This window comes from Saccharopolyspora sp. NPDC050389 (assembly GCF_040655595.1).
Classification (GTDB): Bacteria; Actinomycetota; Actinomycetes; order Mycobacteriales; family Pseudonocardiaceae; genus Saccharopolyspora.
Genome location: NZ_JBFAKG010000073.1, coordinates 1 through 54,787 on the forward strand (window position 1 = coordinate 1; position 54,787 = coordinate 54,787).

47 protein-coding genes are annotated in these 54,787 nt (G+C 70.3%); 33 read left to right on the forward strand and 14 right to left on the reverse strand.

Annotation, left to right across the window (positions count from 1 at the left end; translation table 11 throughout):
- Window positions 1-67 precede the first annotated feature (67 nt).
- Complete coding sequence (locus AB0I53_RS35410) at window positions 68-991, reverse strand: DUF4231 domain-containing protein (protein WP_358612935.1); 924 nt, start codon at window positions 989-991, stop codon at window positions 68-70.
- Window positions 992-1,029: 38 nt separating this feature from the next.
- Window positions 1,030-1,503 (reverse strand): cell division protein SepF, encoded by a 474-nt coding sequence (locus tag AB0I53_RS35415; protein ID WP_358612937.1) that lies wholly within the window; start codon window positions 1,501-1,503, stop codon window positions 1,030-1,032.
- A gap of 164 nt (window positions 1,504-1,667) precedes the next feature.
- Here AB0I53_RS35415 and AB0I53_RS35420 point away from each other — a divergent pair, with 164 nt between their 5' ends.
- From AB0I53_RS35420 to AB0I53_RS35465, 10 genes are all read left to right on the forward strand, one after another.
- A complete protein-coding gene (locus AB0I53_RS35420; RefSeq protein ID WP_358612939.1) occupies window positions 1,668-2,105 on the forward strand; it encodes an SAM-dependent methyltransferase in 438 nt (145 codons plus the stop codon).
- 123 nt (window positions 2,106-2,228) lie between these two features.
- Window positions 2,229-2,984 (forward strand): histidine utilization repressor, encoded by a 756-nt coding sequence (gene hutC, locus AB0I53_RS35425; RefSeq protein ID WP_358612941.1) that lies wholly within the window; start codon window positions 2,229-2,231, stop codon window positions 2,982-2,984.
- Window positions 2,985-3,029: 45 nt separating this feature from the next.
- Window positions 3,030-4,595 carry an amino acid permease gene (locus AB0I53_RS35430; RefSeq protein WP_358612943.1) on the forward strand — a complete coding sequence of 522 codons (1,566 nt, stop codon included), beginning with the start codon at window positions 3,030-3,032 and terminating at the stop codon, window positions 4,593-4,595.
- 104 nt (window positions 4,596-4,699) lie between these two features.
- Window positions 4,700-6,274: a histidine ammonia-lyase gene (gene hutH / locus AB0I53_RS35435; RefSeq protein WP_358612945.1), complete on the forward strand. Its 1,575-nt coding sequence runs from the start codon at window positions 4,700-4,702 to the stop codon at window positions 6,272-6,274.
- 171 nt (window positions 6,275-6,445) lie between these two features.
- On the forward strand, window positions 6,446-7,834 hold the full coding sequence (locus AB0I53_RS35440) for a cytosine permease (protein ID WP_358612947.1): 1,389 nt from the start codon (window positions 6,446-6,448) through the stop codon (window positions 7,832-7,834).
- A 1-nt stretch (window position 7,835) separates the two neighbouring features.
- Window positions 7,836-8,624 carry an IclR family transcriptional regulator gene (locus tag AB0I53_RS35445; RefSeq protein WP_358612949.1) on the forward strand — a complete coding sequence of 263 codons (789 nt, stop codon included), beginning with the start codon at window positions 7,836-7,838 and terminating at the stop codon, window positions 8,622-8,624.
- A 113-nt stretch (window positions 8,625-8,737) separates the two neighbouring features.
- Entirely contained in the window at window positions 8,738-10,399 is a 1,662-nt protein-coding gene (hutU, locus tag AB0I53_RS35450) for a urocanate hydratase (protein WP_358612951.1), read from the forward strand.
- Between the two features lie 69 nt (window positions 10,400-10,468).
- Window positions 10,469-11,416 carry a formimidoylglutamase gene (gene hutG / locus AB0I53_RS35455; RefSeq protein WP_358612953.1) on the forward strand — a complete coding sequence of 316 codons (948 nt, stop codon included), beginning with the start codon at window positions 10,469-10,471 and terminating at the stop codon, window positions 11,414-11,416.
- Between the two features lie 203 nt (window positions 11,417-11,619).
- Window positions 11,620-12,195, forward strand: a complete 576-nt coding sequence (locus AB0I53_RS35460; protein ID WP_358612955.1) for a nucleoside hydrolase — start codon at window positions 11,620-11,622, stop codon at window positions 12,193-12,195.
- A gap of 218 nt (window positions 12,196-12,413) precedes the next feature.
- A complete protein-coding gene (locus tag AB0I53_RS35465; RefSeq protein WP_358612957.1) occupies window positions 12,414-13,889 on the forward strand; it encodes an amino acid permease in 1,476 nt (491 codons plus the stop codon).
- 43 nt (window positions 13,890-13,932) lie between these two features.
- On the opposite strand, the gene AB0I53_RS35470 is transcribed toward AB0I53_RS35465, so the two are convergent.
- The 3 genes from AB0I53_RS35470 to AB0I53_RS35480 form a co-directional block, all read right to left on the reverse strand.
- Entirely contained in the window at window positions 13,933-15,552 is a 1,620-nt protein-coding gene (locus tag AB0I53_RS35470) for an ABC-F family ATP-binding cassette domain-containing protein (RefSeq protein WP_358612959.1), read from the reverse strand.
- 348 nt (window positions 15,553-15,900) lie between these two features.
- Window positions 15,901-17,169 (reverse strand): amidohydrolase family protein, encoded by a 1,269-nt coding sequence (locus tag AB0I53_RS35475; RefSeq protein WP_358612961.1) that lies wholly within the window; start codon window positions 17,167-17,169, stop codon window positions 15,901-15,903.
- Between the two features lie 122 nt (window positions 17,170-17,291).
- Window positions 17,292-17,570, reverse strand: a complete 279-nt coding sequence (locus tag AB0I53_RS35480) for a hypothetical protein (protein WP_358612963.1) — start codon at window positions 17,568-17,570, stop codon at window positions 17,292-17,294.
- 27 nt (window positions 17,571-17,597) lie between these two features.
- On the opposite strand from AB0I53_RS35480, the gene AB0I53_RS35485 reads away from it, so the two are divergent.
- The 8 genes from AB0I53_RS35485 to AB0I53_RS35520 all read left to right on the forward strand — a co-directional run bounded on the left by AB0I53_RS35485 (window position 17,598) and on the right by AB0I53_RS35520 (window position 25,128).
- Window positions 17,598-18,578 carry an alpha/beta hydrolase gene (locus AB0I53_RS35485; RefSeq protein WP_358612965.1) on the forward strand — a complete coding sequence of 327 codons (981 nt, stop codon included), beginning with the start codon at window positions 17,598-17,600 and terminating at the stop codon, window positions 18,576-18,578.
- A 320-nt stretch (window positions 18,579-18,898) separates the two neighbouring features.
- Entirely contained in the window at window positions 18,899-19,849 is a 951-nt protein-coding gene (locus tag AB0I53_RS35490) for an MFS transporter (protein WP_358612967.1), read from the forward strand.
- Window positions 19,732-20,241, forward strand: a complete 510-nt coding sequence (locus AB0I53_RS35495) for an MFS transporter (RefSeq protein WP_358613024.1) — start codon at window positions 19,732-19,734, stop codon at window positions 20,239-20,241. Before AB0I53_RS35490 ends, AB0I53_RS35495 begins: the two co-directional genes overlap by 118 nt.
- Window positions 20,231-20,716 (forward strand): nucleoside deaminase, encoded by a 486-nt coding sequence (locus tag AB0I53_RS35500; protein ID WP_358612969.1) that lies wholly within the window; start codon window positions 20,231-20,233, stop codon window positions 20,714-20,716. The genes AB0I53_RS35495 and AB0I53_RS35500 overlap by 11 nt, the downstream gene beginning before the upstream one ends.
- The gene (locus tag AB0I53_RS35505) at window positions 20,713-21,624 is read left to right on the forward strand and encodes a polysaccharide deacetylase family protein (protein WP_358612971.1); all 912 of its coding nucleotides are present in this window, start codon (window positions 20,713-20,715) and stop codon (window positions 21,622-21,624) included. The genes AB0I53_RS35500 and AB0I53_RS35505 overlap by 4 nt, the downstream gene beginning before the upstream one ends.
- A gap of 33 nt (window positions 21,625-21,657) precedes the next feature.
- Window positions 21,658-23,025: an amidohydrolase family protein gene (locus AB0I53_RS35510; RefSeq protein WP_358612973.1), complete on the forward strand. Its 1,368-nt coding sequence runs from the start codon at window positions 21,658-21,660 to the stop codon at window positions 23,023-23,025.
- A gap of 20 nt (window positions 23,026-23,045) precedes the next feature.
- Window positions 23,046-24,395 (forward strand): amidase, encoded by a 1,350-nt coding sequence (locus AB0I53_RS35515; RefSeq protein ID WP_358612975.1) that lies wholly within the window; start codon window positions 23,046-23,048, stop codon window positions 24,393-24,395.
- A 46-nt stretch (window positions 24,396-24,441) separates the two neighbouring features.
- On the forward strand, window positions 24,442-25,128 hold the full coding sequence (locus AB0I53_RS35520) for a GntR family transcriptional regulator (protein ID WP_358612977.1): 687 nt from the start codon (window positions 24,442-24,444) through the stop codon (window positions 25,126-25,128).
- Between the two features lie 61 nt (window positions 25,129-25,189).
- Here AB0I53_RS35520 and AB0I53_RS35525 read toward each other — a convergent pair whose 3' ends face one another.
- Window positions 25,190-26,173 carry a helix-turn-helix domain-containing protein gene (locus tag AB0I53_RS35525; RefSeq protein ID WP_358612979.1) on the reverse strand — a complete coding sequence of 328 codons (984 nt, stop codon included), beginning with the start codon at window positions 26,171-26,173 and terminating at the stop codon, window positions 25,190-25,192.
- A gap of 203 nt (window positions 26,174-26,376) precedes the next feature.
- Here AB0I53_RS35525 and AB0I53_RS35530 point away from each other — a divergent pair, with 203 nt between their 5' ends.
- Together AB0I53_RS35530 and AB0I53_RS35535 are read left to right on the forward strand one after the other, a co-directional pair.
- On the forward strand, window positions 26,377-27,129 hold the full coding sequence (locus AB0I53_RS35530) for a hypothetical protein (RefSeq protein ID WP_358612981.1): 753 nt from the start codon (window positions 26,377-26,379) through the stop codon (window positions 27,127-27,129).
- Window positions 27,119-28,951 (forward strand): hypothetical protein, encoded by a 1,833-nt coding sequence (locus tag AB0I53_RS35535; protein WP_358612983.1) that lies wholly within the window; start codon window positions 27,119-27,121, stop codon window positions 28,949-28,951. Before AB0I53_RS35530 ends, AB0I53_RS35535 begins: the two co-directional genes overlap by 11 nt.
- A 127-nt stretch (window positions 28,952-29,078) precedes the next feature.
- Here the strand turns inward: AB0I53_RS35535 and AB0I53_RS35540 are convergent, their stop codons facing one another.
- The gene (locus AB0I53_RS35540; protein ID WP_358612985.1) at window positions 29,079-29,780 is read right to left on the reverse strand and encodes a TetR family transcriptional regulator; all 702 of its coding nucleotides are present in this window, start codon (window positions 29,778-29,780) and stop codon (window positions 29,079-29,081) included.
- Between the two features lie 175 nt (window positions 29,781-29,955).
- On the opposite strand from AB0I53_RS35540, the gene AB0I53_RS35545 reads away from it, so the two are divergent.
- The 4 genes from AB0I53_RS35545 to AB0I53_RS35560 all read left to right on the forward strand — a co-directional run bounded on the left by AB0I53_RS35545 (window position 29,956) and on the right by AB0I53_RS35560 (window position 35,097).
- Window positions 29,956-32,658: an MMPL family transporter gene (locus AB0I53_RS35545; protein ID WP_358612987.1), complete on the forward strand. Its 2,703-nt coding sequence runs from the start codon at window positions 29,956-29,958 to the stop codon at window positions 32,656-32,658.
- Window positions 32,659-32,676: 18 nt separating this feature from the next.
- Window positions 32,677-34,653: a YhgE/Pip domain-containing protein gene (locus tag AB0I53_RS35550; RefSeq protein WP_358612989.1), complete on the forward strand. Its 1,977-nt coding sequence runs from the start codon at window positions 32,677-32,679 to the stop codon at window positions 34,651-34,653.
- Window positions 34,654-34,684: 31 nt separating this feature from the next.
- Entirely contained in the window at window positions 34,685-34,828 is a 144-nt protein-coding gene (locus AB0I53_RS35555; protein WP_358612991.1) for a hypothetical protein, read from the forward strand.
- A 74-nt stretch (window positions 34,829-34,902) separates the two neighbouring features.
- Entirely contained in the window at window positions 34,903-35,097 is a 195-nt protein-coding gene (locus AB0I53_RS35560) for a hypothetical protein (protein ID WP_358612992.1), read from the forward strand.
- Between the two features lie 6 nt (window positions 35,098-35,103).
- Here the strand turns inward: AB0I53_RS35560 and AB0I53_RS35565 are convergent, their stop codons facing one another.
- The gene (locus AB0I53_RS35565) at window positions 35,104-35,550 is read right to left on the reverse strand and encodes a universal stress protein (RefSeq protein ID WP_358612994.1); all 447 of its coding nucleotides are present in this window, start codon (window positions 35,548-35,550) and stop codon (window positions 35,104-35,106) included.
- Between the two features lie 59 nt (window positions 35,551-35,609).
- Window positions 35,610-37,082: a phosphatase PAP2 family protein gene (locus tag AB0I53_RS35570; RefSeq protein ID WP_358612996.1), complete on the reverse strand. Its 1,473-nt coding sequence runs from the start codon at window positions 37,080-37,082 to the stop codon at window positions 35,610-35,612.
- An 84-nt stretch (window positions 37,083-37,166) separates the two neighbouring features.
- On the opposite strand from AB0I53_RS35570, the gene AB0I53_RS35575 reads away from it, so the two are divergent.
- On the forward strand, window positions 37,167-40,262 hold the full coding sequence (locus AB0I53_RS35575) for a BTAD domain-containing putative transcriptional regulator (protein ID WP_358612997.1): 3,096 nt from the start codon (window positions 37,167-37,169) through the stop codon (window positions 40,260-40,262).
- Here the strand turns inward: AB0I53_RS35575 and AB0I53_RS35580 are convergent.
- A complete protein-coding gene (locus AB0I53_RS35580; RefSeq protein ID WP_358612999.1) occupies window positions 40,204-41,364 on the reverse strand; it encodes an FAD-dependent monooxygenase in 1,161 nt (386 codons plus the stop codon). The genes AB0I53_RS35575 and AB0I53_RS35580 overlap by 59 nt on opposite strands.
- A 113-nt stretch (window positions 41,365-41,477) precedes the next feature.
- Here AB0I53_RS35580 and AB0I53_RS35585 point away from each other — a divergent pair, with 113 nt between their 5' ends.
- Both AB0I53_RS35585 and AB0I53_RS35590 read left to right on the forward strand, forming a co-directional pair.
- On the forward strand, window positions 41,478-41,924 hold the full coding sequence (locus tag AB0I53_RS35585) for a MaoC/PaaZ C-terminal domain-containing protein (protein ID WP_358613001.1): 447 nt from the start codon (window positions 41,478-41,480) through the stop codon (window positions 41,922-41,924).
- Window positions 41,925-41,966: 42 nt separating this feature from the next.
- Window positions 41,967-42,761 carry an MBL fold metallo-hydrolase gene (locus tag AB0I53_RS35590; RefSeq protein ID WP_358613003.1) on the forward strand — a complete coding sequence of 265 codons (795 nt, stop codon included), beginning with the start codon at window positions 41,967-41,969 and terminating at the stop codon, window positions 42,759-42,761.
- A gap of 5 nt (window positions 42,762-42,766) precedes the next feature.
- Here AB0I53_RS35590 and AB0I53_RS35595 read toward each other — a convergent pair whose 3' ends face one another.
- The gene (locus AB0I53_RS35595; protein ID WP_358613005.1) at window positions 42,767-43,177 is read right to left on the reverse strand and encodes an archease; all 411 of its coding nucleotides are present in this window, start codon (window positions 43,175-43,177) and stop codon (window positions 42,767-42,769) included.
- Entirely contained in the window at window positions 43,174-44,586 is a 1,413-nt protein-coding gene (locus tag AB0I53_RS35600; protein ID WP_358613007.1) for an RtcB family protein, read from the reverse strand. Before AB0I53_RS35600 ends, AB0I53_RS35595 begins: the two co-directional genes overlap by 4 nt.
- 77 nt (window positions 44,587-44,663) lie before the next feature.
- Here AB0I53_RS35600 and AB0I53_RS35605 point away from each other — a divergent pair, with 77 nt between their 5' ends.
- The 4 genes from AB0I53_RS35605 to AB0I53_RS35620 all read left to right on the forward strand — a co-directional run bounded on the left by AB0I53_RS35605 (window position 44,664) and on the right by AB0I53_RS35620 (window position 48,863).
- Window positions 44,664-45,317, forward strand: coding sequence for a helix-turn-helix domain-containing protein (locus AB0I53_RS35605; protein ID WP_358613009.1), 654 nt, complete (start codon window positions 44,664-44,666; stop codon window positions 45,315-45,317).
- 118 nt (window positions 45,318-45,435) lie between these two features.
- Window positions 45,436-46,659, forward strand: a complete 1,224-nt coding sequence (locus AB0I53_RS35610; RefSeq protein WP_358613011.1) for a CoA transferase — start codon at window positions 45,436-45,438, stop codon at window positions 46,657-46,659.
- 2 nt (window positions 46,660-46,661) lie between these two features.
- A complete protein-coding gene (locus AB0I53_RS35615; RefSeq protein WP_358613013.1) occupies window positions 46,662-47,516 on the forward strand; it encodes a hydroxymethylglutaryl-CoA lyase in 855 nt (284 codons plus the stop codon).
- Between the two features lie 81 nt (window positions 47,517-47,597).
- The gene (locus tag AB0I53_RS35620; RefSeq protein WP_358613015.1) at window positions 47,598-48,863 is read left to right on the forward strand and encodes an SLC13 family permease; all 1,266 of its coding nucleotides are present in this window, start codon (window positions 47,598-47,600) and stop codon (window positions 48,861-48,863) included.
- 38 nt (window positions 48,864-48,901) lie between these two features.
- On the opposite strand, the gene dctA is transcribed toward AB0I53_RS35620, so the two are convergent.
- Complete coding sequence (gene dctA / locus AB0I53_RS35625; RefSeq protein WP_358613017.1) at window positions 48,902-50,239, reverse strand: C4-dicarboxylate transporter DctA; 1,338 nt, start codon at window positions 50,237-50,239, stop codon at window positions 48,902-48,904.
- A gap of 537 nt (window positions 50,240-50,776) precedes the next feature.
- On the opposite strand from dctA, the gene AB0I53_RS35630 reads away from it, so the two are divergent.
- Window positions 50,777-51,265 carry a GtrA family protein gene (locus tag AB0I53_RS35630; protein WP_358613019.1) on the forward strand — a complete coding sequence of 163 codons (489 nt, stop codon included), beginning with the start codon at window positions 50,777-50,779 and terminating at the stop codon, window positions 51,263-51,265.
- Here AB0I53_RS35630 and AB0I53_RS35635 read toward each other — a convergent pair.
- Window positions 51,244-53,253 (reverse strand): RNA-guided endonuclease TnpB family protein, encoded by a 2,010-nt coding sequence (locus tag AB0I53_RS35635; RefSeq protein ID WP_358613021.1) that lies wholly within the window; start codon window positions 53,251-53,253, stop codon window positions 51,244-51,246. The two genes, AB0I53_RS35630 and AB0I53_RS35635, sit on opposite strands and share 22 nt — an antisense overlap.
- Before the next feature lie 114 nt (window positions 53,254-53,367).
- Here AB0I53_RS35635 and AB0I53_RS35640 point away from each other — a divergent pair, with 114 nt between their 5' ends.
- Complete coding sequence (locus AB0I53_RS35640) at window positions 53,368-54,717, forward strand: ABC transporter ATP-binding protein (protein WP_358613023.1); 1,350 nt, start codon at window positions 53,368-53,370, stop codon at window positions 54,715-54,717.
- Window positions 54,718-54,787 lie beyond the last annotated feature (70 nt).

Below are 54,787 nucleotides of genomic sequence, written 5' to 3' on the forward strand. Positions count from 1 at the left end.
GGTAGGCCCGGCAGTCATTACGGTTACCCGGCAACGGCTTGCCGCGCGAAAGCACGGGTCAGCGGGCCTACAGCTCGCTGGCATTCCGGGTTTCCGGGGGCTGTTCGAGGTTCTGCTGGCGCTTGCGCTGTTCGGACTTGAGGCGATGAACCTCTTCCACGAACTCCTTCAGCGCGATTTCCTCGGTATCGCAGTACTTGTAGCGACCGACGCCGACCTCGAACGCTTCCCACTCGTGCTCGATCGAATCGGCGGTCTGCTGCAGGTAGAAGCTTCGTTCCTTGTACTTGTAGTAGCCCATGAAGCCGCTCGCGATACCGACCGCCAGCGATACGCCCAGCACTGCCCAGCGGATCGGCCCGCCTCCAGTGGAAATGCCGGATGCGCCGGTGGCGCCGATCGATCCGATGATCAAGATGCCTTGCAGCGCGTTGTTGACGTTGCGGTACTTCTTGCTGTCGTTGCGGAGCTTCTCGATCTCGCCGTAGGCCTCGTCCTTGTAGATGAGGCGCCGCGTCTGCTGATCGAAGGTGCCGTCGGCGACCCGCAGCTTTCTGGCGTCGCGCTTCGTCGCGATGAGGAGTTCGATCTCGCCCTCGCTGCGTCGGCGCTGACGCGGGGTGCCGTTCAGGTTCTTTTCGCCTTCGATGGCCACTTTGGGGCCGCCACCCGGGTCGCGGGCGAGCTTCACGGCTGCGACGCAGAACGCGATGGCGATGGCGAACCCGGGGATGCTGATCGCGACGAACGCGGAGCCGCTGAGCCAAGGCAGCCAGAACATGGCGTACAGGGCGAGTAATAACACCGGTCCGAGCGCGTAGGAGAGGACCGAAAACCGCTGTCGTCGTTTGGCGACCTTGGCCCAGTGCTCGTACTTCCGGATTTCGGCGTTGAGGCCCAGCAGTTCCGCGTTGGCCGCGAGGGCCGCCTCCCGCTGCTGTTCCGTCTCAGTCGTGGCGCGTCCTTGGCCCTGGCCGCGGCTGCCAGCCATTGGTGTCCTGTCCTTTCGTCGCCCGGCGTGCGGCGGGTTCAGTCGGAGTGAGGCGTGATGAGTAGCACGGTGCTGGAAAGTTGTTGCAGGACACCGCGTGAGGCGAGCGTGATGGCGCTGCAGAAGTCGATGAGCCGTGCGGCGGTGCTCTCGTCGGTGCCGGCCAGGTCGAGAATGACCACCCGCCCGCGCTGCAGGCTTTCATGGACCTGCCGGGCGGATTCCCGGTACGTGGACGGGCTGACGCGGACTGCCTGCTGCAGATGCACGGCAGGATTGGGTGGTGGGCTGCCACCCAGCGAAGCCAGCCAGTCCGAGTCCTCATGCGCGGTCGTGACGCGCGTAGCGTCGTCCTGGCGCACCCATGCCACGTCTGCCCGAAGTGCGGGTCGTTCCGGATTGCGCGGGAATCCTCGTGCGATCAGCCGGGCTGCGATCAAGGCCAGCGCGATTACCAGCAGGGGCCAGATCAGGACTTCGACGTAGCTCAACACGAGGTTCGCTTCTCCCACCAGGGCATCCTAAGGGTGATCGGCACTCCGATGACCATGTGCGTCCGGGCGGCTACCATGTCGGCGTCCTTTCCGGAGGCCAACTCCGAGGCGCGCGTCGTGTACGTCGACATCGATCCCATCGTGCTCGCGCACGCCCCGCCATCCTGGCCAACGACGCGAACATGAGGGTGGCCACCGCGGACATCCGTCGGCCGCGCGAGGTGCTGGACCACCCCGACGTGCGCGATCTGATCGATTTCGACCGGCCGGTGTGCGTGATGCTGTGCGGCATCCTGCACCACCTCCTCGACGAGGAGGACCCCAACGGCATCGTCGACACCTTGCGCGAGGCGGTCGTGCCGGGTTCGTTCTTCTTCATCACCAACTTCACGCGGCTCGGCGATGCGCCGGAGTCGGCCGAGCTCGAGCGCGTGCTGCTGTCCGAGCTGGGCACGGGACGGGTCCGGACTCCGGCTGAGCTCGCTCGGTTCTTCACCGGACTGGAGCTGCTCACGCCCGGGATCGTCCCGCTGCCGCTGTGGCGCCCGGACACGCCCGTCACCGACGCCACGTCCATCGCGGCCCGTTTCATGACCGGCGGTGTGGCCCGCAAGCAGTAGTCGTGCCACGACGCCGCTTTCGCCGGTGCGGGGCTTCCGCTGCTCCCGGGGCGCTTCGGCCGGAGACGTGCGGGATAAGCTGGGCGCGGGCGGATGATTGATTCCCGAGGTGGGCGGTGACCGGTGGCCATTGATGCGTTGGACGTCGGCGTGCTGTTCCGCGAGAGCCGCCGCGAGTCCGCGCCCGCGTACCGCCGCCTCAAGGACGTGATCATCGAGCAGATCGGCACCGGGCGGTGGCCCGAGGGCGAGCTGCTGCCGTCGGAGAGCCAGCTGGTGAACGCGCTGGGGCTGTCGCGGATGACCATCAACCGCGCGCTGCGCGAGCTGAGCTCGGAGGGGCTGATCGTCCGGCTCGCGGGCGTGGGGACGTTCGTCGCCGAGCGCAAGAGCAGTTCCGCGTTGTACGAGGTGCGCAACATCGCCGACGAGGTCCAGCGGCGCGGGCACCGGCACCGGACCGATGTGGTGCTGCTCCGGGCGGAGCCCGCCGATCTGCGGATGCACCGCCTGTTCGGGATAACCGAGGGCCGGCCGGTGTTCCACTCGCTGGTGGTGCACTTCGAGGACGACATCGCGATCCAGCTCGAAGACCGCCACGTCAATCCCGACCTCGCCCCGGAGTACCTCGACCAGGACTTCGCCACGCAGACGCCGAACAGCTACCTGTCGCGGATAGCGCCGCTGGGCAAGGGCGAGCACGTCGTGGAGGCGGTGCTGGGCACCGCCGAGGACTGCGCGCTGCTGGGCATCGAGGAAGTCGAGCCGTGCCTGCTGATCCACCGGCGCACCTGGTCGGAGGGCCGGCTCGTCAGCACCGCCCGGTTGCTGCATCCCGGCTCGCGATACCGGCTCGAAGGCACCTTCGACGCGACCTGATCCCTCGGATCCTCCCTGGTCGCCAGTGGTTTGTCCGGATTGCCCATGCGTTCCGCCCGGATTTCGGAACGGCCTCTTGACGAGCTGTATATACAGCACTATACATATCGCACCGCCTCGGATTGTGCCCGGCAGCACAGCCGGCGGTTCCGGTTGCAACGGAGGGAACAACGTGGTTCCCGCAGGGAGGAAAAGGTGAGAAAAGGCGCGGCGGCACTGACCCGTGGCCTCACGGCACGGCACATCCGCTTCATCGCCCTCGGCTCGGCCATCGGCACCGGCCTGTTCTACGGCTCTTCCGAGGCGATCAGCCAGGCCGGCCCCTCGGTGCTGCTGGCCTACCTGATCGGCGGCGCCGTCGTCTTCGTGGTGTTGCGGGCGCTCGGCGAGATGGCCGTGGCCGACCCGGTGCCCGGCTCCTTCGGCGAATACGCCAGCCGGCACCTGGGACGCCTGCCGGGCTTCCTGACCGGCTGGACCTACACCTTCGAGATGATCATCGTCTGCATCGCCGACGTCACCGCGCTGGCCGTCTACATGGGATTCTGGTTCCCCGACGTGCCGCGGTGGATCTGGGTGCTGGCCACGTTGTTCGTCATCGGCGCGGTGAACCTGCTGAGCGTCAAGGTCTTCGGCGAGCTCGAATTCTGGTTCTCCGTGATCAAGATCGCCGCGATCATCGCGATGATCCTCGGCGGCATCGCCATCCTCGTCTTCGGCTTCACCGGCGGCCAGGCGGAAACCGGCGTGAGCAACCTGTGGTCGCACGGCGGGTTCTTCCCCAACGGCATCGAGGGCTTCCTGCTCTCCTTCGCCGTGGTCATGTTCGCCTTCGGCGGCACCGAGATCATCGGCGTCACCGCGGGGGAGGCCGAGGAGCCGCACAAGACCATTCCGCGCGCGGTGAACAGCGTTCCGGTGCGCGTGCTGCTGTTCTACGTGCTGACCATCGGCGTGATCATGTCGATCACCCCGTGGCAGTCGATCAGCTCCTCGGGCAGCCCGTTCGTGCAGATCTTCGAGAGCCTCGGGCTGACCTCGGCGGCGACCGTCCTCAACGTCGTGGTGATCACCGCCGCGCTCTCGGCCATCAACAGCGACATCTTCGGGGCCGGCCGCATGCTGTTCGGCATGGCCGAGCGCGGCCAGGCGCCGGCGATCATGGGCCGGGTCTCGCGCAACGGCGTGCCCTGGATGACCGTGGTCATCATGACCGGCGCGCTCCTGGTCGGGGTGGTGCTCAACTACGTCGTCCCGGAGAACGTCTTCACGATCATCGCCTCCATCGCGACCTTCGCCACGGTCTGGGTCTGGCTGATGATCATGCTGGCGCACTTCCAGGCCCGCCGGAAGATGAGCGCGGCCGAAGTGTCGGAGCTCAAGTTCCCGGCGCCGCTGTGGCCGTACGCGCAGATCGCCGCGATCGCCTTCCTGATCTTCGTCTTCGTCCTGCTGGCGTTCTCCGCGGACACCCGCGTGGCGCTCGTCGTCGGGGCCGTGTGGCTCGTCGTTCTGACGATCTTCTACAAGCTCGGCGTCGACCGCCGCAACACCTCCGGCGGGAGTTCCGATGGCGATCGGCTCGCCGCGTCCGAAGCCGGCACCGGCTGACCTCCGAACACGCAGCTGTATAGACAACCATATGCTTCACCGGGCACCACCAGCCGGATGAATCGTGCGCGACGTCCCAACTACGAGGAAGAACAACATTGAGCATGCTCAGCCGTACCGAAGCCAGCGCGGAAACCGCCACCCAGCCGGTGGTCGTGGGAGTCGGCCCCGTCAGCCCCGCCGACGTCGTCCGCGTCGCCCGTGACGGCGCGCGGGTGGAGCTTTCCGAGGAAGCCCGCCAAGCCCTCGCGGCGACCCGCGGCCGGATCGAGCGCCTCGCCGAAGAGCCGAAGCCGGTCTACGGGATCTCCACCGGTTTCGGCGCGCTCGCGACCCGCCACATCCCGGTGGAACTGCGCCGGCAGCTGCAGAAGAGCCTCGTCCGTTCGCACGCCGCCGGAAGCGGCCCGGAGGTGGAGCGGGAGGTCATCCGCTCGCTGATGCTGCTGCGCCTGTCCACCCTGGCCACCGGCCGCACCGGCGTCCGCCCCGAGATCGCCGCCGCCTACGCCGCGATGCTGTCGGCCGGGATCACGCCCGTGGTCCACGAGTACGGCAGCCTGGGCTGCTCCGGCGACCTCGCGCCGCTCGCGCACGCCGCGCTCGCCCTGATGGGCGAAGGCCGCGTGCGGGACGCCGAAGGCCGCTCGCTGCCCGCCGCCGAAGCCCTCGCGGCCGCCGGGATCGCCCCGGTCGAGCTCGCGGAGAAGGAAGGGCTCGCGCTGATCAACGGCACGGACGGCATGCTCGGCCAGCTCGTGCTCGCCTGCCACGACCTGCGCAAGCTGGTGAAGCTGGCCGACATCACCGCCGCCATGAGCGTGGAAGCCCAGCTCGGCACCGACCGCGTCTTCGCCGCCGACCTGCAGGCACTGCGCCCGCATCCCGGCCAGGCCGCCGCCGCGGCCAACATGCGGCGCGTGCTCGCCGATTCGGGCATCGTGGCCAGCCACGCCGGTCCCGACTGCACCCGCGTCCAGGACGCCTACTCGCTGCGCTGCGCGCCGCAGGTCGCCGGCGGCGTCCGCGACACCCTCGCCCACGCCGAGTCGGTGGCGGCGGTCGAGCTCGCCAGCGCCGTGGACAACCCCGTGGTCACCCTCGACGGCCGCGTGGAATCCAACGGCAACTTCCACGGCGCCCCCGTCGCCTACGTGCTGGACTTCCTCGCCATCGTCGCCGCGGACCTGGCCAGCATCAGCGAGCGCCGGACCGACCGGTTCCTGGACCCCGCCAGGAACCACGGGTTGACGCCGTTCCTCGCGGACGACCCCGGCGTGGACAGCGGACACATGATCGCCCAGTACACCCAGGCCGCGATCGTCTCCGAGCTCAAGCGCCTCGCCGTCCCGGCCAGCGTCGACTCGATCCCGTCCTCGGCGATGCAGGAGGACCACGTCTCGATGGGCTGGTCCGCGGCCCGCAAGCTCCGCCGCGCGGTCGACGGCCTCACCCGCGTCCTGGCGATCGAGGCGCTCACCGCGGCGCGCGCCATGGACATGCGGCAGCCGCTGACCCCGTCGCCCGCCACCGGTGCCGTGCGCGACCGCCTCCGTGAGCACGTCGCCGGTCCGGGCGCGGACCGGCACCTGGCACCGGAGATGGAGTCCGCCGTCGAGCTGTGCCGGTCCGGCGCGCTGGTCGACGCCGTCGAGGAAATCATCGGCGCACTCGACTGAGAACCCTTCGCAGACCGGGCTTTCGGCCGTAGTCCGGGCGCGGGAGAGGCGTGACCTCTCCCGCGCCCGGACTGTCTGTCATTCTGGACAACTGCTTCGAGTCGGGGATTGCCCTCGGCATCCGCGCGGCGACTAATGGAACGAACCGATTTCGCGGCGCTAGGAGGGCGAATGGCGGGACCGTTGCAGGTCGAGCGCAGGTCGATCGACCCGATCCCGGACGGCGAGCGGCACGGCAACCCGCGCAGCCTGTTCACGTTGTGGTTCGCCGGCAACATGCAGATCACCTCGGCCGTCACCGGCGCGCTGACCGTGCTCGTGGGCCTGCACCCGCTGTGGGCGTTGCTGGCCATCGCGCTGGGCAACGCCATCGGCGGCGTGCCGATGGCGTTGCACGCGGCGCAGGGCCCGAAGCTCGGCATCCCGCAGATGATCCAGAGCCGCGCGCAGTTCGGCGTGTACGGCGCGGTGCTGCCGCTGGTCCTGGTGGTGCTGATGTACCTCGGCTACTTCGCCAGCGGCAACGTGCTGGGAGGCCAGGCGCTCGCCGCGATCACCGGACTGCCACTGGACGCCAGCATCCTGCTCTACGCGGCGCTGTCGGCGCTGATCGCGATCATCGGATACCGGCTGATCCACCGCTTCGGCTGGCTGGCGTCGCTGGTGTCGGTCGTGGTGTTCGTGTACCTGACGTTCCGGCTGGTCACCACGCACGATCTCGGGCCGGTGCTGGCGAACGCGGAGCTCGACCTGCCCGCGTTCCTGCTCGCGCTGTCGTTGACCGCGTCCTGGCAGCTCACCTTCGGACCGTACGTCGCGGACACCTCCCGCTACCTCCCGGCGAGCACCTCGATCCGGGCGACGTTCTGGTGGACCTACGGCGGAACCGCGCTCGGCGCGACCTGGGCGATGTCCTTCGGCGCGCTGGCGTACGCGGTGGCGGGGAAGGAGTTCAAGGGCCACGAGGTCACCTACGTGGTGGGGCTGGGCGGCGAGGCGCTGGTGCTGCCGCTGCTGCTGGCCGTCGCCCTGGGCAAGCTCACCATCAACGTGCTCAACATCTACGGCGGCTACATGACGGTGGCCACCACGTTGACCGCGTTCACGCGCAGGGCAGTGCTCTCGCAGGCGACCCGGGTCGGCTACATCGCGCTCGTCGGCGTCCTCGGCGGCGTGCTCGCGGTGCTGGGGCGCGGTGACTTCCTGTCGAACTTCGTGCTGTTCCTGCACTTCCTGCTGTACTTCCTCACCCCGTGGAGCGCGATCAACCTGGTCGACTTCTACTTCCTGCGCAAGGAGAAATACGACCTCGACGCGATGTACGACCCGGACGGGAGCTACGGCCGCTGGTGCGTTCCCGCGCTGGTCGCCTACTTCTTCGGCATCGTCGTGCAGATCCCGTTCTCCAACGTGGAGAAGGTGTTCACCGGTTTCATGGTTCCGCTGCTCGGCGGCGCGGACATCGCGTGGCTGCTCGGGCTGGTGGTGCCCGGCGCGATCTACTGGGCGGCGATGCGCAACCGGATCCGCGAGAATCGTGCCGTCGCGGGAGGTGGATGAGGTGGCGGAGTCGAGCGCGTCGCCGGCCGTCGGGCGGGCGCTGGACGTCCTCGTCCGGCTCGCCGAAGCACCCGGGCCGGTGCGCGCGGCGAGCCTCGCCCGGGATCTCGGCGTTCCGCGCTCGTCGCTGTACCACATCCTGTCGGTCCTGGTGGACAAGGGATTCGTGGTGTACCTGGCGGCGGAGCAGGCCTACGGGCTCGGGGTGGTGTCGTTCGAGATCGGCTCCGCCTACCTGCGGCACGAGCCCCTGGAACGGCGGGCCGCGCCGATCCTGCGCCGACTGGCCCGCAGCCTCGGGCAAACCGTGCACCTCGGCATCCTGCACGGCGCGGAAACGGTGTACCTGCTGAAGGAACAGCCGACCTCCGGTGCCGACGTCTCGCTGATCACCGACGTCGGCGTGCGGCTGCCCGCGCACCTGACCGCCAACGGCCGCGCGATCCTCGCCGGCAGCACCGACGCGCAGATCCGCGCGGTGTTCCCGCACCGCAGCGACTTCATCACCCGCACCGGTCGCGGCCCCCGGACGCTGGCGGAGCTGGGGGAGGGGCTGGCGGTCGACCGGGAGCGCGGCTGGTCGGAGGAGGTGGAGCTGGTCGCGCCGGGCCTGCGCTCCGTGGGCGCCGCGGTGTTCGACCACAGTGGACGGCCGGTGGCGGCGTTGAGCACCACGTGGAGCCGGTTCCACGAGCGCAACGAGCCGGCCGCGGTCGGCGAGGCGATGCGCGGCGGCGCCGCCAAGCTGACGGCGGCCATCTCCGGCCGCGACCCGCGCCCGGCGGCCTGAGCGCCGCGAAGCAGGTGTCTCGGATCCGAGAAAGGCCCGGCTTCGTGCTGTCGGCCGGGCGCCGCGCGGGATCTGATGGGACGAACGAGAACGGCTCGAACCTGGAGCAGCACATGACCAACGAAGACGCCCGCACCATTCGCGCGCCACGCGGCGCCGACCTGAACTGCCGCGGCTGGCAGCAGGAAGGCGCCCTGCGGATGCTGATGAACAACCTCGACCCCGAGGTCGCCGAACGACCCGACGACCTGGTGGTCTACGGCGGCACCGGTAAGGCGGCGCGGAGCTGGGCGGCCTTCGACGCGATCGCGGAGACCCTCAAGACCCTCGAGAAGGACGAGACGCTGCTGGTGCAGTCCGGCAAGCCGGTCGGCGTGCTGCGCACCCACGAGTGGGCGCCGCGGGTGCTGATCGCAAACTCGAACCTGGTGGGCGACTGGGCGAACTGGGAGGAGTTCCGCCGCCTCGACTCGCTGGGGCTGACGATGTACGGCCAGATGACCGCCGGGTCGTGGATCTACATCGGCAGCCAGGGCATCCTGCAGGGCACCTACGAGACCTTCGGCGCGGTCGCCCGCAAGCGCTTCGGCGGCACCCTCGCGGGCACCATCACGCTGACCGCCGGGCTCGGCGGCATGGGCGGCGCGCAGCCGCTGGCGGTGACCATGAACGAGGGCGTCGCGATCTGCGTGGAGTGCGACCCGGCGCGCATCGAGCGCCGCATCGCACACCGCTACCTCGACGTCCGCGCCGACGACATCGACGACGCGCTGCGGCTCGCGAAGGAGGCCCGGGACCAGCGCAAGCCGCTGTCGATCGGGCTGCCGGGCAACGCCGCCGAGGTGTTCCCGAAGCTGCTGGAGATGGACGCGCCGATCGACATCGTCACCGACCAGACCTCCGCGCACGACCCGCTTTCCTACCTGCCCGTGGGCGTCGAGCTCGATGAGTGGGCGGCGTTGGCGGAGCAGGACCCGGCGGCGTTCACCGAGCGGTCCCGCAAGTCGATGGCAGCCCAGGTGGAGGCGATGGTCGGCTTCCTGGACAAGGGCATCGAGGTCTTCGACTACGGCAACTCCATCCGGGACGAGGCCCGCAAGGCCGGCTACGACCGGGCCTTCGCGTTCCCGGGTTTCGTGCCCGCGCACATCCGGCCGCTGTTCGAGGAGGGCCTCGGCCCGTTCCGGTGGGCGGCGCTGTCCGGTGATCCCGCGGACATCGCGGCCACCGACAAGGCGATCATGGAGCTGTTCCCGGAGAATGAGCACCTGCACCGGTGGCTGACGATGGCCGGCGAGCGGGTCGCCTTCGAGGGCCTGCCCGCCCGGATCTGCTGGCTGGGCTACGGCGACCGCCACCGCGCCGGCCTGAAGTTCAACGAGATGGTCGCCTCCGGCGAGCTGTCCGCCCCGGTCGCCATCGGCCGCGACCACCTCGACTCCGGTTCGGTCGCCTCGCCCTACCGGGAGACCGAGTCGATGCTGGACGGCTCCGACGCGATCGCCGACTGGCCGCTGCTGAACGCGCTGGTCAACACCGCGTCGGGCGCGTCGTGGGTGTCGATCCACCACGGCGGCGGGGTCGGCATGGGCCGCTCCATCCACGCCGGGCAGGTCTGCATCGCCGACGGCACCGACCTGGCCGCCGAGAAGCTGACCCGAGTGCTCACCAACGACCCGGGCATGGGCGTGCTGCGCCACGTCGACGCCGGCTACGAGCACGCGACCGACGTCGCCAGGGAGCGCGGCGTGCGGATCCCGATGCTCGATGCGTGAGCAGGCGGGGCCCGGGGGCGGCGACGCCTCCGGGTCTTGCCGACCACATTGGACTTACAGGAGTGGAAAGTGATCGGTGAGGCGGTGAACCGCGCGCCGCAGCGCTGGAGCGGCCGCGACGACGGCCCGGGTTCCCAGCACCTCAGGTGGCACCACGTCGTCGGCGCCGGGAACGCGGACGTCGCGTTCCTCGGGTTCCGCAGCGATGAAGGCGTCCGCCGCAACAAGGGCCGCCCGGGAGCGGCGGACGGCCCGCGAGCCATCCGCGAGGCGCTGGCCTCGATGGCACTGCCCGCGCCGGTGGAAGCTGCGGACGTGGGCGACGTCGAGGTCACCGGCGATGCTTTGGAAGCCGGGCAGGAACGGCTCGGCCGGGTCGTGACGGGCCTGCTCGACGACGACCGGTTCGTCGTCGTCTTCGGCGGCGGCCATGAGATCGCCTACGGCAGCTACCTCGGCATCGCCGAATCGGCGCGGGTGCGCTCCGGCGCGAAGCTCGGCGTGCTCAACCTCGACGCGCACTTCGACCTCCGCGCCGACGAAACTCCCAGTTCCGGCACGCCGTTCCGGCAGATGGCCGAACGGGAGCGGCAGCGCGGCGAGAACCTGCACTACTCGGTGCTGGGCATCAGCCAGCCGAGCAACACCGAAGCCCTGTTCGACACCGCCGGCGAACTGGGCGTGGCCTACCTGCTCGACGACCACTGCGGCCCGGCGAACCTGGCCGTGGTGGACGAATTCGTGGACCGGTTCCTGATCGGCTGCGACGTCGTCTACCTGACGATCGACCTCGACGTGCTGCCCGCGGCGGTCGCGCCCGGCGTGAGCGCCCCGGCCGCCTACGGCGTCCCGTTGGAGACGATCCAGCACGTGTGCGAGCGGGTGGCGGCCAGCGGCAAGCTGGCGCTGTGCGATGTCGCGGAGCTCAATCCCGAGCTCGACATCGACAACCGCACCGCTCGAACGGCCGCTCGCCTGGTCCACCGGATCGTCACCACGCAACGCACTCACCAGTAGGGGAAGGAATGCCCGAGCACGAATCCGCCGAACGCGATCCCGCGGCGAACCGCGAGTTCTCCGAGGACGCTTTCGCAGCCATGCTCGAAGAGGAGCAAAGCACTGTCCAACGTGGACTGGAATAGCGGCCGGGGCTCAGCGCGGGGCGCTGGGGTGGTGTCTCGGTACGGTGATGGGAAATCCCGAATGAGAAAGGCTTTCCCGTGACCACGGGGCTCGTGCTCGATTGCGACACCGGGTCCGACGACGCCGTCGCGATCATGACTGCGGCGCTCCACCCGGAGCTGGAGCTGATCGCGCTCTCGACCGCCAACGGCAACGTCGCGCTGCCGAACACCCTGCGGGTCTTCTCCGCCGGCATCCGCGACAGCGTGGTGATCCCCCTGGACGCCACGCACAGCGCGCCGCTGACCGCGACCGACTGCGAGGAGTTCGACGAGTTCGGCACTCCGGCGGGAACGGCGGCGAGCCGGCTGATCCGCCACCGGATCGAGGAACAGCAGGACGATCCGGCGGCGACTGCCGTGCCGGTGCACGATGCGCTCTGCATCGCGTACCTGGTGCGGCCGGACGTCATCACGGACTCGGGCTCCTACCACGTGGACGTGGAGACCGGCGGTGACCGGACGCTCGGCCAGATGATCGTCGACACCCGCCCGTGGTCGACCGCGCCCGTCACCGCCACGGTCGCCATGGCCGCCTCCGCCGATGTCTACCGCGAGGTGCTGCGCGACGCGTTGCGCAACGACGCGAAGGCCGAGGTATCAGGCCTGAGGTGATCGGCACGGTGCGTGACCTGCGGCGTTCGAGTAGCTAGACGCCGCGTGGCGGGGGACTATTCGGGTATCCGCGTTCACGAAGGTGGTCCGGGTGCCAGATTTGTTCGTGAACGGACGGGGGCCGATTCGCGAGGTGTCAGCCTAGCGGTCGCCGACCCGTTCGACGCGAGCGCGAACACCGCGGTCGACCTGGTCCGAACCCGACCGAGGGGGCCGCGATGTCCACTTCGGACAGCAAATCCAGCAGCGACGACGCGCGGCTGAGCGAGCTCGGCTACACCTCCGAATTCCGCCGGGAGATGAGCCTGTGGGCGAACTTCGCCCTCGGGTTCACCTACCTGTCACCGGTGGTGAGCACCTACACGTTGTTCGGGGTCGCACTGGCCGCCGGCGGGCCGCCGATGATCTGGAGCTTCCTGCTCGCCGGCGCCGGGCAGTTCATGGTCGCCCTGGTGTTCGGGGAGATCGTCGCGCAGTACCCGCTGGCCGGCGGGATCTACCCCTGGTCCCGGCGGTTGTGGGGGAAGCGCTGGGCATGGATGTCCGGCTGGGTCTACCTGATGGCGTTGCTGGTGACGATCACGAGCGTCGCCTACGGCGCCGGGCCCTACATCGCCCTGCTGTTCGGCTTCCAGCCGACCGTGATCAACAACGTGCTGTGCACGATCGCGCTGATCGTCGTGGCCACGCTGATCAACTACGGCGGCACGAAGGTGTTGTCGATGGCCGCGATCATCGGGTTCACCGCCGAACTGCTGGGCGCGCTGTTCGTGGGCATCTGGCTGCTGACGACCCACCGCTTCCACGGCCTGGGGGTGTTGTTCGACAACTTCGGCGCCGGCGGGACCGGTTCCTACCTGCCGGTGTTCCTCGCGGCCGCGATCATCGGCTTCTACCAGTACTACGGCTTCGAGGCTTGCGGCGACACCGCCGAGGAAGTCCCGCACCCGGGCCGCAACGTGCCGAAGGCGATGCGGCGCACCATCTACATCGGCGGCGCCGCGGCGACGTTCGCGTGCCTGACCCTGCTCCTGGCGGTGCCCGATTTCGGCAAGGTCATCTCCGGCGAAGACCCCGATCCGCTGATCAACGTGCTCAACAGCGCCTTCGGCGCCGTGGGCGCGCGAGCGGTGATGGGCATTGTGCTGATCTCGTTCCTGTCCTGCACGATCAGCCTGCAGGCGGCGGCCGGCCGGCTGACCTACTCCTACGCCCGCGACGAGATGATCATCGGGTACAAGGTGCTGCGCCGCTTCTCCCACGCCCGCCACGTGCCGCCGTACGCGCTCCTGCTGGCCGGGGTGGTCCCGGTGCTGATCGCGTTGGGATCGCTGGTCTCCACCGACGCGCTCACCAAGATCGTCTCGTTCGCGATCCTGGGGATCTACCTGGCGTTCCAAATGGTCGTGCTCGCCGCCCTGCGCGCCCGGCTGAAGGGCTGGCGGCCGACGGGCGAGTTCACCCTCGGCCGGTGGGGGCTGCTGGTCAACGTCGTGGCACTGGCCTACGGCATCGGCGCGATGGTGAACATCTCGTGGCCACGAACGCCGCAGGCCGCCTGGTACGACAACTACATCGTGCTGCTCTCCGGCGGCATCGTCGTCGCCATCGGAGTGATCTACATGTTCACCACGCACCACTACGGCCGCAGCAACGCCCCGGCCGGGGACGCCGTACCGCCGCGCCGGCGGTGATCAGCGCGGCTCCACTCCGGTGCGAGCGGAGCCGCGCGATGGGTCAGAGCCGCAGTTGCGGCCAGTTCGCGGTGTCGCGCAGCAGTTGCCTGTCGTGGGTGGCGACCACGATCGCCGCCGAGGTCGCGACCAGCGCATCGGTGAGCTCGTCGACCAGCGTCGTCGATAGATGGTTCGTCGGCTCGTCGAGCAGCAGCACGTGCGGGCGTGCGGCCAGTGCGATCGCGAGTTGCAGCCGGCGCTGCTGACCGATCGACAACTCGGTGACCGGTCGGCCGACGGCGGCATCCGGCAGCAGCCCGAGCTCCGACAGCGGGATCGCGTCGCCGGTGAGCCGCCCGGACACGACGAGCTCGTCGACGGCCCGCTCGTAGGCATCACCGGCGATAAGCCGTGCCGGAGCCGGCGACTCCTGCGCGAGCCACGCGACCCGCGCCGCATCGTTGCGCACCACGGCACCTGACGTCGGCTGGAGCTCACCCGCGAGCAGCGACAGCAGACTCGACTTCCCGGCACCGTTGCGCCCGGTGATGACGAGGCGTTCGCCCGACCGCAACAGCAGCGACCGGGGTTGCTCCAGCCGCCCGCGCAGGGTCACTTCGTCGGCGTGCAGAAGCGGAACTCCAGGCATGTTCCCGAGCTCCGGGGCCTGGAACCGCAGCGGCGGTGCGGGCACGTCCACGCGGTGCGCGTCGAGGTCCTCCTGGCGCCGGTGGACCGCACGCACGAGTGCGGGCGCCCGCGTGGCGCGGGTGTGCTTGCCGGTGCCCTTGTCCGGACGCCACCCGGTGGACAGGCGGTCCTGCGCCGCCGAGAGCTCGTCGGCGAGTCGCTGGTGCTCGCGTTGCTGTGCGCTGTATTCGCTCTCCCAGCGTTCGCGTTCGGCCCGTTTCCCTTGCTGGTAGCCGAGATACCCGCCGCCGTAGGTCCGCGGCCGGCCGTCCCTGGTCGGGTCGAGGTCGAGCACCGAGGTGACGACGTCCGCGAGCAGCGCGCGGTCGTGGCTGACGAGCACGACGCCGCCCGGGTGTTCGCGCAGTCGCGCCGTCAGGTGTTCGAGCCCGGCCGCGTCGAGGTGGTTCGTCGGCTCGTCGAGCAGCAGCAGGTCGTGCCCGGCGCCGAGCAGGCAGGCCAACCGGACCCGGTAGCGCTGGCCGACCGACAACGTGTTCAGCGGCCGGGCGCGGTCGGCGACGGCTCCGAGAGCGGCCAGCGAGATGTCGACCTGGCGGTCGGCGTCCCAGGCGTTCAGGGACTCCGCGGCGGCCAGCGCTTCGGCGTATTGCTCGTCGGCGCCTGGGCGTTCCTCGACCAGTGCCGCGGTCGCCGCTTCGAGCTCTTGCAGGGCTCGACGCGCATCGGCGAGTTCGAGGTCGATGAGGTCGCCGACGGTGCGTCCGTCGTCGACCGGGATCTCCTGGTCGGCGACGCCGATGGTGCCGACCCGGTGCACGGTGCCGCTGTCGGGAACGAGGTACCCGGCGAGCACCTGCAGCAAGGTGGTCTTGCCTGCGCCGTTGCCGCCGACCACGCCGAGCCGGTCGCCTGCGGAAACCGTCAGGTCGGCGCCGGCGAGCACGGCGCGACCGCCGCGGGCGAGGTGGATTTCGGCGGCGCTGAGGTGGGATTGGGCGCGGGCCGGTAGGACGATGCGAGTGGACACGATTCCTCCGAGAACGGATCCCGCGCGCACCGAGCACAGTCCCGCGCTGGGCGATGAGGATCCGGAAAAGAAGTGCGTTCAACGACCGACGTGCTCAGCGCGGACCCGCCAAAGGCTGTCCGCTGCCGAGGTCGGCGCTCTCAGAGGAAGTAGTGGAATCGCACGGCTCGACTATAGCAAAGCCCCGCCGTGGATCGCTCGTGATTCCCGCCTCGCGGACTCCACCGTCGGACCGGCAGGTACGTGCGGGCCCTCACCGGAATCGTCCACAAGAGACGGAGCTCTGCTGAAATGCCGTGGCGGGCCGAGGATTCGACCACGGCCCGCCACGCTGAAAGGCGCGTAGGACTAGACGACCAGGCCCGAGCGCACGACGTGCACCGGCGACATGAGGACGGAGAGGTCGCGGTGGGGGTCGCCCGCGACGACGATGGCGTTGCCCTGGTAGCCGGCGGCGAGCCGGCCCGCAGCGCCCTCCACGCCGAGGAGCCTGGCGGCGGAGGTCGTTGCGGTCCGGATGGCGTCGAGCGCGGGCAGGCCGGCTTCGTGCATCAGCTGCACCTCGCGGCCGATCGGGTCGACGTCGCCGCCCGAGGAGTCGGTACCGGCGGCGAGCGGCACGCCCATCTCGTGGGCGGTGCGGACGGCGTCCTTGAGGATGGGCAGGTAGGTGCGTCCGCGTTCGGCCAGGACCGGGTTGGAGGACTCGGCGAGACCGGCCATCGCGGTCAGCGTCGGGGTGAAGTAGGTGTCCCTGCGGCGCATCTCGTGCAGGGTCCGTTCGCCGACGAAGACGCCGTGCTCCAGCGAACGGATGCCCGCGGTCACCGCGTCATGGCAGCCCTTCTCGCTGTAGCTGTGGCACAGGACGCCCTTGCCGCGCTTCCGGGCCGCGGCCACCACCTCGGCGAGCTGCTCGTAGGAGTAGACCTGCGTCTGCGGATCCTGCTCGGGCAGCCCGGCCCGCTCGTTGACCCGCGTCTTGATCACGTCGGCGCCACGGGCGAGGTTCACCTCGACGACGCGTCGCAGCGCCTCCGGCGAGCGGACGCCGTCCTTGAGCCGGGCGAGCGGCGTGAGGTCGGGGTCGGCGAGGACGGTGTCGCCGAGATCCGGGGTGACGAAGACGCCCGCGGCCTTCAGGTGCGGAGCCTGCCGCGGCGCCTGGAAAGCCAGCTCGCGCACGGCGATGTCCTGGTAGAAGTTCGTCGAACCGCTGCGGGCGGTGGTGGCGCCCTTGCGGACGGCGTCGCCGGCCTCGGATGCGGTGTTGAGGTGGATGTGCGCGTCGATCAGGCCGGGCAGGACCCAGTGGCCGCGCGCGTCGAGGCGAGGGGCGTCGGCGGGTGCCTGGACGCGGTCGCGGGAACCGGCCGCGCGGACGATGCCCTCGCTGATCACGACGACGCCGTCCTCGATGACCTCACCGGTCGCCGGATCGAGCAGTGTGCCGCCCTCGATGACCAGGTCGCCGCCGTTCGGGGCGGGCCGCGGAGCGGCTTCGGCTGAGCGGGGCGCGGTGGTCAGGGCGGCGGTTCCGGCCAGCACAGCGGCTGCTGCGAGCACCCCGCGTCGGGTGACGCTGCTGGGCGGCGGCGGGGTTGGGTCGAGGCACATCACGAGCTCCTAGATGTCCAAGCTTCGGGCGTTCTGTATACCAAATGAGTCGCCCGGTTCGAAACGCCCACGACTTGCTTCGCGTCAGCTTGATCGGATTAGCTTTTGGTATACCCGGAGGCCTAGCGGGCGGTGTGTCCGGAATGCCGGGCCGCGAGGACCTCGTGCGCGAGCGCCAGGAGGTCCGGGATGGCCGGGTGCCCCAGGCCCTCGCGCCAGGCGAGGACGACCGGAACGGTTGGCGCGTCCGCGAGCGGGCGGTAGACCAGCGACGGGTGCGCGTGGTTGCTCGGGGTGGCCGACGTCGAGATCCCCACGGCCCGGCCCGCGGCTATCGCGATGAGCCACTCGTCGGTGTTGGTCACCTCGATGGTCGCGGCGAGCGCGGGTGCGGTGCGCACGGGCGAGCGCTGAGCCGAGGCGCAGCGGTGGCCGGGTCGGCTGCTCTGGTCGGACAATGCGGTGACGTCGGCAAGGGGGTGGCCAACGTGTACCTGGATCCCGAACTGGCAGCGGCCCTGCCCGCGCTGCCCGACTTGCACATCCAGGACCTCGCCGGGGCTCGCGCCCGGATGCGGCAGTTGGCCGCGGACGTGGCGCCGGGCGAGGTCGTCATGACCGACCACGCGGTGCCTGGTGCGGATGACGGCTCCGTGCAGGTCAGGGTCTGCAGGCCGCCCGCTGCCACCGGCCCGCTGCCTGCTTTGCTCCTGCTGCACGGCGGTGGATTCGTGATGGGCGGCCTGGATGCGGTCACCGCGCAAGCCGTAGATTTGTGCGCCCGGGTGCCTGCGGTCGTCGTGGCCGTCGACTACCGGCTGGCGCCGGAGCATCCGTATCCGGCCGCCCTGCAGGACTGCGAGGCCGCGCTGCGCTGGACCGCTTCCGAAAGCGGGGCGCTGGGCGTCGACGCCGATCGGATCGGTGTGTACGGGATGAGCGCCGGCGGCGGCCTCGCTGCCGCGCTCACCCTGCTCGTCCGGGACCGCGGCGGGCTGTCACTGTGCTTCCAGCTGCTTGATGCCCCCGAGGTCGATGACCGGCTGGACACCGCCTCGATGCGGGCGTTCGTTGACACTCCACTGTGGAACCGGGCTGATGCGGTGCTGAGCTGGCGGCACTACCTGGAGGGCTGCGGCGAGACCGTTCCTCCCTACGCCGCACCGGCTCGCGCTAGTGATCTCTCCGGCCTCCCTCCGGCGTATGTGTCGGTTTACGAGAACGACCCACTGCGCGATGAGGGCTTGTACTACGCGTCCGGCCTGCTGCACGGCGGTGTGTCGGTCGAGCTGCACCTGTTCCCGGGCACCTTCCACCGGTCGGCGATCGTCACGAGCGCGGCCGTATCCCGACGCCAGAACGCCGAAACCGTCGACGCGATCCGGCGCGGTTTGAGCTCTTCCGCATAGAACTTGAACGTGACAGAAGGCGGCGGATCCGGCACGGATTTCGCTTTGTTTCTACTGGTGAACGCGATGTTTCCGGCTGAGTGTCGCCGTGAACAGACGGTATCCGGGATACGAAAACGTTGACATGCGACCCGGGCCGCTGCCAGTATCCGGGATACCAAATCTTCCTTTCATTCCGGTGTACCAGTTCACCGCAGGACCCCCGAACCTCCGGGATCCGGAGGGTGCATCGCCATCGGCGCCGGTCCTTCGTTCTCGCGCCAGGTATCCGCCTATTCGTTCTGCGCCGGGTCGCAGAACGCCCGTTCCTTGGAGTGAGCATGACTTCTTCCTCGGACACGTCACAAGCACCTGCGATGATTCGGCAGCGGGGTTCCTTTCGTCGTGTCATCGGGGCAAGCGTCGCCGGCACGACGTTGGAGTGGTACGACCACTTCATCTACGGTTCCGCCGCGGCGCTGGTGTTCCCCGCCTTGTTCTTCCCGGCGGGCAATCCCGTCGCGGCGACGTTGTTGTCGCTGGCGACCTACTCCGTGGCCTTCGTGACCCGGCCGCTGGGCGCCGTGATCTTCGGTCACTTCGGCGACAAACGCGGCAGGAAGGCCGTGCTGGTCGCGACATTGGTGATCATGGGCACGGCGACGACCCTCATCGGCGTGGTCCCCACCTACGGTCAGGTGGGGATCTGGGCGCCGGTGCTGCTGGTGGTGCTCCGCTTCGTCCAGGGCATCGGGCTCGGCGGCGAATGGGGCGGCGCGGCGCTGATGGTGGGGGAGAGCAGCCAGGACGGGCGGCGCGGCTTCTTCGGCGCGCTGGTCCAGATCGCCAGCCCGGTCGGCCTGCTCATCGCCAACGGCGTCTTCTCGCTCGTCACGTTCCTGGTCTCCGACGAGGCGTTCTTCGCCTGGGGCTGGCGAGTGCCGTTCCTGGCCAGCGGGATCCTCGTGGTCATCGGCCTGTGGATCCGCGTCCAGGTGCACGAGTCGCCGATCTTCGAAGAGGCAGACGGGCAGCGCGAGCAGTCGCGTGCACCGCTTCTCGTCGTGGTGACCGGGCATTGGCGCACGGTGGCCATCGCGGTCGCTCCCGCATCGGCAGCGACGTCACCTTCTACGTGTTCAACATCTTCGTCCTCGTGTACGGCACTACTCAGCTGGGCGCGCCCCGGCAGGTGCTGCTCAACGCCGTGCTGCTCGGCGCCGCGGCGCAGGCCCTCGCCATCCCGGTTTGGGGCCACCTCGCCGACCGCATCGGCCGGCGACCGGTCCTGATCATCGGCGCGATCGGCTCCGCGGCGTGGGTGTTCGCGTTCTTCTCCTTCCTGCACAGCGGCTCCAACGTCCTGATGATCTTGGCGCCGGTCGTGGGGAACGTGCTGATCGCCGCCATGTGGGGACCACTGGCGGCCTACGTGCCCGAGCTGTTCCCGACCCGAGTGCGCTACACGGGCGCGGGGCTCGGTTTCCAGCTGGCGGGCGTTTTCGGCGGGGCGCTGGCGCCGATCATCAGCGCGTTCCTCATCGCGCGGTTCGACTCGTGGATCCCGGTGGCCGTGTACCTCGCCGCGCTGCTCGCGTTGATGGTCGGTTGCGTCCTGGCCGCCCGGGAGACGGCGCACGTCGACCTGCGCACTGTCGGGGAGGCGGAGAACCGTGGAGCCTGATACTCGGCTGTTGTTCATGGAGGAAGCGCTCATCGAGGCGCGGGCAGCCGGTCGGCGCGGCGACCTCGCCGTCGGCGCGGTAGTGGTCGCGGGCAAGCGGATCGTCGGGCGCGGCGGCAACGAGGCGACCTCGTCCGGCGATCCCACGGCCCACGCCGAGGTCGTGGCCCTGCGCGACTTCGCTCGCCGGATGCCGGACGCGAATTCCGTTGCCGCCACCATGTTCACGACGTTCGAGCCGTGCCCGATGTGCCTGGGCGCGTGCCTGCTCATGAGGCTGGAGACGGTGGTCGTCGGAGGCCGGCGCCGCGCCGATGACCGCGCCTGGGGCGACTACCGGCCCGAGCTGCTCGCCGTCATGTCCGCCGCCGGCGGCCCGAGACTGCAGGTGCGCCAAGGGCCGCTGGCCGACGAGTGCCTGATAACCCGAGGGCCGGCCCGGCCGGCCGATCCTGGAGCGGAGGTTCGCAGATGACCGGTCAAGTCCGTGACCTCGTCGGCTACGGCCGCGAGGGACTCCCGGTCCGGTGGCCGAACGGTGCCCGGGTCGCGATCTGCCTCGTGATCAACTACGAGGAGGGCTCGGAGTACTCCTACGCCAACGGCGACGGGCGCAACGAGATCCCCCAGGAGTTCGACTATCCGCCGCTCCCGGTCCGCGACCTGGGCAACGAGACGATCTTCGAGTACGGCGCGCGTGCCGGGATCTGGCGTCTCCAGCGGATGTTCGACGAGATGCGGTTGCCGGTCACGTTCCAGGCGTGCGCCACGGCGCTGGAGATGAACGCCGAGGTCGCGGCCTGGATCAAGGAGGCGGGCCACGACGTGTGCTGCCACGGCTACCGCTGGGAGAACGTGTCCACATTGGACTGTGAGACCGAGCGGCAGCGGCTGCGCATGGCGATCGAATCCATCGCGGAGACCTGCGGTGTGCGCCCGCGCGGCTGGTACTCCCGGCAACCGGCGTCGGTGAACACCAGGGAACTGCTCGTCGAGGAGGGCGGCTTCCTCTACGACAGCGATTCCTTCGCCGACGAACTCCCTTACTTCGTGCCGGTGCTCGGCCGGGACCACCTCGTCGTTCCGTACTCCTTCGCGTTGAACGACGGCCGGTTCCTGCCGGGGCAGACCCTGTCGGGTCCCGACGCGTTCCTCGACCACTGCCGGCGTTCGCTGGACTACCTGTGGGAGGAAGGCGCCACCCGTCCGAAGCTGATGTCGATCGGCCTGCACCCGCGCATCATCGGTCAGCCGGCGCGCGCCCACGCGCTGCGGGAGTTCCTCCGCGAAGCGACGGACCGGGGCGAGATCTGGTGGGCGCGCAGGCAGGACATCGCCGAGTTCTGGTGGGCGAATCACGGACCCGCCGCGGATCCACAGTAGACGCGAGAGCTCAAGGACGAGGAAGTGCGAGAAATGACCAAGCTGATCAGTGGTGCGACAGTCGTCCCGGTCGACGCCGAGCGCTCCGTCATCCGCGATGGCGCGGTCGCCGTCGCGGACGACGGCCGCATCGCCGACGTGGGCAAGCGCGCCGTGCTGGAGCAGGCGTACCCGGACGCCGAGCGCATCGACGCCCGGGGGCAGATGCTCTTGCCCGGTTTCGTGAACCTGCACGTCCACTGCGCGCTCGCGGTCACCCGCGGGATCGGTGACGACATGGGCGGGGCACCCGTCTACCGCAAGGACATCCCGCAGGGCGTGATCCTCGGGCCGGACGACACCTACGTCTTCTCCCGGCTCGGCGCCCTGCAGGCGTTGGCGTTCGGCTCGACGACGATCGTGGAGAACTACATCCACTCGCTGTCCAACGTGAAGGCGCTCGCCGAGCTGGGAATCCGCGCCGTCGTCAGCGAACGCGTCCACGACGCGGACCTGTTCACCGTCCGCGGCGGCGAGTACAGCTACGACCCCGATCTGGGCAAGCGGCTGCTGGAGACCAACGCCCAGCTCATCGAGGAGTGGCACGGCTACGACGGGGGCCGCATCACCTGCCAGGTCGGCCCGCACGGCCCGGACACGGCGTCGCCACGGCTGCTCGAGCAGGCCGCTCTACTGGCCGAGGGACGCGGCGTCGGGATGTTCATCCACCTCGCCCAGACCGCGGGAGAGGTGGCGCAGGTCCGGCGGCTCACCGGCAGGAACTCCGTCCAGCACCTCGACGACCTAGGACTTCTGGGGCGTGGGCTGATCGCCGGTCACTGCGCCTTCCTCGAGGACGGCGACGCCGAGCTCCTCGCGACCTCGGGCACCAACGTCTGCCAGATCCCGGTGGTGAACGCCAAGAGCGGCTGGATCGCGCCCGCCGCGCAGCTGCGCAGGCTGGGCGCCGTGGTCGGGCTCGCGACCGACAACATGGTGCACGACATGGTGGAGGCGATGCGGTTCGCGCTCTGCGTCAACCGCGTCGCCGACGGCGGACCTGCCGGCATCAAGGCGATGGACGTGCTCGAGATGGCCACGATCCAGGGGGCGCGGGCCATCGGCCGGGAGGCCGACCTCGGATCCATCGAGCCCGGCAAGATCGCCGACCTGGTGTTCGTGGACCTCGAACGTCCGCACCTGGCGCCGCTGCTCGACCCGGTGGCGAACCTCGTCTACGCGGGCCAGTCCAGCGACATCCACAGCGTGATGGTGAACGGAGAGTTCCTGGTCCGCGACCGCGCCGTTCTCACGGTCGACACGAAGGAAGTCATGGCAGCGGCCCAGGAACGCGCCGAAAGCCTGTGGCGCTCGGTCGCGGGCTGGGAACCCGCGGACCGGGCGGTCTGCGGCCAATGCTGACGCCGGGAGGCGATGAGCCGGTGGATTCGCTCGCCGATTTGACCATCGTCGATGCCGCTGCGGCGCTGCGCGCGGGCCGGATATCGGCCGTCGAACTGATGGCAGCGGTTCTGGCCCGGGCCCGCGCGACCGAACCACTCGTGAACGCGTACGCGTACCTCGACTACGACGCGGCGCTGTCGGCCGCGCGCGATGCCGACAGGCGGCTCTCCGAGGGGCAGAACTCGGGGCCGCTGCACGGGATACCGATCGGGATCAAGGATCTGATCGCGACCCGGGAGATGCCGACCGAGGCGGGATCGGCCGTGTTGACGGGCAACGTGCCCGCCGCCGATGCGGCCGTGGTGCGCCGCCTGCGGGCCGCCGGCGCGATCATCGTCGGCAAGCACCGGACCCACGAGTTCGGCATCGGCATGAACGCGCCGCCGACCCGGAATCCCTGGGATCTCTCCCGGTATCCGGGCGGGTCCACGGCCGGCGGCGGGGTGTCGGTGGCGGTCGGCTCCAGCCTGGCCGCGATCGGGACCGACGGCGGCGGCTCCATCCGCAAGCCGGCGGCGATCAACGGCGTGGTGGGACTCAAGCCGACGATCGGCGCGGTGAACGCGGATGGCTTGGTCCCGGGTGGCACCTCCGTGGACCACATCGGATGGCTGACCAGATCGGTGGCCGACGCGGCGCTGCTGCACGACGTCCTGGCCGATCGGCCCGGTCCTGGCCGGCCGGCCAAGGAGGTCCGCCCTCGGATCGGCTGCCCGGCGTACTTCTTCGATGGCATCGAGGAGGGCATCGCCGCGGTGGTGCGGCATGCCGTCGAGTCGCTGGCCGAGCGTGGTGCCGAAATCGTTCCCATGGACATCCCGGGAATGAGCGCAACGCCCCGGGCGCACACGCTGCTCGTGTCGTCGGAAAGCGCGCGGCTCCACCAGGAGTGGATGGACGCGTGTCCGCAGCGGTACCACCCGGCGAGCCTGCGCGCCTTGCAAGCCGGCGCGCAGGTCGCCGACGCGGACCTGCAGTGGGCCCGCGGGCAACGTCGGCGGGTGCGAATCGCGATAGATGACGCGATGGACGAGCACGATCTCGATGCGCTGTGCACTCCCACGCTCGCGCTTCCGCCGGTGCCGATGGCGGAGATGGATCCGGAGCGGCTGCTGCCGGAGTACTGCCGGCTCACCCTGCCGTTCAACCTCAGCGGTCATCCCGCGGCGAGCGTCAACTGCGGCACGAGCCCGCTCGGACTGCCCGTGGGCGTGCAGATCGTGGGACGCCGGTACTGCGAGCCGGCCGTCCTGCGGCTGGCATCGATGGTCGAGAGCCCGGCCGCGCGTCCGGGGCTGCCGGCCACAACCGTTGCCAACGGCGGCTGAGAGCCGGGCCGCTATTGTCTGAACAGGACGGAGAGGAGCCGGCAGAGTGGCCAAGCCGCGGACGCCCCGAGTGATCGGCGCGCAGGACTATCCGCTACGCGAACAGGTTCGCGACGAGCTGCGCGCACGCATCGCGGATGGGCGGATCAGCCCGGGCGACCGCATGGTCGAGCAGGCACTGGCCGACGAGTTCGGGGTGTCCCGGATTCCGGTGCGCGAAGCGCTGCGCATGCTGGAGACCGAAGGCCTGGTCCACAACGTGCCGCGACGGGGCGTCATCGTTTCGGAGCTCACCCGCCTCGACATCGAGCACCTCTTCGACATCCGGGAAGCGTTGGAAGTCCTGGTGTTCCGGCTGGCCGCCGAACGCGCGACCCCGCGCGACGTGCGGCGCCTGGAGCGGCTGCTGGAGCGTGCCAAGGCCGCGATGGCGAAGGAACGCCACAGCGACGTCACGCAGATCAACGCGGATTTCCACGACGCCGTCACGGACCTGGCCGGAAACCCCTTCCTGCACGGCATGCTCGAACCGCTCACCGGCCGCCTGCGGGTGCTGATCGGCCGGAGCCGGGAGTACGAACGCCAAACCGCGGAGCACGCGGCCCTCGTCGAGGCCCTGGCCGATCGCGATCCCGACCGGGCCGCCGCGCTGGCACTGGCACACATCCGGACCAGCCGCGCCCACGCCCTGACGCAGTACGACGCCGCGCACGCGCAGGAGGGCTCGGCCTAGCTCCCGGCCGGGGTTGCCCGCGATGCGCTGAACTTCCCGGGTCAAGACCTTCCGCCGCCGTTCACTCCACCAGGAAGATCTGGGCGAGGCTGCCGTCGCAACGGTCCTGGATGAGCTGAACGCCCGGCTCGGTGCGGTGCTGGAAGACGCCGATGCACCACTTGGGAGCCGGCACCGAGTGGATCCGGTAGCCGTTGGCCGGGGAGCCGACCGGTTCGAAGGTGTACCGCTGGTCCGGGCGGCCGTCCTCGCATTCGTGCCCCGCGAGCAGCACCTCTGCGTCCGAACCGCCGTAATCGGTGGTCACGCAACCGGGCCCGTTCTCCGGGGAGTGCAGCAGCAGGCGAAAACTCCCGTCCGGGTCCGCCTCGACGCCGACCGGGGGGCCGGCCGACGCGCAGTCGTGCTGGCCGAGCACGTCGCGGCCGGAAGCGGTGAACTTCTCCGGTCCTTCGCCCAGGCACAGCCCGGTGTGCGCGAGGCGGATCCGCTGGACCGAGGCGAGCGGGCCGGCCGCCTTCTCGTCGAGCTGCGGCGTTGGCGTGGCGGGCGGTGCCTGCCGTTGTGCGGCGACGGGCTCATGGGATTCGGGCTGACCGAAGGTCAGGCTCAGCGCGATGATCGCGGCACCCGCGGCGACGGCTGCGACCGCGATGACGGCCGCCCGCCGCCACTTGGCGCGACCGGTCGGCTTCGGCACGAACTCGGCCTCGGCTGCCGGTTCGGGTGAGCCCTCGGACCTGGCGGCCAGGTCGTTGCGGGCCGCGACCCAGGTCTCGATGGTCGGCTCGTCGCCGCCGCAGGCTCGTACGAACGCGGCGACGAGATCGGCACGGGGCAGCTTGTCGCGGGACAGCGCCGCGTTGATGGTCGAGCTCGGCAGCACGTCACCGGCCCGCCCCGCGCGGCGTTCCAGCGCGCGGAAGCTGAGGCCGGCCCGCACGCGCATTCGCCGCAATGCGGCGACGAATGCGACGGCATCGTCGATGTTCTTCGGGTCAGGTCGGTCTTGAGGCCCCGGAGCTTCCTCCCCAGCGGAGTTCATGCGCCCACCATATTGCGTCCCGGCCGGTGTCCGGGACTGTCCCGGACGACCCGGAACCTTGTTTCCCCAGATGGCAAGCGGATTGTCTCGGTGGTGCATCCACGGCGATCGAGAGGGAGTTCGCAATGCCGATTCGACGAATGAGCCGCCGGCGGCGGAGCCGGGGAACGTGGGTCTGCGCGGGGTTCGCGGGAGGAGTGACGATGGGGGCGCTCGCGGTCGGCCTGGTGACCGTCGGGTACGGGAACCGGGTGATCGCGAGCGAGGCGCCGGAGCCGGCGGCCGCGGTGCTCCCCGCGGATCTCGGCCGTCTCATCGACGAGTACCTCGAACGGAAGGGATACGTCCCGGAGGCGGATCTGCTGCTGCCGGAGCTCACCGAGGTTCCCGCCGACCTGGTTCCCGTCCCGCCGGAGCCAGCCGCACCGGCGAGCGTTCCGCTCTCGCAAGCGGTGCCGGTTCCGCTCCGCTCCCGGGCGGAGCAGATCGAGGTCGTCGACATCCCCGCGCAGTTGGACGCTGCGATCGGGGAAACCGTGCCGGAGGTGGCCGGTGCGATCGGGGAAGCCGAGCCGGAGGTGGTCGACGGGTTGGCCGATCTCATCGACGCCGCAGAACCGCCCCCGGTCGTTCTGCTGGAGTCGCCGGTAGAGGAGGGCCAAGAGGCGGAGGAACTCGTGACGACTCCGCAACCGGTACCGGTCGAGCCGGAATCCGCGCCGGTGCCCGAGGAACCGGTGACCGCGTTGGTCGTGTCGGAGCCGCGGCACGAGTCGCGGGAATGCGCTGCGGCGACCTGCCGGGGTGTCGAGGACGGACCGGCGGATGTGTGGGGCGAGTCCTCGGGCGAGGGCGCCGAACCGGACGCCTTGATCGAGTCGAGCGTGGCCGACTACGAGCCCGCGCCGATGCGAGTGGAGCGCTACGCCTTGGCAGGGGTGGCCGGTGAGCACTGATCAGGACAAGCTGGACGAGGCGCGTCGGCGGTTGCGCAAACTGGGTGTCCAGGTGCTGGTGGGCGCGACGATGGCGACCGGGGTGGCGCTGGTCGGGCCGGCGGCGGTCGCTTCGGCGGCACCGCCGCCGGTGAGCGCGACGCCGAACCCTGGCCAGGGACAGCCAGGCGGTACCCGGAGGATGATCCAGAAGATCAAGGGCGTCATCTACGAAATCCGCTTCCCCGACACGCTGGATCCCAACGACCCGCGCTTCCGCGAGAAGGTCATCGCCGGCGTTGCGGTCCGGCGTCTGGAGAAGGGGCTGAGCGTGGGGAAGACCTCGGTGTCCATCGCCGACGTGCCGGACCTGGCCGACGACGTCGCCGAGGCCATCAGGCGGACGGGGCAGACCACCGAAAGGCTCAAGAAACGGCTCAACGGAGCCGAGGAACGCATCACGAAGCGCCAGGAGCAGTTGGCCGATGCCAAGACGCCGAGGGCCAGGACGACGGCCGCCCGCCGGCTGGAGCAGGCGCGCAACAGGTACAACAGCGTCTTCAGCGAGTACATGAAGGCGAAGAAGGCGGCGGAGCCCTTCGACTGGGACAAGGAGGTCAACCGCCTCACCAACCGGCTCAAGGATTTCGAACGAGCGGCCAAGAGCCCCCGCCTGACCGAGCACGGCCGTCAGCAGGCGAAGAAACGAGTCGACGAGGCGCGTGCGGAATTGGCGCAGGTGCAGGAAGACCGCGATCGGGCCCGCTCCGCCGGTCGGGACGACGACGAAGGCGGGGACACCACAGGAACCGGTGCCAAGCCGAAGAAACCCGACAACGGTGGCACCGACGGGACCACCGCCGAGCGGCCGAGCACCGGCAAGGTGCGGACGCAGGGCCGTCTGGGCAGGCTCGGTACCCGGCTCGGCACCATCCGGATGCCGCGCGGCTACCGGGGCGGAGGCACCGGTCTGAGCCAGGTCTACGGCGAACTGCTCGGGCAGGCGTACGCCGACCACGTGTCCGCGGAGCACCAGGAAACGCTGCGGAAGGCGATACAGGATCCCGCACTGCGCAAGCGCATCATCGACGACTACAACGACATCAAGGACAACAACCACCTGGAGACCTTCGGCCGCGCCTTCGACACGTCCAAGGGGTTCACCCAGGGCACCACCCGGGATATCGGCCCGAAGCTGGTGGAACACCAGAAGATGCTCGATACGACCAGGAAGAACGCGGACAGGTCCAATGCCGACCCGCTGTACCAGCAGGCGCGGCGGGAGTGCGGTGGCTACGACACTTGCGTGACCGAGCGGACGAAGCGACTGCGGGATCGCAACGCCCGCGAGGTGGCGGATTCGACGAAGAAGGCGCGCCAGTCGAACGCTGATCCGAGCTATCGGCAGGCGCGGAGGGAGTGCGGTGGTTACGACACGTGCGTGACCGACCGGACGAAGAGGCTGCGGAAGGAGGAAGAACGGAAGGCGCGGGTCGTCGCACCCGTTACGAAGAAGGCGCGCACGTCGAATGCCGATCCGAGCTACCAGCAGGCGCGGCGCGAGTGCGGTGGCTACGACACCTGCGTGACCGAGCGGACGAAGCGACTGCGCGAGCAGAAGAAGAGCAACGACCGGGCTGTCGCGGATACCACGAAGCAGGCCCGCCGCTCGGCCAACGACCCCCTCTACCAGCAGGCGCAGCGGGAATGCGGCGGCTACGACACCTGCGTCCAGAGCCGGGTGAAGAAGTTGCGGTCCGAGAAAACCGCCCGCACCGACACCAAGACGCCGAAGACCAAGGCGCAGAGCAAGAAGTCGAGCCGGGTGAAGGTCGCCAGTTGATCCGTGCTCCCAGGGCCTCCGCTGCCCGGAGTTGCACCGTACGCGGGATCGCCCCTCGACGTCGAGGGGCGATCTTTCGCCGCGCTCACTGGTTCCTCCACTTAGGACAGTCATGCTCGGTGGAGGGTCACTTCGCGGGTTCGCGGACTTCGGCGAGCGTGTGCACCAGGCGCGGCAGGGTGAGCATGATGTAGTCCCGGACGGTGCGCACCGGGTCGTCGTCGCCGGAGAGGATCGCGTCCTGCATCGCCGACTCGAACTGGGCGAGCAGCATCCGCGTCAGGTGCATCGAGTCGATCGCGAAACGCAGTCCCACCGATTCCAGCGCGGCGTCGATCATGTCGGCCAGTTGCTGCTGGAAGGCCCGCGTGGCCTCCAGGAAGCGCGGTGCGATCTGCGGTTCGCGCATCGCGAGCAGCCGGAACTCGCTGTTGAGCACGCACCACTGCCGTTCCTCCGGCAGGAAGGCCAGCAGGTCCGCGATCGCTTTCTCGATCAGCTCCGGATCGGGCTTGCCCTCGGTCCGGCCGAGCGGGGCGATCGCGTCGTCGAACCGCTCCCGCAGCGCCTCCAGCCGCAGCCGGTTCTCCCGCTCGGCCAGCGCCATGAACAGCTCTTCCTTGCTGGCGAAGTTGGAGTGGAACGCCCCGCGCGTGAACCCGGCCGCGTCCGCGATCGCCTCGATGGACACGCCGTTGATGCCGTGCTCGCAGAACTGCTGGTACGCGGCGTCCATCAGCCGTTCCCGGGTCTTGGCCCGGCGGGCCGTCTCCCGCGTGCCGGGCTCGGTTGCGCCGCCCGCCGCTGCGGCCGACCTGGTCTTGCTCACGCGAACTCTTCCTCCCCGCAGATGGTTCCGTGATCTTTCGCACTCGCGCGGAACCTATCTCATCGTAGTCGATACGGCCCGGTATCGGATACCGTGACGTATCCGATACGGATCGGTATCGGCTCTCGTCCGGTGACATCAACATCGTCCGGTCCGACCGGCGACAGGAGTCTGCGTGTCCTCCTTCCTCTATTCCGTCGGCCGCAGAGCGTTCGCGGCCCGCAAGGCGGTGCTGGCGCTCTGGCTGCTGGTCCTGGCCGTCGCAGGTGGTGCCGCGGGCCTGCTGAACCAGGGCCTGGACAACTCCATCAGCATTCCCGGCACCGAGTCGCAGGAGGCGCTCGACCGGCTGTCGGTGACGTTCCCGCAGACCAGCGGCGCCTCCGCGCAGATCGTGGTGGTGGCACCGGGCGGCATGCGGGATCCGGCCGTGCAGCGCGAGGTGGAGCGGGCGGTCGGCGAGCTCGAAGACGTGCCGCAGAAGTCGCAGATCGTCTCGCCCTACCAGACGGAATTCGGGGGGGCGATCAGCGAGAACGGCAAGGCCGGGCTGATCATGGTGCAGCTCGACGGCGAGATCTTCGCGATCGGCGAGCCCGCCAAGGACCGCATCGTCCAGATCACCCATGAGCTGCAGGACCGCCTGCCGGCGGGATCGCAGGCCTCCTACGGCGGCCAGCTGTTCTCGCAGAAACTCCCCGGCGTGACCATCACCGAGGCGCTCGGCCTGGTGATCGCGATCGCGGTCCTGGTGATCACCCTCGGTTCGTTCCTCGCGGCCGGCATGCCGCTGATCAACGCGCTGCTGGGCGTCGGCATCTCCATGACGCTGATCTTCATCGCGACCGCGTTCGGGCCGATCACCGCGACCACGCCGCTGCTGTCGCTGATGCTGGGCCTGGCGGTCGGCATCGACTACGCGTTGTTCATCGTGTCGCGCCACCAGCAGGAACTCGCCGGGGGAGCGTCGGCGCAGGAGGCCGCCGCGCGGGCCAACGCGACCGCGGGTTCGGCAGTGATCTTCGCCGGGCTGACGGTGATGATCGCGCTGGTCGGGCTCGGCGTCGCGGGCATCCCGTTCCTGACCACGATGGGCGTCGCGGCGGCCGTCGGCGTCGGCGTCGCGGTGCTGGTGTCGGTCACCCTGATGCCCGCGCTGCTGGGCTTCGCCGGCGACCGGCTGCGCCCGCGTTCCCGGAAGCGGCGCACCAAACCCGCTTTCGGCGAGCGGTTCTTCTCCGGCTGGGTGCGCGCGGTGACCCGCTTCCCGATCGTCACCGTGCTCGCCGTGATCGCGGTGCTCGGCATCGCCACGGTGCCCGCGGCCGGGCTGCGGCTCGCGCTGCCCGACGCCGGCGCGCTGCCGAAGGACGAGCCCGCCCGCGTGACCTACGACCTGATCGACGAGCACTTCCCGAAGGGCTTCAACGGCCCGCTGATCGTGACCGCCAACATCGTCACCAGCACCGACCCGCTGGGCCTGATGGACGACCTCAAGGCGGAGATCGAGCGGCTGCCCGGCGTGGCCGACGTGCCGCTGGCCACCCCGAACCCCACCGCCGACACCGGGATCGTGCAGGTGATCCCGGAAGGCGAGCCGGATTCGCCGGAGACCAAGCAGCTGGTGGACGACATCCGGTCGCTGCGCGGGCACTTCCAGGAGACCTACGGCATCGACATCGCCGTCACCGGCTTCACCGCCGTGGGCATCGACGTGTCGGCCAAGCTGGGCTCGGCGCTGCTGCCGTTCGGCGTGGTCGTCGTCGGGCTCTCGCTGGTGCTGCTGACGATGGTGTTCCGGTCCATCGCGGTGCCGGTCAAGGCGACGCTGGGTTACCTGCTGAGCATCGGCGCCTCGCTGGGCGTGGTGAAGCTGGTGTTCCAGGACGGCTGGCTGGCCGGCGCGTTCAACGTCGAGAACACCGGGCCGGTCATCAGCTTCATGCCGATCGTGCTGATGGGTGTCCTGTTCGGACTGGCCATGGACTACGAGGTGTTCCTGGTTTCCCGCATGCGCGAGGAGTTCGTGCACACCCGCGACGCGCGCGGCTCGATCAACTCCGGTTTCGTTTCCTCGGCGCGGGTCGTGACGGCCGCGGCGGTGATCATGTTCGCGGTGTTCATCGCGTTCGTCCCGGAGGGCGACGCGAACATCAAGCCCATCGCGCTCGGGCTCGCGGTCGGCGTGTTCGTCGACGCCTTCATCGTGCGCATGACGCTGGTTCCCGCCGTGCTGGCGCTGATGGGCGACAAGGCGTGGTGGATGCCGCGGCGGCTGAACCGCGTGCTGCCGTCCTTCGACGTGGAAGGCGAGAACCTCCGCGAGGAACTGGCGCTCGCGGACTGGCCGCGGCCCGGCGCCGACGATGCGATCGCCTGCGACGGTCTGCGGCTGGCCGACCCGTCCTCGGGCCGTCTGATCTACGGCGGCGTCGGTTTCTTCCTGCCGCGTCAAGGAGCGCACGTCGTGCGTGGCGGTGCCGAATCGGCGGTGACGGCGTTGTTGCTGACCCTGTCCGGACGGCTCAAGCCGGACGCGGGCAAGTTGAAGGTGCTCGGCCACGTCCTGCCCGCGCGGGCCTCGGCGGTGCGCTCGCAGGTCGCCTACGTCGACGCCGGCGAGGGCGGTTCGGAAGCCGTGCGGCTCGCGCTCCGCGAGAAACCCGCCGTGCTCGTCCTCGACCGCACCGACCGGGTTTCCGATCCCGGCGAGCGGCGGGCGATCCGGGACCTGCTCGCCGGAAGCGGCATCACCGTGGTCGCCGGCACCACCGGCCTGGCCGAGGTGGACGACGTCCTGCCCGCTTCGCCGTGGGCCACCGCCTCCGACCTCCGCGTGGCCGAGCAGCCCCGCACCCTCTCCGGCGCGATCCGCTAGAAAGCAGAGGTAATCGCAGTGCGTTCGTGGAACAACGGCCGGTCCCGATTCCGGCTCCCGCTGCTGGCCGTGGTCGGCCTGCTGCTGGTACCGCTGGCCGTCGCGGGGCTGCTGACGTGGTCGCTGGGCAAACCCGAGGACCGGCTCAGCGGCGTCAAGGCCGCCATCGTCAACAACGACGAGCCGGTGGAGATCAACGGGCAGCTCACCCCGCTGGGGCGGCAGCTGTCGGCCAAGCTCGTCGGCGACGAGATCGAGAGCAACTACAGCTGGGAGTTCGCCACCGAGCAGACCGCGGCTGAAGGCCTGCGCGACGGCACCTACGTGGCCGTCGTGACCATCCCGGAGAACTTCTCCGCGGCCGCCACCTCCTTCTCCGGTGACCCGGCGCAGGCCAAGCGGGCGACGATCGACGTCACCACCGGCGACCGCGGCCGCCTCGCGGACGAGACGATCAGCCGCGTGGTGACCACGACCGCGGCGAACCTGCTCGGGCAGCAGCTGACCACGACCTATCTGGACAACGTCTACGTCGGATTCAACACGCTGGGCGACAAGCTCGGCGAAGCCGCGGACGGCGCCACGTCGCTGGCCGACGGCGCCAAGCAGCTCGTCGGCGGGACCGACCAGCTCTCCAGCGGCGCCGACCAGCTGGCGCACGGTTCGAGGTCGCTCGCCAACGGCCTCGGCGCGCTCGACGACGGTGCGGCACAACTTGCCCAGGGCACCGGCGGCTTGTCCGACGGGCTCGCCGCGATGCGCGAGCAGACCGCGAAGCTTCCGCAGCAGGCCGCGACCCTCGCCGACGTCTCGGCGCAGGAGGCGCAGGGCGTGCAGCAGCTCAACACCGGTTTGCAGGGCCTCGCGCAGAGCCTCGAGGAGTCGGCCAAGGAATGCCCGGTCGGCGTGCTGCCGAGTTGCCAGAAGCTCGCGGGTCAGGCCGCGGCGGCGAGGGCGCTCAGCGACGGGGCCGGGCAGGTGCAGCAGGCGAGCCAAGGCGTGGCCGGCGGCCTCGACGCGCTCGCCGGGCGCGCGCAGGGATCCGGCGGCGGACTTCCCGCGCTGTCCCAGGGCATCGACCAGCTCGCCGGCGGCGCGGCCCAGCTCGCCGGCGGCGCGGCCCAGCTCGACGACGGCGCGACGAAGCTCGCGGACGGGCTCTCGCAGACCCGCGGCGGCGCCGACCAGCTCGCCGGAGGTGCCGAGCAGCTCGCCGGCGGGGTGCGCGGGATCGCCGACGGCGCCCGGCAGCTCGGCGACGGCTCCGGGCAGCTGTCCTCGGGCTTGGGCCAGGCCGTGGACCAGTTGCCCACCTATCCGGACGGCGACCGGGACAAGCTCGCGCAGGCGGTCGCGAACCCCGTCACGACCGCGAACGGCACGAGCCTCGGCTTCGGCTCCTCGGGGCCGTCGCTGTACGCGGTGCTGGCGCTGTGGATCGGTGCGCTGGCGACGTTCCTGGTGCTGCGGCCCTTGCCTGAGCGGGTGCTGGGTTCGACGCGCTCGTCGTTCCGGCTCACGGCGCGGCAGTTCGCCCTCCCCGCCGGCATCGCCGCGGTGCAGGGGCTGCTCGTGACCGCGGTGGTCGGGGTCGCGCAGGACCTGTCGGTCGGGCAGTGGTTCGGCTGCGCCGCACTGCTGGTGCTGACCGCGGTGGCATTCACCGCGGTCAACCACGCGCTCGCGGCGTTCGGTGGAATCGGCCGGTTCGGCGCGATGCTGGTGGCCCTGCTGATGCTGGCCGGCGGATTCGTCGCCGCGGTACCGGCGGCGCTGCGCGCGGTTTCGTGGGTGCTGCCGACCGCGCCCGCGCAGGACGCGCTGCGTGCGGTCGTGGAAGGGATCGCGCCGAGCGGCGGGCTGATCGCGGCGCTGGTGGCCTGGGCGCTGAGCGGCCTCGTGGTCACCTTCCTGGCCATCGAGCGCGGGCGCACCGTCCGCGCCACCCGGCTGCGCCCGAACCACGCGCTGCGGGGCGACCTCGGGACGACGTGATCACCGGGCCGATCATTTCGGGCTGCCCCGAATGGCGCTGATCACGACGTCGGTATTCGCAGTGGATGGTCTTTCGGATGCCTACTTCGTACGCGAGACTGCCGCAGAGTGGCCCAACGCGAATTATCCCTACGGCGTCTCCGCACATACCGGCGACGCCGTTGCCATGATGTGATCTGAATCAGCATTGTTGATCGATGGTTTATTCGCGGTGCGCGTTCCCAATTAAAAGGCGGCGTTGCGTTCGGCATGCTCAACGTCCCGGTCACCGCCACCGCGGTCGCCGGTCTGCCGATGGCGCAGGCCGGAGTCGCCGCGGCCAGCCACCTGGCGTGGTGGCTGCTGGCGGCCTGCGGCCTGCTCATCGGCGCCATCGGCCTGATCACCACCAGCCGCTGGGCCCAGCGCACCGCGACGACCACTGCGGCGGCCATGGCCGAATAGCGTGTGTCAGGTCGTCCGCTTTGCGGGCTCCCGGACCACGACCACGGGGCAGCGGGCGTGGTGCACGATGTGCTGGCTGACCGAGCCGAGCAGCGCCTCGGTGAATCCGCCGTGCCCGCGGTTGCCGACGACGATCGCATCGGCCGAGGTTTCCTCGGCGGCAGCCAGCAAGGCGCGCGCGGGATGGCCCTGCGCCACCTCCTTGTGCACCTCCACCGCCGCGTCGCCGACGGTCTCGTCGATGACGCTCCTCAACTCCTGTGCCGTCCGGTGCGCGAAGTCCTGGTCACCGGGCGGTTCCCAGTTGTAGATCATCGGCATGTCCCAGACCATGACCGCGGTGACGCTCCCGCCGACCAAGCCCGCGTGCCAGACGGCCCAGCGCAGCGCGGCCTTCGAAGACGACGATCCGTCCACCCCGACGACGATCGCGTACTGGTGTTCGCTGTTCATGACGGCCTCCCCAGCTGTGCCCGCACCAAGGATGTGACGCGGGCGGGCAGCGCGCATGGTCAGCGGGCTCCCGGCACCTGGCGCGCTTCTTCGGGCCGGTAGACGTGCAGGGCCGTGTTGTGCACGGCGAAGTCGAAGCTGTGCCCGGTGGCCAGGACCTCGCCGTCGCAGGCGAGCGCCAGCGGCTCGCTGAGCACTTCGAGGCGCAGCGCGTCCCGTTCCTCCTGGACGTAGGTGTGGCTGTTGAACAGCGCTCCGGACAGCGCCGCGAATGCGAACCGGATGCGGGACAGGGACACGTCGGCTCGGATGTAGCGGATGTCGAGCACGCCGTCGTGCAGGTGCGGGCGCCACGCCGGCGCGAAGCCCTTCGGCTGGTAGCCGCCGTTGCCGACGAACAGCAGCCAGATCTTGCGGGTCACGCCGTCGATGCGGACCGTGATCGGCTCGGCCTCGGACAGGACCCGGACGAGCGCGGCGGCCGCCGCGGGCCACTTTCCCCAGCGCTTCTCCCACTTCTCGCGCAGCCGGACCATGTCGGGATAGCCGCCGAGGCTGGCGGTGTTGATGAACCACCGGACCGGTCGGCCGTCGACGCGCACCGCGCCGAGGCCGACCTGGACCACGGAACCTGCCGCCACCGCCCGCGCGGTGTCCTGCGGGTCCTCTACCCCGAGATCGCGGGCGAAGTGGTTCAGCGTGCCGGTGGGGACGACGGCGAGCGGGAGCTCGCGGACGGCGGCCACGGATGCCGCTGCGGCGACCGTGCCGTCGCCGCCCGCGACTGCCAGCGCACGCACCTCGTCGCCTGCCGCGTCGAGTTCGCGGTGGAGCTCGCCGACCAGATCCCCTCGCGGATCCGGGTGCAGGAGCTTGGCGGCTGGCCACAGGGAGGTCAGCTCGGCGGACGGGTCGTGGTCGGCGTCGCCGGAGGCGGTGTTGATCAGTAGCGCGAGGCCGTTTCCCGCGGTCATCTCGGCGACGTGCTCGCTCGGCCGCGCCAGAGCCGGCGCGGTCGGGCGCACCGGCCACCACCGCCGGGTGGCCAGGCCGACCCCGACGCCGATGGCGGCTCCGACGACGACGTCGGTCGGCCAGTGCACTCCGATGTGGACGCGGGAGTACGCGACCGCCGCGGCGACGGGGGCGATGACCGCACCGACAGCGGGGGATTCCATGCAGACCGCGGTGGTGAACGCCGCTGCCGAGGCGGCGTGTCCGGACGGGAACGACGGGGAGTCCGGCGGTGCCGCGACGCGCCGGTGCCTCGGCAGGAGATCGGTGGCCGGGCGACGGCGCGGCAGCAGCGGCTTGGCGAGAACGTTCGTGACGGCGCTCGACGCGGCGATGGCCGCGACGCCGCGCAACGCCGCCCGCCGGGTAGGGCCCTTCTTCGCCGCCAAGGTCGCTGCGACCGCGAACCACAGCTTGCTGTGGTCGGCGAGCGTGGTGAGCGTCTTGAGCGCGGGATCCGCTGCCGTCCGGGGAAGCGTGGCGGACCACCGGACGAACTTGTGATCAGCGTTCTTCATCGCCCTGCCTTCGCGTGTGGTGCCCCGGATTGTCCATGACCGCCCGCGCGATCGCTGCGATTCGAGGTGAGCGAGAATCCTCGCGTGTTGTTCGGCATCCTGGGTTCGGTCGAGATGCGCGGCCCGGACGGGGTTGCCCGGGGCGTGGACGCGCCGCGAACGCGCGCCCTGCTGGCGTTGCTGCTGCTCGACGCGGGCCGGATCGTCCCGTCGGAACGGCTGGTCGACGGCCTCTACGGGCAGCAGCCGCCGAACGACGCGGGCAACGCACTGCAGGCGCAGGTGTCCCGGCTGCGCCGCAAGCTCCGGGATGCCGGTTCGACGGCGGCGGTCGAGTTCCACCCAGCGGGATACCGGCTGGTGGTCGACCCGGACGAGGTCGACGCGCACCGCTTCGCCCGGCTCGCCGAAGCCGCGAGGCAGGCCGGCGCGCCCGGCGAGCGGGCGGCGCTGCTGGACGAAGCCCTCGCGCTCTGGCGCGGCCCGGCCCTGGCGGACGTCGTCGAGGAACCGTTCGCCGCGCAGCAGATCGCGCGGCTGGACGAATCGCGGCTCACCGCGATCGAGGACCGGGCCGAAGCGCGGCTGGCGCTCGGCAGCACCGACGTCGCGGAGCTGCGCGCCGAGGCGGACGCGCATCCGTTGCGCGAGCGGCTGCGCGGGCTGCTCATGCGCGCGCTGCACGCGGAGGGCCGCAACGCCGAGGCATTGGCGGAGTTCGCCGCCGTCCGGCAGGTCCTCGCCGACGAGCTCGGCGCCGATCCTTCGCCGGAACTGGCGGAGCTGCACCTCGCGCTGTTGCGCGCCGACGAACCACGAGCGCCGCGGGTTCCGGTGCCGCTGACCGGCTTCGTCGGGCGCGGCGCGGAACTCGACCGCATCGGCCGGCTGCTCGCATCGGCCAGGCTGGTGACCGTGCTCGGGCCCGGCGGTGCGGGCAAGACCCGGATCGCGCTGGAGGCCGCCGCCCGGCATTCCGGCGAGGTCGCGTTCGCCGACCTGAGCCAGCTGCGCGACGGCAGCCAGCTGCCGCGAGCGGTGCTGACGTCCCTCGGCTTGCGCGAAACCCTGCCGATCGCGCCGGTGCAGCGGCTGCTCGAAGCGCTCGCGGACCGCGACGTGCTGCTGGTCCTGGACAACTGCGAACACCTCGTCGCCGACGTCGTCGACCTGGCGCACCGGTTGTTGGGCGGCTGTCCCGGCCTGCGGGTCCTGGCGACCAGCCGGGAGGCGCTGGGCATCACCGGCGAAGCGCTGTGCCCGCTGGGCCCGCTGCCGGTCCCGGAACCGGGAGCCGCGCCGGGCGAGGCCTTGGCGTTCCCGGCGGTGCGCCTGTTCGTCGACCGCGCGACGGCGGTCGACGCCGAGTTCCGGCTCGCCGAGGACACCGCGGGCCCGGTGATCCGCATCTGCGCCGCGCTGGACGGGTTGCCGCTGGCGATCGAGCTCGCCGCGGCCCGGCTGCGTTCGTTGCGGCTCGACGACATCGACGCACGGCTTTCCGACACCGGATTCTCCTTGCTGTCACGCGGGAATCGCGCCGCCGCCCCGAGGCACCGGAGCCTGCGCGCGGTCGTGCAGTGGAGTTGGGATCTCCTCGACGAGGACGAGCAATGCCTGGCCCGCCGTCTGACGGTGTTCGCCGGTGGCGCGACCGCGACGTCCGCGGCCGAGGTCTGCGGGCTCCCGCCGGACGCCGCCGACGAGCTGCTGGCCGGTTTGGTCGACAAATCGCTGCTAACCGGGCGCGGGCGCTACCGGATGCTGGACACGATCCGGGCGTTCGGCGCCGAGCGGCTCGACGAAGCAGGGGAGCGCGCCCGGATTTCCCGCGCCCACGCGGAATACTTCCTGGCGCTGGCCCGCGTCGCCGACCCGCATCTGCGGCGCGGCGAGCAGCTCGAATGGCTGGAGACGCTGCGCGGCGAGCACGCCAACACGACCGCGGCGCTGCAATGGGCCGTCCGCAACGACCCGGAACTGGCCCTGCGGCTGGTCGGCGCGCTGTCCGGCTACTGGTACCTGCACGGGGTGCGCAGCGACATCGTCCCGGTGGTCGCGGAACTGCTGGAGCTGATCGGCACCGATCCGCCGCCGCAGCTGGCCGAGGAATACGTGCTCTGCGTGCTGCACGCTGTGTCCACCGGCGCCGCACCGCAGCTGGAGCGGCATGTGCGGCACGCGGAGGAGATCATGCGCGGCTTGGACGCGCCGGTGCGGCAGCCGTTCGTGCTGTCGGCCTGGGCGGTGTTCGCCGGGCCACCGGGACGGGGTGCGCCGCGCCATCCTGGGGAGGAGCAGCTCCGCGCGGTCACCGACCCGTGGGTGCGGGCGATCATCAGGTTCGGCGACGGCTTCTCCCGCTGGCTGGTGCACGGCGACCTGGCCGCGGCCGAACGCGAGGTCGCCGGGGCGCTCGCGACGTTCCGCGAGCTGGGCGAGAGGTGGGGGATGGCGCAGGCGCTCGACGGCCTGGCGATGCTCGCGGACGCGCGCGGAGCGTCGGCCGAAGCGCTGTCGCTGACCGATGAGGCGCTTGACCTCGTCGACCAGCTCGGCGCTCGCGAAGACTCGGCCGATCTCCGCTGCCGGCGGGCCGACCGCCTGCTAAACGCCGGTGAGCGCGCGGCGGCGGAAGCCGACTACGAGCGGGCGATGGTCCTGGCCCGCGCCACCGGCCTCCCGTCGGTGCTTGCGGCGGCGCGGCTCGGCCTCGGCGAGATCGCCCGGTTGCGCGGCGAGTTCGCGACGGCCCGCGAGTGGTGCGACCAGGCATTGGAGGCCTGCGCGCGAGATTGGACCAACACCACCGTCCGTGCGACCGTGCACACCACGCTGGGCCGCCTCGCCGAGGCCGACGGCGACCTGACGCAGGCGGCGGAGCACCACCGCACCGCCGTCGCGGCGGCGCTGGCCAACCGGACGATGCCGGTCCTGGCAACGGCGGTGGAGGGGCTCGCCGGGCTGGCGGTGCTCAACCGCGACGGCGAGCGTGCCGCGCAGCTGATGGGGATCGCGACGGTCCTCCGGGGCCGCGCCGCGGACCGCGGCCCGGGCGAGGAGTTCGGCGCGGCGTTCGACCAGGGCGCGGCACTCGGCTACGAGCAGGCGATCGCGCTGCTCACCGAAGAAACCGCGAGTAGTCGGCGAGGCGGATCGCATTCGCGGCCTTCGTGGTGAGCTTGTTCATCGGCTTCGCCATACCCGGCAGCGACAGCACCCGGTACATCAGGTTGCGCTGCCGGATCTTCGCCGGCGTGGCCGGCGCCATGAACGGCCCGGCATTGCCCGCGATCTTCTGGCACCCGCGCGCGAAGTCCTTGATCTGTTGCTCGTAGCGGGCGAACGCGGCCCGGTGGTCGCCCGCCGCCGCGGCCAGCTCACCGGCCAGCACGTAGGCGGCGACCAGCGCCTGACCGGCGCCCAGCCCGCCGAGGGTGGCGCCGTAGCCGGCGTCGCCGAGCAGCGCGATGCGGCCCGCGCTGAAGCGGTCCAGGTGGATCTGGGCGATCGGGTCGAAGAAGAAGTCGGGTGCCGCCCACATCGCCTCGAGGATCTCCGGTGCCCGCCAGCCCATCCCGTGGCAGGCGTCGGCGACCAGCTTCTTCTGCTGCGCGAAGTCGTTGCGGTCGTAGTCCAGCTCGGGGGAGGCGAACACGACCAGCCCCGGGCTGATCATCCGCCCCGGCTCGCTGTACATCCGGATCTCGCCCGGCGTGCACAGCTCGTCGGGCACGCCGAACCCGGCGACGTAGTGGCCCAGGAACCGCCGGAACCGGGTTTCGGGACCGAAGGACAGCGCCCGCACGCCGGAGTGCAGGCCGTCGGCGCCCACGACGAGGTCGAAGGTGCGCGGCTGCGCGTGGTTGAACGTCGCCCGCACCCCGTCGGCGGTCTCGGTCAGCGAGGTGATCCAGTCGCCGAAGACGTATTCGGTGTCGTCGCGGGTCAGGTCGTAGAGCATGGCGGCGAGGTCGCCGCGCAGGATCTCGACCTCGCCGCCGGCGAACTCCGCGGGCAGCGAGACCCGCGGGCGCCCGGCGGCGTCGATCACCACCATCTTGGTGCGCTCGGTCTGCCGGCGGCGCACCTCGTCGAGGATGCCCATGCGGCGCAGGACGGTCAGGTGCGCGGTGCCGCGGAAGTCGACGGCCTGCCCGCCTTCGCGCAGCGCCGGGGCGCGTTCGACGATGGTCGGCCGGAAACCGTAGCGGCGCAGCCAGTGCACCAGCGCCGGCCCGGCGATGCCCGCCCCGGAGATGAGGATGTTCTCGTTGTGCATCGTCGCTCCCAGCTCGGTGTTCGTGGTTGACGGAGCAGAGCTTCGAGGGCGGCGCTGACCGCTGGCTGACCGGACGCTGACGGCCCGGTGCGCAGTGGCGGATGATGGGCGGCATGGCCGAGGAAACAACCGTCGAGCTGCCGCCACTGCCGCCACTGCCGCTACCGCTCATCAGCCGCGCCGCGCTGGCGCTGTTCGCGGGAGCCTCCGGCGACCACAACCCGATCCACATCGACCTGGACAACGCGCGCAGCGCGGGCTTCGACGACGTCTTCGCCCACGGCATGCTGTCCATGGCCTACCTCGGCCGGCTGCTGACCGGCTGGGTGCCGCAGTCGGCGCTGCGGTCGTTCTCCGCGCGCTTCGTCGCGATCACTCCGGTGCACGGCCAGCCGACCTGCACCGGCAAGGTCACCGGGATCGATGACGTCGACGGCGAACGCCGCGCGCACCTGGAGCTGGCGGTCACGCTGGCCGACGGCACGGTGGCCCTGCGGGGCGACGCGGTGGTGGCGGTGCCGCCGGATTTTCCGGCTCGTGCGGCGCGTACCGCGCGGTAACCTGATTGCTCGCACGCCCGGAACGAAGGGACCGCAACGACCATGACCGCGATGCCGATCTGCGTCACCTGCGGCACGCAGTACGCCCGGCCCCGACCGGACTGCCCGATCTGCGAGGACGAACGCCAGTACGTGCCGCCGGGCGGTCAGCAGTGGACGGACCTCGCGGGCGTGCGCTCCGACGAGCGCACCGCGCTGATCCGCGAGCAGGGCGAGGTGCTCGGGATCGGCTGCGAGCCGAGGTTCGCCATCGGCCAGCGGGCGCTGCTGCTGCGGACCGGCGCCGGCAACGTGCTCTGGGACTGCGTGTCCTATTTGGACGACGAGATCGCCGGCGCCATCAACGATCTCGGCGGGTTGATCGGCATCGCGATCAGCCACCCGCACTACTACACCACGATGGTCGAGTGGGCCCACGCCTTCGACGTGCCGGTGCACCTGCACGCCAACGACCGGCAGTGGATCGGCCGCCCGGACCCGGCGATCCGGTTGTGGGAGGGCACGACCAGCGAGCTCGCGCCCGGGCTCACCCTGATCAACCTCGGCGTGCACTTCGCAGGCGGCACGGTGCTGCACTGGGACCACGGCGACGGGAAGCTGTTCACCGGCGACATCGTGCAGGTCATCCCGGATCGCGACCACGTGGCCTTCATGTACAGCTACCCGAACCTGATCCCGGAACGCCCCAGCGTCGTCCGCCGCGCCGCGCGGATGCTGGAGCCCTACCGCTTCGACGCGCTTTACGGGGCCTGGTGGGACACGGTGATCCCCACCGGCGCACACGAAATCGTCCAGCGCTCCGCCGCCCGCTACCTCCGCTACGTCTCGGAAGGCTGAGCGGCTCAGACGTCGATCGTCGCGGCGCAGCGCCAGCCGCGGGAGTCGTGCTCGATCCGAAGTTCGTTCAGCGAAACGGCTTTGGGCGCGGCACCGATGATCTCGGCGCGTGCCACCGCGACGTTGGCGAGTTCCAGCTCGATGCCGGTGGCGCGCGGCCGGACGCGGATGTCCAGCGGTACCGTGCCTTCCGCGTCCAGCAGGTAGATGATCTCGTCGAGCACCGCGAGCAGGAGCCGTTCGTCGGTGCCGTCGAATTCGGCGGTTCTGGTGCTTTCCGGCTCGTCCACCGCGATCTCGGCGAAGGCGGCCACCAACGCGCGGGCCGCTTCCGCTAGGCCGTCCTCGCGTGTCGAACCCCACGCCTCGAACCGGATGTCGGCGGTGTGCGGCAGGAAGCGGAAGCCGCCGCTCACCCCTTCACCACGCCCAGCGGCACGAGCCTGGCGATGCGGCGGCACAACCCGGCTCCCTCGGCGACGGCGACGACCGCGTCGACGTCCTTGTAGGCGGTCGGCGCCTCCTCGGCGAGCCCGCGGGCGGAACTGCCGCGGACGACGATGCCGTCGTGCTCCATGTCCCGGCGCAGCTGGCGGGGATCGGTCGTGCGGATCGCCTGGTGGCGGCTCTGCGTGCGTCCAGCGCCGTGGCACGTCGAGAAGAACGCGTCCCCGGTGGGCACGCCGGTGAGCACATAGGACGCCGTGCCCATCGAGCCGGGGATCAGCACCGGCTGCCCGGCCTCCCGCAGACCCGGCGGCAGTTCCGGGTGCCCGGGCGGCAGCGCCCGCGTGGCTCCCTTGCGGTGCACGCACAGCGTTCGCCGCCGGCCCTCCACCTCGTGCGTCTCGATCTTGGCGAGGTTGTGCGAGATGTCGTAGACGAGGTCGAGGCCGCTGCCGGTCGCCTTCCGCAGCACCTCGCCGGCGGCGACACCGAGCACGTGGCGGTTCGCGCGGGCGTAGTTCGCCGCCGCGGCCATCGCGCCGAGGTAGGCGCGACCCGCCGGCGAATCGACCGGCGTGCAGGCCAACTGCCGATCGGGGACGGTCAGGCCGTGATCGGCCATGCTCTCGTCCATGCTCCGCACGTGGTCGGTGCAGATCTGGTGGCCTAGCCCGCGCGAACCGCAGTGGATCATCACGCACAGCTGGTCGAGGTGGAGCCCGAAGGCCCCGGCGACGCCCTCGTCGAAGATCTCGGCGACCGTCTGGACCTCCAGAAAGTGGTTGCCGGACCCGAGGCTGCCCACCTGCCCGAGCCCCCGGTCCAGCGCCCGGGCGCTGACCCGGCCCGGCTCCGCGTCGGCCACCGCGCCGCCGTCCTCACATCGCTCCAGGTCGCGCGGCGTGCCGCGCCCGCGCGCGACGGCGTAGTGGCAACCCTCTTCCAGCAACCGGTCGAGGCCTTCGCGGGGCAGCTCCCACACCGCGCCCCGGCCCGCCCCGCGCGGCGTCGCCCGGCTGAGCCCGTCCATGATCCGCTCGGCGACGCGGCGGAAGTCCGACCGGTCCAGCTCGGCGGCCAGCAGCCGCACCCCGCAGGAGATGTCGAACCCGACGCCGCCGGGCGAGACGACGCCGCCGGCACGGACGTCGGTGGCGGCGACGCCGCCGATCGGGAAGCCGTAGCCCCAATGCATGTCCGGCATGGCGTACGATGCCCCGACGATGCCGGGAAGGGTGGCGACGTTGACGACCTGGTCGAGCGCGCCGTCGCCCTTCGGCGGCAGCAGTTGCCGCGACGCGAACACGATCCCCGGCACGCGCATCGCGCCGTGCTGTTCGATCCGGAACCGGTACGGCGTTTCCTCGACGAGTTCCATCCGGACCTCCCGCGTCGCTCGCCCCGGCAATACCCACCGGAGCCCGGCCCGACACGCGCCCGGTTACTGTGTCTGCCGTGGGCGAGGACGGCAGCGGCAAGGCACTCCGATCGGCGGGCGTCGGGGTGCTCGATCGCGTGGTCGCGATCCTCGACGCGGTCGAGACGCGCCCGATGGGCGCCAGTGAACTCGCCCGGCACCTCGGCCTCTCGGTGCCCACGGCGCACCGGCTGGCGCAGGCCATGGTCGGCCACGGCCTGCTGCTGCGCGACGCCGAGGGCCGCCACCACATCGGGCACCGGTTCGCCTCCACCGCGCTGGCCACGGCCGCGACCCCGGTGCTCGACGAGCTGCGGGACCAGACCGGCGAGACCGCGCAGGTTTGGGTGCGGCGCGGTGAGTTCCGGCTTTGCCTGGCGTGCGCGGAATCGCCGTCCGAGCTGCGTGCGTCGTTGCCGCTGGGAACGCTGCTTCCGTTGTCGGACAAGGGATCCGCCGCGGAGGCGTTGACCGCCGAGCGCTCCGCGGACCGTTGGTTCGAGAGCGTTTCCGTGCGCACGCCCGGGTTGTGCTCGGTCAGCGCTGGGGTGCGTTACGGGGCCGAGATCGTGGCCGCGGTGTGCGTGGCGGGCCCGGTTTCGCGGGTGGCTCCGGAGGGGCCCGGTGCGCAGTGGGGCGAGCTCGTCGCGGCCGCCGCGCAACGCCTCGAAGAGGTTCTCCAGTACCGCTGAGCGGATTTCCCGTCGTTTTCGTCGGCCCCTTGCTATCCGGTGGATCGACGCCGTAGCTTCCTTCTCGCAGAACGAGGATTAGTTCTCAATATTTGATAACTGATCGAGGGAGCTGAACATGGCCGCTGCCGAACCGCAGCCTCCGCTGCACGGCATCCGCGTCCTGGAACTGGGCAACTTCATCGCCGCGCCGTTCGCGACCCGGCTGTTCGCCGACTTCGGCGCCGAGATAGTCAAGATCGAGAAACCCGAGGTGGGCGACGAGCTGCGGGGCTGGCGGCGGCCGCGCGGCAGCACGTCGATGATGTTCCGCACCATCGCCCGCAACAAGAAGTCGGTGAGCCTGGACCTGCGCACCGCCGAAGGCCGCTCGATCGTGCTCGACCTCGCCGAGCACTGCGACGTCGTGGTCGAGAACTTCCGGCCCGGCACCCTGGAGCGCTGGGGGCTCGGCCCGGACGAGCTCACCGCCGTCAACCCGGAGATCGTGCTGGTGCGCATCTCCGGATACGGGCAGACCGGCCCGTACCGGGACCGCGCCGGTTTCGGCGGCGTCGCCGAGGCGTTCGGCGGGCTCCGGCAGGTCACCGGCCACCCGGATCGGCCCCCGGTTCGGCCCGCCGCCCCGGTCGGCGACGCGCTCGCCGGGCTCTACGGCGCGCTCGGTGCGTTGATGTTGTTGCTGGCCAAGGAGAAAGGACATTCGCATCCGGGCCCGAGGGTCGCCGACGTCGCCCTGTACGAGTCGGTGTTCATGGTGCTGGAGTCGCTGATCCCCGACTACGACGCCTACGGCATGGTGCGCGAGCGCACCGCGGGCAACCTGCCGGGAGTCACGCCCAGCGGGATCTACCCGACGGCGGACGGCCAGTCGGTGATGATCTCCGGGAACTCCAGCGGAGCGTTCGGCCGGCTGATGGCGGTGATCGGCCGACCGGACCTCGCCGCCGATCCGACGTTGGCCGACGGCGACGCCCGCTACGCGCGGGAGGCGGAGCTCGACGCGGCGATCACCGAGTGGACCTCCCGGCGCAAGGCCGCCGATGCGGTGGCGGTGCTCAGTGACGCCGGCGTTCCCGCCGGTCCGGTCTACGACGCGCGGGCGATCACCGAGGACGAGCACTACCAGGCGCGCGACATGCTGTGCCCGGTGCCGATCGCGATCGACGGGGAGCCGGAGCAGATCCGGTTGCCCGGTGTGGTGCCGCGGTTGCCCGGCGCACCCGGGTCGGTGCGGTGGGCCGGGCCAGAGCTCGGCGAGCACACGGGCGAGGTGCTGGGCGGGCTGCTCGGCATTCCGGCCCCGGAACTCGACGACCTCCGCACGCGGAAGGTGGTGTGACGATGGCGGTCACCATCACCGAGGTCGTGCTGCGCGACGGGCTGCAGGACGAGCCGGTCGTGGTCCCGGTCGCCGACCGGATCGCGATCGCGCGGGCGCTGGTCGCGGCGGGGTTGCGCGACATCGAGGCGGGCTCGTTCGTCAACCCGAAGCGGGTGCCGCAGATGGCCGGCGCCGAGCAGCTGTTCCCGCTGCTGCCGAATCCTGGAACGGTCCGCTACAGCGCGCTGGCTCTCAACGCGCGCGGCGTGGCGCGGGCGGTCGCCGCAGGTGTCGAGGAGATCACCGTGGTCGCCTCGGCGAGTCGGGGGCACAGCCGGGCCAACGCCGGTCGCGACGTGGACGCCGCGATGCACGACGTTTCCCTTGCCGTGGCGGCGAATCCTTCGGTGAGCTTCGCCGCGGGCATCGCCACGGCGTTCGTGTGCCCGTTCGACGGAGCGATCGATCCGGAGGCGCTGCTGGGCGTCGTCCGGCGATTCGCCGACATGGGCATCACCCGCATCGGCCTCGCCGACACCCTCGGCACGGCCACTCCCGAGCAGGTCGCGCGCTCCCTCCGCATCGTCCGGGAAACGCTACCCGCGGTCGAACCATCCCTGCACCTGCACAACGCGCATGGGCAAGCACTGGACACAGTGGATGCCGCGTTGGAACTGGGCGTGAACCGGTTCGACAGCGCGGCGGGCGGCTACGGCGGCTGCCCGTTCGCCCCCGGCGCGCACGGCAACATCGCCACCGAGGACCTGGTGGCACACCTGCACTCCCGAGGCGAGCCCACCGGCGTCGACGAGGGCGCGCTCGCCGAAGCGGTGGCCACCGTGAGAACCGCGCTGGCCCGCGCCGAACCGGTCTGAACAGGCCCCGGCAGAACTGGTCCCGACGTCAATGGTGACGTGGCCCGGGGATCGGGCCGGCGTGACCGGAATTGGTCATCGATGATCCAAGCGTTATCGCTCATCGCACTCGTCGCGGTATTCGTCACGGCCACCACCACGCCGGTGAACATGGGTCTCCTGGCGTTCGTGGCGTCCTTCCTGATCGGCGCGTTGTCCGGGGTCAGCCTCGACGACGTGCTCGGCTTCTTCCCAGGCGACGTGTTCGTCCTGGTCGTGGGCATCACGCTGCTGTTCGGCGTGGCCCGCGTCAACGGCACGATCGACCTCGTCGTGGCGGCATCGCTGAAGCTCGTCCGCGGTCGCCGCTGGGCGATCGTCTGGCTGATGTTCGCCCTGGCGGCCGTGCTGATGGCGCTGGGCTCGGTGCTCGCGGTCGGCATGCTCGCGCCGATCGCGATGCCGATCGCCGCGCGCTACCGCATCAACCCGCTGCTGATGGGGATGATGCTCAGCCACGGCGCGTTGTCCGCGGCGTTCTCGCCGATCACCGTGTACGGCGCGTTCACGTCGGGGATGGTGTCGAAGGCAGGCCTGGACGTTGGTCCGTTCGTGCTGTTCGCGGTGCCGTTCGTGTTGAACGTGGCGTTCGCGGTGGTGCTTTTCCTCGTGCTGGGGCGGAGTTTGCTTCGGGGCGACGAGCAGGTCAGCGCGCTCGACGAGATCGACGCCGGGGGAGGGGGCGCAACGCTGGTGCGGCACGAGGTCGAGGTGACCCCGCGGCGCGTGCTCACCCTCGGCGGGATGGCAGTGCTGTTGATCGCAACGGGCGTGTTCGGCGTCGACGTCGGGGTGACCGCGTTCGTCGTCGGCGCCGCGCTGCTGCTGATCTCCCCGCATCGGCACCAGGATTCGATGCGCGACGTCGCCTGGTCGGCGGTGTTGCTGGTCTGCGGCATGCTCACCTACATGGCGGTGCTGAAGGAGAACGGCACGCTGGCGCTGCTCGGCGAAGCCGCGGCTGCGCTGGGATCGCCGCTGCTGGCGGCGCTGCTGCTGTGCTTCGCGGTGGCGATCTTGTCTGCCTTCGGCTCGTCGATCGGCACGCTGGGCATCGCGTTGCCGCTGGCCATCCCGCTGCTGGAGATGGGTGGCATCGGTGCGGTGGGATTCATCGTCGCGCTCGGGTTCTGCTCCACAGTGGTCGATGTCAGCCCGTTCTCCACCAACGGCGTCATCGTGCTCGCGCAGGCGCAGGTGCCCGACAAATCGCGCTTCCAGCGGCAGATGCTCGCCTACGGCGGCCTGGTCGTGGTGGCGGCGCCGCTGCTGGTGTGGTCGGCGGTGATCCTTCCGGCCTCCCTGTGACGACCGGGGCCCGCGTCCGGGACGCGGGCCCCGGCGGGTCAGGCCTTGGCGGGCTCGTCCTCCTCGCGGGGCAGCGGGGGAGCGGACGCCGGGTCGGCGAGGGTGGCACGGGCCCGATCGCGGTCCAGCGCTCCGTCCCACTTGGACACGATGAACGTCGCCACGCAGTTGCCCAGCAGGTTGGTGACCACCCGCATGGTGTCCATGATCCGGTCCGCGCCGAGCATCAGCGCGACCGCGGCGACTGGGATGACGCCGACCGCGGAGGCCGTCGCCGACAGGGCGATGAACGCCGAGCCCGGGATCCCGGCCATGCCCTTGGAGGTGAGGATCAGCACCAGCACCACGGTGATCTGCTGCCCGATGGTGAGATCCACGCCGACGGCCTGGGCCATGAACAGCGTCGCCAGCGACAAGTAGATGGATGCGCCGTCGAGGTTGAACGAGTACCCGGTCGGGATGATCAGCCCGACCGCCTCCCGCCGGCAGCCCGCGCGTTCGAGCTTCTCCATGATCCGCGGCATCACGACCTCGCTGGACGCGGTGCCCACGGCCAGGGCGAACTCCTCCCGCGTGTAGCGCAGGAACCGCAGGATGCTCAGCCCGGTGAACGCCTTGAGCAGCACGCCGAGCACGACGCAGAACAGCAGCGCCGCGCCGTAGCAGGCGCCGATGAGGGTGGCGTAGGTGCTCAGCGAGGACAGCCCGTACTGGCCGATGAGGTAGGCCATCGAACCGAACACCGCGATCGGGGCCAGCCGCATCACGTAGCCGATGATCTTGAAGATGATCTCGCCGGTCTGCTCGATGAAGCCGAAGACCTGCGGCGCGCGTCCGATGCCGACGTGCAGCAGCCCGGCCGCGAACAGCACCGCCAGCAGCAGCACCTGCAGCAGCTCGTTGTCGGCGAAGGCCGCGACCGCGCTTTCCGGGATCATGTGCAGCACGAACTCGGCGGGGCCGGGCATCTGCTCGCCGTGGGTCTTGGCGGTCACGCCGGAGGCGTCCAGCGACGCCGGGTCGATGTTCAGCCCGGCGCCGGGCTGAACGAGGTTCCCGGCGACGAGCCCGAGGGCGAGGGCGGCGGTGGTGACCACCTCGAAGTAGATCAGCGCCTTGAGCCCGATCCGCCCGACCGAGCGCATGTCGCCTGCCTTGGCGATGCCGACCACGACCACGCAGAAGATCAGCGGCGCGATGACCATCTTGATCAGCCGGATGAACCCGTCGCCGATCGGTTTGAGGGCGCCGCCGAATTCGGGCCAGAGGTGGCCGACGGCGATGCCGAGGACGGCGGCGATGAGCACCTGGACGAACAGCGAGGACAGCACCCTCGACACGCGGCCGCGCCGGACCGGCGACGCTGGCTGAGCCACGTCGGCCTCCCATTTCCCTGATGCGGAAGTATACTTTGGAAAATTTTCTGGGAGTGTCCGTGCCCGGCCGGCGGGCGTCAAGGGGGCGGGGCGGATTTCGTGAGCTGAGGTTCCGGCATCGCCCTCAGCTTCGGCTGGAGCGATTCCAGGTTGGTTGCGTCAGGGTTGCAGGTGGATGAACCCGCCGGCGCGCCTTGTTGCAGCCGAGCATCCGCCGAAGAGCCTGGGTGTCTACTGTGGACTGTCGCGTCACCGCGCACGGGTTCAGGTGCACGAGGCGTCCCCAGCCGTCGGCGGCGCCGCTCGCTCGTCGGTCCCGGGACGCTGCCGGCGACCGGACCATGCCCAAGATCACCAGATCGGTCGAATCCCAATCCGTGACGGGTCGAACACAATGGGTCATATGCACCGGTGGGCCGGGAAGGCGGCGGCCGACGACGGCCGTTCCCAGCGTTTTCCCAGGTTGTTCATTGGGCCCTCCCGCACGGCCGAACTAGCTTGACCGCAGATCTGAACCGTTGCGTTGGAGTGGGGTCGATGAAGGGCGTGGCTGCGCGCGAACCGAAGGCGGTCACACCTGTCGCGGTCGACCGGGCTCGCACGGGCAAGCGGGACGACGTCGTCGGCCAGGCCGTGCTGTTCACCGTCGTCGGCGTGCTCGCCACCGCGGCGAACGCGGTGCTCTACGTGCTGCTGCGGGAGATCTTCCCGGTCGGTGCCTCGAACTTCTGCTCGCTGCTGATCACGACCGTGGCCAGCAGCGTGGCGCACCGGCACTTCGCGTTCGCCGCCCGCGACGAGCACCCGGTCCGGATGCACCTGCAGACCCTCGCGGTGTTCTCCTTCTACTGCGTGTCGAACAACATCGCGCTGGGCTTGCTGGGGCTGGCCGTCGAAGATCCCTCCAGCGTCGCGGAGGCCGCCGCCGTCGCGGCGCTGAGCATCATCGGCGGCACCACCCGCTTCGTCGTGATGCGGCTCTGGGTGTTCAGCCGCTCAGCCGCTCACCGCGCCAGCTGGGAGTAGTGCGAGGCGTCGCCGGAACGGGTGGTGCTGCGGACGCCGTCGATGCTCACCGGGACGTCGCCGGCGAGGGTGACCCGGTGCAGCCGGCGCGGCTGGTCGTCGTAGTCGGCGATCGCGTAGTGCTGCGTCGCCCGGTTGTCCCAGATCGCCAGGTCGCCGTCCGACCAGTTCCAGCGCACCGTGTTCTCCAGCTGGATCACCCGGTTCTGCAGCAGCTGGAACAGCGTTTGCGACTCGGCGCTGGTGAGTCCGACGAGGCGCTTGACGAAATGCCCCAGCAGCAAGGCGCGTTCACCGGTCTCCGGATGCACCCGGACCACCGGGTGCTCGGTCTCGTACACGTCGGAGACGAATTCCTGGCGGTACTGCTGGAATTTCACGTCCACCCCGCCGATGCGCGTCTCGTCGATGCTCGCCGCGTAGTCGTAGGCGTTGGTGTGCACCGCCCACAGCGAATCCACCAGTGCCCGCAGCGAATCGGGCAGCTTCTCGTACGCCGCAACGGTGCAGGTGGTGGTGCCGCCGTAGGACGGGAGCCGGATCGCGCGCAGCAGGCTGATGGCCGGAATCCGGTCCACGAACGTGACATCCGTGTGCCAGCTGTTGGCCTTGGATTGACGTCCTCCTCGCCCTGAAGGGTGGGGGTCCTTCCTGTCATGGTGCGGTGACAGAAAGGATGGTTCACGCATCCGACTACCCGTGCGGGTGCCTCGCCCACGGTGTGGACTGCGCGTGCTCTGTGAACCAGCACTACCGCTCGTACTGGCTCCCGCCTCCCACGCGAGGGTGGGTTTCCGTCCGGCGGTGCTGAGTGCTCGGTCAAGGATGATGATGGCAGCGTTGAGGTCGGCGTGTTCGGTGTGCCCGCAATGAACGCAGGCGAACAGCCGGCCGCAACCTTCCCGGGATTCAGGGTCACGGGTGTGGCACTTCGAGCACGTCTGCGACGAACCCGGTGCTGGAACCGCGACGAGCTCGCCACCGCGCCGCTTGGTCTTGTAGCTGAGTTGGCGGCGGATCTCGAACCATCCTTGATCGGCGATGGATCTGTTCATCCCGGCTTTCTGACGTACGTTCGCGCCGGGTTGCTCGACAGGGCCGCGTGCAGAACGGACCATGCTGGAAACATTCAAGTTCTCGACCGCGACTAGACCGTGGTTTTTGGCGAGGTCCGTGGTGAGCTTGTGGTTCCAGTCCGCTCGACGCCGTGCCTGTCGAGCCTTCACTGCGGCGATAGCCGCGATGGTTCTGCAGAGTCTGGTGGAGTACCGACCCCCGTTGTGCTTCTTGGCGAACTTGATCTGTCGGGCTTTGCGTTGCTCTAGCCTATTGAGGCGCTGCCGCTCACTGGGGGTGAGCGTGTCGGGACGCTGACGCGCGGCGTCTTCGGTGGAAACGAACACCGAGCACGCGATCCCCATATCCACACCTGCTGGTGGTGCAGTATTCACTGGTGCCTGCTCGGGTTCGGATTGGTGTATCCCGAACGCGACATGCCAACCCAGTCCATCATGGGTCACGGCAGCGTTGCGGATGGTGCCGCCGATCGGTCGGGACAACCGGAACCGCACCCATCCAATCTTCGGCAATCTCACCTGAGCCATCCGCCGCGACACCCTGCGAACCTGCACGGCTTGCCCCGGAAATGTCACGCCCTGACGGTGGTGCTTGCGTTTGAACTGCGGGAATCCAGCCGGGTGGTTCGGGTTCCAGAAGTTGTCGTACGCAGTATCCAGCTGTCGGAGGACTTGTTGGGCGCACTGCGCGGGTAAGTCCTTGAGCCAGGCGTGCTCCTTGCGGGCTTCGGTCAGCCCGGCACATTGGTCAACCGACCGTAGCGTAACTCGTTGCGTGGACCGGTAGGCCCAGATACGTTGCGCCAGCGCGATGTTCCAGACCGCACGGCAGGTATGCGACCACGATGTGAGGCGTTCCGCCTGTACCGCATTGGGGTACAGGCGGAACTTCATCGCAGTGTTCGCTTTCACCGAGATCACAATAGCGTGTTGATCTAACCCAAGGACGCGGTGTCGAAGCTGGTCAAATCACTCAAGGGCGGCTCGTTATAGCTGCTGTGGACGGCGTTGGGCGGGCGCGAGCTCGTGGGCGCGGATCGCCTGCGGTGGCAGGAGATCCGCGGCAACGGCATCGCGATGGTCTTCCAGGAACCGTCGACGGCCCTCAACCCGGTGTTCACCGTCGGCTGGCAGCTCACCGAGGCGCTGCGCGCGCACCGGGAGCTCAGCCGCGCGCAGGCGTTCGCCGAAGCGGTGGAGCTGCTCGACGCGGTGGGCATTCCCGAACCAGCGCGGCGCGCGAAGCAGTACCCGCACCAGCTCTCCGGTGGCCAGCAGCAGCGCGTGGTGATCGCGATGGCGCTGGCAGGCGATCCGGAGGTGCTGATCGCCGACGAGCCGACCACGGCGCTGGACGTCACGGTCCAGGCCGAAATCCTGGACCTGCTGCGGCAGCTCCGCGACCGGCGGGGCACGTCGATCGTGCTGATCACGCACAACATGGGCGTGGTGGCCGACATCGCGGATCGAGTCGTGGTGATGCGCCACGGTCAGGTGGTGGAAGACGGGCCGGCGCACTCGCTGTTCGCGCACCCGTCGCACGCCTACACGCGCGAGCTGCTGGCTTCGGTGCCGAGATTCGGACGGAAGTCCCAGTTGGCTGCAGTCGAGGACCGGGCGGCGCTGGAGCTGGCTGACGTCGTGGTCGACTACCGCGGATTCCGGGCTGTCGACGGCGTGGACCTGCGCGTCGGTCGCGGCGAGGTGCTGGGGCTGGTCGGCGAATCGGGCTCGGGTAAGTCGACGCTGGGCCGGGTGGCGGCGGGCCTGCTGCGGCCGAGCTCCGGCACTGCGACGGTGCTCGGAACCGACCCGGCCGCCCTGACGGCTCGCCAACGCCGCAGGTTGCGCCGCCGGATCGGCTTCGTGTTCCAGGATCCGGCGGGCTCGCTCAATCCACGGTGGACGGTCCGGGACTGCATCGGCGAGCCGATGCTGGTGCACCGGATGGCGACCGGCCCGGCGGCCGGCCGGAGAGTCGACGAACTCCTCGACGCGGTCCGCCTACCGGCCGCGACGGCGGCACGCCACCCGCACGAACTCTCCGGCGGCCAACGCCAACGAGTGGGTCTCGCGCGAGCACTCGCCCTGGGCCCGGAGCTGCTGATCGCCGACGAACCGACCAGCGCCCTGGACGTCTCGGTCCAAGCAGCGCTCCTGGAACTGCTGAAATCCCTGCAGGCCGAGCTGGGCTTCGCCTGCCTGTTCATCACCCACGATCTGGCGGTGGCGGACAACCTGGCGCACCGGATCACGGTCCTCCACCAGGGCCGAGTAGCCGAACAAGGCCCGACCCACCAAGTCCTGCACAACCCGAAGGCCCACTACACCCGCAGGCTGGTCGCGGCGGTCCCGCAGGCGGGTCTGCTGCGGTAACCAATCGGGGCCGTGAGTCTTTTGGGCTGAGCATGACGCCCAAAAATAACACAGACCCCCTCCCGAGAGC

Coding starts and splice junctions, on each gene's coding strand:
- AB0I53_RS35410 (WP_358612935.1), bottom strand. CDS start 991: ATGGCTGGCAGCCGCGGCCAGGGCCAAGGACGCGCCACGACTGAGACG.
- AB0I53_RS35420 (WP_358612939.1), top strand. CDS start 1,668: ATGAGGGTGGCCACCGCGGACATCCGTCGGCCGCGCGAGGTGCTGGAC.
- AB0I53_RS35430 (WP_358612943.1), top strand. CDS start 3,030: ATGCGTTCCGCCCGGATTTCGGAACGGCCTCTTGACGAGCTGTATATA.
- hutH (WP_358612945.1), top strand. CDS start 4,700: ATGCTCAGCCGTACCGAAGCCAGCGCGGAAACCGCCACCCAGCCGGTG.
- AB0I53_RS35440 (WP_358612947.1), top strand. CDS start 6,446: ATGGCGGGACCGTTGCAGGTCGAGCGCAGGTCGATCGACCCGATCCCG.
- hutU (WP_358612951.1), top strand. CDS start 8,738: ATGACCAACGAAGACGCCCGCACCATTCGCGCGCCACGCGGCGCCGAC.
- AB0I53_RS35465 (WP_358612957.1), top strand. CDS start 12,414: ATGTCCACTTCGGACAGCAAATCCAGCAGCGACGACGCGCGGCTGAGC.
- AB0I53_RS35475 (WP_358612961.1), bottom strand. CDS start 17,169: ATGTGCCTCGACCCAACCCCGCCGCCGCCCAGCAGCGTCACCCGACGC.
- AB0I53_RS35490 (WP_358612967.1), top strand. CDS start 18,899: ATGACTTCTTCCTCGGACACGTCACAAGCACCTGCGATGATTCGGCAG.
- AB0I53_RS35505 (WP_358612971.1), top strand. CDS start 20,713: ATGACCGGTCAAGTCCGTGACCTCGTCGGCTACGGCCGCGAGGGACTC.
- AB0I53_RS35510 (WP_358612973.1), top strand. CDS start 21,658: ATGACCAAGCTGATCAGTGGTGCGACAGTCGTCCCGGTCGACGCCGAG.
- AB0I53_RS35525 (WP_358612979.1), bottom strand. CDS start 26,173: ATGAACTCCGCTGGGGAGGAAGCTCCGGGGCCTCAAGACCGACCTGAC.
- AB0I53_RS35530 (WP_358612981.1), top strand. CDS start 26,377: ATGGGGGCGCTCGCGGTCGGCCTGGTGACCGTCGGGTACGGGAACCGG.
- AB0I53_RS35555 (WP_358612991.1), top strand. CDS start 34,685: ATGGCGCTGATCACGACGTCGGTATTCGCAGTGGATGGTCTTTCGGAT.
- AB0I53_RS35560 (WP_358612992.1), top strand. CDS start 34,903: ATGCTCAACGTCCCGGTCACCGCCACCGCGGTCGCCGGTCTGCCGATG.
- AB0I53_RS35565 (WP_358612994.1), bottom strand. CDS start 35,550: ATGAACAGCGAACACCAGTACGCGATCGTCGTCGGGGTGGACGGATCG.
- AB0I53_RS35570 (WP_358612996.1), bottom strand. CDS start 37,082: ATGAAGAACGCTGATCACAAGTTCGTCCGGTGGTCCGCCACGCTTCCC.
- AB0I53_RS35580 (WP_358612999.1), bottom strand. CDS start 41,364: ATGCACAACGAGAACATCCTCATCTCCGGGGCGGGCATCGCCGGGCCG.
- AB0I53_RS35585 (WP_358613001.1), top strand. CDS start 41,478: ATGGCCGAGGAAACAACCGTCGAGCTGCCGCCACTGCCGCCACTGCCG.
- AB0I53_RS35590 (WP_358613003.1), top strand. CDS start 41,967: ATGACCGCGATGCCGATCTGCGTCACCTGCGGCACGCAGTACGCCCGG.
- AB0I53_RS35600 (WP_358613007.1), bottom strand. CDS start 44,586: ATGGAACTCGTCGAGGAAACGCCGTACCGGTTCCGGATCGAACAGCAC.
- AB0I53_RS35610 (WP_358613011.1), top strand. CDS start 45,436: ATGGCCGCTGCCGAACCGCAGCCTCCGCTGCACGGCATCCGCGTCCTG.
- AB0I53_RS35615 (WP_358613013.1), top strand. CDS start 46,662: ATGGCGGTCACCATCACCGAGGTCGTGCTGCGCGACGGGCTGCAGGAC.
- AB0I53_RS35620 (WP_358613015.1), top strand. CDS start 47,598: ATGATCCAAGCGTTATCGCTCATCGCACTCGTCGCGGTATTCGTCACG.
- AB0I53_RS35630 (WP_358613019.1), top strand. CDS start 50,777: ATGAAGGGCGTGGCTGCGCGCGAACCGAAGGCGGTCACACCTGTCGCG.